Annotated in this window: 64 protein-coding genes and 2 riboswitches (2 of these 66 only partly in view); of the genes, 48 read left to right on the top strand and 16 right to left on the bottom strand. The window is 63.5% G+C overall.

Annotated elements, in window-relative coordinates:
• The 24 genes from rplV to bfr all read left to right on the top strand — a co-directional run.
• Positions 1-256: the 3' portion of a 50S ribosomal protein L22 gene (gene rplV / locus GYB81_RS21260; RefSeq protein ID WP_003103908.1), read on the top strand. Its footprint begins 77 nt before the window's first position; only the last 256 of its 333 coding nucleotides appear in the window; its start codon lies off the left edge, out of view; its stop codon occupies positions 254-256.
• Between the two features lie 13 nt (positions 257-269).
• On the top strand, positions 270-956 hold the full coding sequence (gene rpsC, locus GYB81_RS21255) for a 30S ribosomal protein S3 (protein WP_003243898.1): 687 nt from the start codon (positions 270-272) through the stop codon (positions 954-956).
• A gap of 12 nt (positions 957-968) precedes the next feature.
• Positions 969-1,382, top strand: coding sequence for a 50S ribosomal protein L16 (gene rplP, locus GYB81_RS21250; RefSeq protein WP_003243901.1), 414 nt, complete (start codon positions 969-971; stop codon positions 1,380-1,382).
• Positions 1,382-1,573 carry a 50S ribosomal protein L29 gene (gene rpmC, locus GYB81_RS21245; protein WP_003243902.1) on the top strand — a complete coding sequence of 64 codons (192 nt, stop codon included), beginning with the start codon at positions 1,382-1,384 and terminating at the stop codon, positions 1,571-1,573. The genes rplP and rpmC overlap by 1 nt, the downstream gene beginning before the upstream one ends.
• 2 nt (positions 1,574-1,575) lie before the next feature.
• A complete protein-coding gene (rpsQ, locus tag GYB81_RS21240; RefSeq protein WP_003243904.1) occupies positions 1,576-1,842 on the top strand; it encodes a 30S ribosomal protein S17 in 267 nt (88 codons plus the stop codon).
• A gap of 23 nt (positions 1,843-1,865) precedes the next feature.
• Positions 1,866-2,234 carry a 50S ribosomal protein L14 gene (gene rplN / locus GYB81_RS21235; RefSeq protein ID WP_003243907.1) on the top strand — a complete coding sequence of 123 codons (369 nt, stop codon included), beginning with the start codon at positions 1,866-1,868 and terminating at the stop codon, positions 2,232-2,234.
• An 11-nt stretch (positions 2,235-2,245) separates the two neighbouring features.
• Positions 2,246-2,560, top strand: coding sequence for a 50S ribosomal protein L24 (gene rplX / locus GYB81_RS21230; RefSeq protein ID WP_003463290.1), 315 nt, complete (start codon positions 2,246-2,248; stop codon positions 2,558-2,560).
• Between the two features lie 19 nt (positions 2,561-2,579).
• Complete coding sequence (gene rplE / locus GYB81_RS21225; RefSeq protein ID WP_003243911.1) at positions 2,580-3,119, top strand: 50S ribosomal protein L5; 540 nt, start codon at positions 2,580-2,582, stop codon at positions 3,117-3,119.
• A gap of 15 nt (positions 3,120-3,134) precedes the next feature.
• Entirely contained in the window at positions 3,135-3,440 is a 306-nt protein-coding gene (gene rpsN, locus GYB81_RS21220; protein ID WP_003243912.1) for a 30S ribosomal protein S14, read from the top strand.
• Positions 3,441-3,765: 325 nt separating this feature from the next.
• Complete coding sequence (gene rpsH, locus GYB81_RS21215; protein WP_161867845.1) at positions 3,766-4,158, top strand: 30S ribosomal protein S8; 393 nt, start codon at positions 3,766-3,768, stop codon at positions 4,156-4,158.
• Between the two features lie 12 nt (positions 4,159-4,170).
• The gene (rplF, locus tag GYB81_RS21210) at positions 4,171-4,704 is read left to right on the top strand and encodes a 50S ribosomal protein L6 (protein WP_003463285.1); all 534 of its coding nucleotides are present in this window, start codon (positions 4,171-4,173) and stop codon (positions 4,702-4,704) included.
• An 11-nt stretch (positions 4,705-4,715) separates the two neighbouring features.
• Positions 4,716-5,066, top strand: a complete 351-nt coding sequence (gene rplR / locus GYB81_RS21205) for a 50S ribosomal protein L18 (protein WP_017675612.1) — start codon at positions 4,716-4,718, stop codon at positions 5,064-5,066.
• A gap of 3 nt (positions 5,067-5,069) precedes the next feature.
• Positions 5,070-5,570, top strand: coding sequence for a 30S ribosomal protein S5 (gene rpsE, locus GYB81_RS21200; protein ID WP_013717342.1), 501 nt, complete (start codon positions 5,070-5,072; stop codon positions 5,568-5,570).
• Positions 5,571-5,572: 2 nt separating this feature from the next.
• Positions 5,573-5,752, top strand: coding sequence for a 50S ribosomal protein L30 (rpmD, locus tag GYB81_RS21195; protein ID WP_003243922.1), 180 nt, complete (start codon positions 5,573-5,575; stop codon positions 5,750-5,752).
• A 2-nt stretch (positions 5,753-5,754) separates the two neighbouring features.
• Entirely contained in the window at positions 5,755-6,186 is a 432-nt protein-coding gene (gene rplO, locus GYB81_RS21190) for a 50S ribosomal protein L15 (protein WP_013717341.1), read from the top strand.
• Positions 6,187-7,515 carry a preprotein translocase subunit SecY gene (gene secY / locus GYB81_RS21185; RefSeq protein ID WP_031303184.1) on the top strand — a complete coding sequence of 443 codons (1,329 nt, stop codon included), beginning with the start codon at positions 6,187-6,189 and terminating at the stop codon, positions 7,513-7,515. It begins immediately after the preceding gene.
• 28 nt (positions 7,516-7,543) lie between these two features.
• Positions 7,544-7,660 (top strand): 50S ribosomal protein L36, encoded by a 117-nt coding sequence (rpmJ, locus tag GYB81_RS21180; protein WP_002555468.1) that lies wholly within the window; start codon positions 7,544-7,546, stop codon positions 7,658-7,660.
• 133 nt (positions 7,661-7,793) lie between these two features.
• Positions 7,794-8,150: a 30S ribosomal protein S13 gene (gene rpsM, locus GYB81_RS21175; protein WP_012019780.1), complete on the top strand. Its 357-nt coding sequence runs from the start codon at positions 7,794-7,796 to the stop codon at positions 8,148-8,150.
• A gap of 30 nt (positions 8,151-8,180) precedes the next feature.
• The gene (gene rpsK / locus GYB81_RS21170; RefSeq protein WP_003243933.1) at positions 8,181-8,570 is read left to right on the top strand and encodes a 30S ribosomal protein S11; all 390 of its coding nucleotides are present in this window, start codon (positions 8,181-8,183) and stop codon (positions 8,568-8,570) included.
• A gap of 17 nt (positions 8,571-8,587) precedes the next feature.
• On the top strand, positions 8,588-9,208 hold the full coding sequence (gene rpsD, locus GYB81_RS21165; protein ID WP_013717339.1) for a 30S ribosomal protein S4: 621 nt from the start codon (positions 8,588-8,590) through the stop codon (positions 9,206-9,208).
• Between the two features lie 22 nt (positions 9,209-9,230).
• Complete coding sequence (locus tag GYB81_RS21160) at positions 9,231-10,232, top strand: DNA-directed RNA polymerase subunit alpha (RefSeq protein WP_003243938.1); 1,002 nt, start codon at positions 9,231-9,233, stop codon at positions 10,230-10,232.
• Between the two features lie 44 nt (positions 10,233-10,276).
• Entirely contained in the window at positions 10,277-10,663 is a 387-nt protein-coding gene (gene rplQ, locus GYB81_RS21155) for a 50S ribosomal protein L17 (RefSeq protein ID WP_003243945.1), read from the top strand.
• A 249-nt stretch (positions 10,664-10,912) separates the two neighbouring features.
• Positions 10,913-13,063, top strand: coding sequence for a catalase/peroxidase HPI (gene katG, locus GYB81_RS21150; RefSeq protein WP_161867844.1), 2,151 nt, complete (start codon positions 10,913-10,915; stop codon positions 13,061-13,063).
• A 136-nt stretch (positions 13,064-13,199) separates the two neighbouring features.
• Positions 13,200-13,664 carry a bacterioferritin gene (gene bfr, locus GYB81_RS21145; RefSeq protein ID WP_161867843.1) on the top strand — a complete coding sequence of 155 codons (465 nt, stop codon included), beginning with the start codon at positions 13,200-13,202 and terminating at the stop codon, positions 13,662-13,664.
• Between the two features lie 47 nt (positions 13,665-13,711).
• Here bfr and uvrA read toward each other — a convergent pair whose 3' ends face one another.
• Positions 13,712-16,546 (bottom strand): excinuclease ABC subunit UvrA, encoded by a 2,835-nt coding sequence (gene uvrA / locus GYB81_RS21140; protein ID WP_161867842.1) that lies wholly within the window; start codon positions 16,544-16,546, stop codon positions 13,712-13,714.
• A 191-nt stretch (positions 16,547-16,737) separates the two neighbouring features.
• On the opposite strand from uvrA, the gene GYB81_RS21135 reads away from it, so the two are divergent.
• The 4 genes from GYB81_RS21135 to GYB81_RS21120 are packed head-to-tail and all read left to right on the top strand — an operon-like array spanning position 16,738 to position 20,450.
• A complete protein-coding gene (locus GYB81_RS21135; RefSeq protein ID WP_161867841.1) occupies positions 16,738-18,123 on the top strand; it encodes an MFS transporter in 1,386 nt (461 codons plus the stop codon).
• Positions 18,124-18,141: 18 nt separating this feature from the next.
• Positions 18,142-18,633 (top strand): single-stranded DNA-binding protein, encoded by a 492-nt coding sequence (locus tag GYB81_RS21130; protein ID WP_037055750.1) that lies wholly within the window; start codon positions 18,142-18,144, stop codon positions 18,631-18,633.
• A 19-nt stretch (positions 18,634-18,652) separates the two neighbouring features.
• The gene (locus GYB81_RS21125) at positions 18,653-19,537 is read left to right on the top strand and encodes a sugar nucleotide-binding protein (RefSeq protein ID WP_161867840.1); all 885 of its coding nucleotides are present in this window, start codon (positions 18,653-18,655) and stop codon (positions 19,535-19,537) included.
• Positions 19,530-20,450: an NAD-dependent epimerase/dehydratase family protein gene (locus tag GYB81_RS21120; RefSeq protein ID WP_161867839.1), complete on the top strand. Its 921-nt coding sequence runs from the start codon at positions 19,530-19,532 to the stop codon at positions 20,448-20,450. The genes GYB81_RS21125 and GYB81_RS21120 overlap by 8 nt, the downstream gene beginning before the upstream one ends.
• Before the next feature lie 55 nt (positions 20,451-20,505).
• Here the strand turns inward: GYB81_RS21120 and GYB81_RS21115 are convergent, their stop codons facing one another.
• The gene (locus GYB81_RS21115) at positions 20,506-21,189 is read right to left on the bottom strand and encodes an OmpW/AlkL family protein (RefSeq protein WP_161867395.1); all 684 of its coding nucleotides are present in this window, start codon (positions 21,187-21,189) and stop codon (positions 20,506-20,508) included.
• A gap of 192 nt (positions 21,190-21,381) precedes the next feature.
• Between GYB81_RS21115 and GYB81_RS21110 the strand changes: the two genes are divergently transcribed.
• Genes GYB81_RS21110 through GYB81_RS21085 form a run of 6 tightly spaced genes read left to right on the top strand, consistent with a single transcriptional unit; the run spans position 21,382 to position 26,247 of the window.
• On the top strand, positions 21,382-22,155 hold the full coding sequence (locus GYB81_RS21110; RefSeq protein WP_161867396.1) for a DUF3450 domain-containing protein: 774 nt from the start codon (positions 21,382-21,384) through the stop codon (positions 22,153-22,155).
• Positions 22,152-23,501: a MotA/TolQ/ExbB proton channel family protein gene (locus tag GYB81_RS21105; RefSeq protein WP_161867397.1), complete on the top strand. Its 1,350-nt coding sequence runs from the start codon at positions 22,152-22,154 to the stop codon at positions 23,499-23,501. The genes GYB81_RS21110 and GYB81_RS21105 overlap by 4 nt, the downstream gene beginning before the upstream one ends.
• Positions 23,494-24,042: a MotA/TolQ/ExbB proton channel family protein gene (locus GYB81_RS21100; RefSeq protein WP_074682460.1), complete on the top strand. Its 549-nt coding sequence runs from the start codon at positions 23,494-23,496 to the stop codon at positions 24,040-24,042. The genes GYB81_RS21105 and GYB81_RS21100 overlap by 8 nt, the downstream gene beginning before the upstream one ends.
• Positions 24,043-24,053: 11 nt before the next feature.
• Positions 24,054-24,464 (top strand): ExbD/TolR family protein, encoded by a 411-nt coding sequence (locus GYB81_RS21095; RefSeq protein ID WP_161867398.1) that lies wholly within the window; start codon positions 24,054-24,056, stop codon positions 24,462-24,464.
• Entirely contained in the window at positions 24,464-25,147 is a 684-nt protein-coding gene (locus GYB81_RS21090; protein ID WP_161867399.1) for a TonB family protein, read from the top strand. Before GYB81_RS21095 ends, GYB81_RS21090 begins: the two co-directional genes overlap by 1 nt.
• 2 nt (positions 25,148-25,149) lie before the next feature.
• On the top strand, positions 25,150-26,247 hold the full coding sequence (locus GYB81_RS21085) for a tetratricopeptide repeat protein (RefSeq protein ID WP_161867400.1): 1,098 nt from the start codon (positions 25,150-25,152) through the stop codon (positions 26,245-26,247).
• A 156-nt stretch (positions 26,248-26,403) separates the two neighbouring features.
• Here the strand turns inward: GYB81_RS21085 and GYB81_RS21080 are convergent, their stop codons facing one another.
• From GYB81_RS21080 to GYB81_RS21065, 4 genes are all read right to left on the bottom strand, one after another.
• Positions 26,404-26,925 (bottom strand): DUF3299 domain-containing protein, encoded by a 522-nt coding sequence (locus tag GYB81_RS21080; protein ID WP_161867401.1) that lies wholly within the window; start codon positions 26,923-26,925, stop codon positions 26,404-26,406.
• 58 nt (positions 26,926-26,983) lie between these two features.
• A complete protein-coding gene (locus GYB81_RS21075) occupies positions 26,984-28,249 on the bottom strand; it encodes an ABC transporter permease (protein ID WP_161867402.1) in 1,266 nt (421 codons plus the stop codon).
• 1 nt (position 28,250) lies between these two features.
• The gene (locus GYB81_RS21070) at positions 28,251-28,958 is read right to left on the bottom strand and encodes an ABC transporter ATP-binding protein (protein WP_161867403.1); all 708 of its coding nucleotides are present in this window, start codon (positions 28,956-28,958) and stop codon (positions 28,251-28,253) included.
• A 74-nt stretch (positions 28,959-29,032) separates the two neighbouring features.
• On the bottom strand, positions 29,033-29,617 hold the full coding sequence (locus tag GYB81_RS21065) for a DUF2796 domain-containing protein (RefSeq protein WP_161897945.1): 585 nt from the start codon (positions 29,615-29,617) through the stop codon (positions 29,033-29,035).
• A gap of 113 nt (positions 29,618-29,730) precedes the next feature.
• Between GYB81_RS21065 and GYB81_RS21060 the strand changes: the two genes are divergently transcribed.
• On the top strand, positions 29,731-30,081 hold the full coding sequence (locus GYB81_RS21060; protein WP_161867405.1) for a hypothetical protein: 351 nt from the start codon (positions 29,731-29,733) through the stop codon (positions 30,079-30,081).
• Positions 30,082-30,148: 67 nt separating this feature from the next.
• Here the strand turns inward: GYB81_RS21060 and trxA are convergent, their stop codons facing one another.
• The 3 genes from trxA to GYB81_RS21045 are packed head-to-tail and all read right to left on the bottom strand — an operon-like array spanning position 30,149 to position 32,172.
• Positions 30,149-31,021 (bottom strand): thioredoxin, encoded by an 873-nt coding sequence (trxA, locus tag GYB81_RS21055; protein WP_161867406.1) that lies wholly within the window; start codon positions 31,019-31,021, stop codon positions 30,149-30,151.
• A gap of 54 nt (positions 31,022-31,075) precedes the next feature.
• Positions 31,076-31,735: a class I SAM-dependent methyltransferase gene (locus GYB81_RS21050; RefSeq protein ID WP_161867407.1), complete on the bottom strand. Its 660-nt coding sequence runs from the start codon at positions 31,733-31,735 to the stop codon at positions 31,076-31,078.
• The gene (locus GYB81_RS21045; protein ID WP_161867408.1) at positions 31,732-32,172 is read right to left on the bottom strand and encodes a hypothetical protein; all 441 of its coding nucleotides are present in this window, start codon (positions 32,170-32,172) and stop codon (positions 31,732-31,734) included. Before GYB81_RS21045 ends, GYB81_RS21050 begins: the two co-directional genes overlap by 4 nt.
• Positions 32,173-32,284: 112 nt before the next feature.
• Between GYB81_RS21045 and nrdR the strand changes: the two genes are divergently transcribed.
• The 13 genes from nrdR (at position 32,285) to GYB81_RS20980 (ending at position 42,123) form a co-directional block, all read left to right on the top strand.
• Positions 32,285-32,752, top strand: coding sequence for a transcriptional regulator NrdR (nrdR, locus tag GYB81_RS21040; protein WP_003243991.1), 468 nt, complete (start codon positions 32,285-32,287; stop codon positions 32,750-32,752).
• Positions 32,749-33,864: a bifunctional diaminohydroxyphosphoribosylaminopyrimidine deaminase/5-amino-6-(5-phosphoribosylamino)uracil reductase RibD gene (gene ribD / locus GYB81_RS21035; RefSeq protein WP_161867409.1), complete on the top strand. Its 1,116-nt coding sequence runs from the start codon at positions 32,749-32,751 to the stop codon at positions 33,862-33,864. Before nrdR ends, ribD begins: the two co-directional genes overlap by 4 nt.
• Before the next feature lie 63 nt (positions 33,865-33,927).
• Positions 33,928-34,082, top strand: a riboswitch (FMN riboswitch).
• Between the two features lie 126 nt (positions 34,083-34,208).
• A complete protein-coding gene (locus GYB81_RS21030; RefSeq protein ID WP_161867410.1) occupies positions 34,209-34,871 on the top strand; it encodes a riboflavin synthase in 663 nt (220 codons plus the stop codon).
• Positions 34,872-34,882: 11 nt separating this feature from the next.
• Complete coding sequence (ribBA, locus tag GYB81_RS21025; RefSeq protein ID WP_161867411.1) at positions 34,883-35,962, top strand: bifunctional 3,4-dihydroxy-2-butanone-4-phosphate synthase/GTP cyclohydrolase II; 1,080 nt, start codon at positions 34,883-34,885, stop codon at positions 35,960-35,962.
• A 280-nt stretch (positions 35,963-36,242) separates the two neighbouring features.
• Positions 36,243-36,719, top strand: a complete 477-nt coding sequence (gene ribH / locus GYB81_RS21020; RefSeq protein WP_012019761.1) for a 6,7-dimethyl-8-ribityllumazine synthase — start codon at positions 36,243-36,245, stop codon at positions 36,717-36,719.
• Complete coding sequence (gene nusB, locus GYB81_RS21015) at positions 36,716-37,195, top strand: transcription antitermination factor NusB (protein WP_161867412.1); 480 nt, start codon at positions 36,716-36,718, stop codon at positions 37,193-37,195. Before ribH ends, nusB begins: the two co-directional genes overlap by 4 nt.
• A 90-nt stretch (positions 37,196-37,285) precedes the next feature.
• Positions 37,286-38,239, top strand: a complete 954-nt coding sequence (thiL, locus tag GYB81_RS21010; protein ID WP_161867413.1) for a thiamine-phosphate kinase — start codon at positions 37,286-37,288, stop codon at positions 38,237-38,239.
• A 15-nt stretch (positions 38,240-38,254) separates the two neighbouring features.
• Positions 38,255-38,782: a phosphatidylglycerophosphatase A family protein gene (locus tag GYB81_RS21005; protein ID WP_161867414.1), complete on the top strand. Its 528-nt coding sequence runs from the start codon at positions 38,255-38,257 to the stop codon at positions 38,780-38,782.
• 12 nt (positions 38,783-38,794) lie between these two features.
• Entirely contained in the window at positions 38,795-39,523 is a 729-nt protein-coding gene (locus tag GYB81_RS21000) for a substrate-binding periplasmic protein (RefSeq protein ID WP_161867484.1), read from the top strand.
• An 18-nt stretch (positions 39,524-39,541) separates the two neighbouring features.
• The gene (locus GYB81_RS20995; protein WP_161867415.1) at positions 39,542-40,186 is read left to right on the top strand and encodes a TIGR02281 family clan AA aspartic protease; all 645 of its coding nucleotides are present in this window, start codon (positions 39,542-39,544) and stop codon (positions 40,184-40,186) included.
• A 110-nt stretch (positions 40,187-40,296) separates the two neighbouring features.
• Complete coding sequence (gene ribA, locus GYB81_RS20990) at positions 40,297-40,917, top strand: GTP cyclohydrolase II (RefSeq protein ID WP_161867416.1); 621 nt, start codon at positions 40,297-40,299, stop codon at positions 40,915-40,917.
• Positions 40,914-41,327 (top strand): MFS transporter, encoded by a 414-nt coding sequence (locus GYB81_RS20985; protein WP_161867417.1) that lies wholly within the window; start codon positions 40,914-40,916, stop codon positions 41,325-41,327. The genes ribA and GYB81_RS20985 overlap by 4 nt, the downstream gene beginning before the upstream one ends.
• 1 nt (position 41,328) lies before the next feature.
• The gene (locus GYB81_RS20980; RefSeq protein WP_161867418.1) at positions 41,329-42,123 is read left to right on the top strand and encodes a cobalamin-binding protein; all 795 of its coding nucleotides are present in this window, start codon (positions 41,329-41,331) and stop codon (positions 42,121-42,123) included.
• Between the two features lie 48 nt (positions 42,124-42,171).
• Here GYB81_RS20980 and GYB81_RS20975 read toward each other — a convergent pair whose 3' ends face one another.
• The 7 genes from GYB81_RS20975 to GYB81_RS20945 all read right to left on the bottom strand — a co-directional run.
• Positions 42,172-44,058 carry a TonB-dependent receptor domain-containing protein gene (locus GYB81_RS20975; RefSeq protein WP_161867419.1) on the bottom strand — a complete coding sequence of 629 codons (1,887 nt, stop codon included), beginning with the start codon at positions 44,056-44,058 and terminating at the stop codon, positions 42,172-42,174.
• Between the two features lie 87 nt (positions 44,059-44,145).
• Positions 44,146-44,354, bottom strand: a riboswitch (cobalamin riboswitch).
• A 227-nt stretch (positions 44,355-44,581) separates the two neighbouring features.
• Complete coding sequence (gene dxs / locus GYB81_RS20970) at positions 44,582-46,477, bottom strand: 1-deoxy-D-xylulose-5-phosphate synthase (RefSeq protein ID WP_161867420.1); 1,896 nt, start codon at positions 46,475-46,477, stop codon at positions 44,582-44,584.
• Between the two features lie 82 nt (positions 46,478-46,559).
• Positions 46,560-47,510, bottom strand: coding sequence for an alpha/beta fold hydrolase (locus tag GYB81_RS20965; RefSeq protein WP_161897944.1), 951 nt, complete (start codon positions 47,508-47,510; stop codon positions 46,560-46,562).
• 6 nt (positions 47,511-47,516) lie between these two features.
• Positions 47,517-50,789 (bottom strand): carboxyl transferase domain-containing protein, encoded by a 3,273-nt coding sequence (locus GYB81_RS20960; RefSeq protein WP_161867422.1) that lies wholly within the window; start codon positions 50,787-50,789, stop codon positions 47,517-47,519.
• A gap of 175 nt (positions 50,790-50,964) precedes the next feature.
• Positions 50,965-51,852 carry a polyprenyl synthetase family protein gene (locus GYB81_RS20955; RefSeq protein ID WP_161867423.1) on the bottom strand — a complete coding sequence of 296 codons (888 nt, stop codon included), beginning with the start codon at positions 51,850-51,852 and terminating at the stop codon, positions 50,965-50,967.
• Positions 51,849-52,091, bottom strand: coding sequence for an exodeoxyribonuclease VII small subunit (locus GYB81_RS20950; RefSeq protein WP_161867424.1), 243 nt, complete (start codon positions 52,089-52,091; stop codon positions 51,849-51,851). The genes GYB81_RS20955 and GYB81_RS20950 overlap by 4 nt, the downstream gene beginning before the upstream one ends.
• Positions 52,092-52,278: 187 nt before the next feature.
• Positions 52,279-52,340, bottom strand: the 3' end of a protein-coding gene (locus GYB81_RS20945) for a sulfite exporter TauE/SafE family protein (protein ID WP_161867425.1). Its footprint extends 715 nt past the window's final position; 62 of the gene's 777 nt are visible here — the last part of the coding sequence; its start codon lies off the right edge, out of view — the gene reads right to left on this strand; the stop codon is at positions 52,279-52,281.

Genomic DNA, 52,340 nt, shown 5'->3' with positions numbered 1-52,340 from the left:
GAAGAAGGTGGGCGAAGCGCTCAACCTGCTGGCTTTCAGCAGCAAGAAAGCCGCCGAGATCATGAAGAAAGTGCTGGAGTCGGCCGTTGCCAACGCCGAGCACAACGAAGGCGCAGACGTTGATGACCTGAAGGTCAGCACCGTTTTCGTCAACGAAGGGCGTTCGCTTAAGCGCATCATGCCGCGTGCCAAAGGCCGTGCTGATCGCATCGTCAAGCGGTCTTGCCATATCACTGTCAAGGTTGCGGACAAGTAACGGAGTCGATCAGATGGGTCAGAAAGTACATCCCGTTGGCATCCGCCTGGGAATCGTCAAGGATCACACCTCGGTCTGGTACGCAGATGGTCGCAATTATGCCGACTACCTGAATGCCGACCTGAAGGTTCGTGCATACCTGCAAGACAAACTAAAAAGCGCGTCCGTTAGCCGTATCGACATCGCTCGTCCGGCTCAAACCGCACGCATCACCATCCACACCGCTCGTCCCGGCATCGTGATCGGCAAGAAAGGTGAAGATGTTGAGAAGCTGCGTCAGGACCTGACCAAGCAAATGGGTGTGCCGGTGCACATCAACATCGAAGAGATCCGCAAGCCGGAGCTCGACGGTATGCTGGTTGCGCAGAGCGTAGCTCAGCAGCTGGAGCGTCGCGTTATGTTCCGTCGCGCCATGAAGCGCGCTGTACAGAACGCCATGCGCATTGGTGCCAAGGGCATCAAGATCCAGGTGAGCGGTCGTCTTGGCGGCGCTGAAATTGCCCGTACCGAGTGGTATCGCGAAGGTCGTGTGCCTCTGCACACCCTGCGTGCCGATATCGATTACGCCACCTACGAAGCGCACACCACTTACGGTGTGATCGGCGTCAAGGTTTGGATCTTCAAGGGTGAGGTCATTGGTGGCCGCACTGAAGAGCTGAAGCCGCAAGCGCCCGCTCCTCGTAAAGCTGCTAAGAAATAAGGAGTACGCATCATGTTGCAACCAAAGCGTACGAAGTTCCGCAAGCAGATGACCGGCCACAACCGTGGTCTGGCTCAGCGCGGTAGCAAGGTCAGCTTCGGCGAGTTCGCGCTGAAGTCTGTCGCCCGCGGTCGTCTCACCGCTCGTCAGATCGAGTCCGCTCGTCGTGCTCTGACCCGTCACGTTAAGCGTGGCGGCAAGATCTGGATCCGCGTCTTCCCGGACAAGCCGGTTACCAAGAAGCCTCTCGAAGTGCGTATGGGTAAAGGTAAGGGTGGCGTTGAATACTGGGTAGCCCAGATCCAGCCAGGCAAGGTCCTGTACGAGATCGAAGGCGTATCCGAAGAGCTGGCGCGCGAGGCATTCGCCCTGGCTGCTGCAAAGCTGCCGCTCGCCACCACCTTTGTTAAGCGGACGGTGATGTGATGAAAGCGACCGAACTTCGTGAAAAAAGCGCACAACAGCTGAACGAGCAACTGCTCGAGCTGCTGCGCGACCAGTTCAATCTGCGTATGCAGAAGGCAACTGGCCAGCTGGGGCAGTCTCACCTGCTCTCGCAAGTGAAGCGCGACATCGCTCGCGTCAAGACTGTCCTCAGCCAGCAGGCAGGTAAGTGATCATGGCCGAAGTTGAAAAAACAGTCCGTACGCTGACCGGCCGTGTTGTCAGCGACAAGATGGACAAGACCATCACCGTTCTGATCGAGCGTCGCGTCAAGCACCCGATCTACGGTAAATACGTCAAGCGTTCGACCAAGCTGCACGCTCACGACGAAAGCAACCAGTGCAAGATCGGCGACAAGGTTTCCATTCGCGAAACCCGCCCGCAGTCCAAGACCAAGTCCTGGGCGCTGGTTGAAGTCGTTGAACGCGCCGTCGAAGTCTAAGAGCTAAGGGTCGGAGAAATTTTATGATTCAGACTCAATCCATGCTCGATGTGGCTGACAACAGCGGTGCACGTCGTGTTATGTGCATCAAGGTGCTGGGCGGCTCGCATCGTCGCTACGCCGGCATCGGCGACATCATCAAGGTCACCGTCAAGGAAGCAATTCCGCGCGGCAAAGTGAAGAAAGGTCAGGTCATGACCGCAGTGGTCGTTCGTACCCGTCACGGCGTTCGCCGTGCCGACGGTTCGATCATCCGCTTCGACGGCAACGCTGCTGTTCTGCTGAACAACAAGCAAGAGCCGATCGGTACCCGTATCTTCGGGCCAGTGACCCGTGAACTGCGTTCCGAGAAGTTCATGAAGATCGTCTCGCTCGCCCCTGAAGTGCTTTAAGGAGATCCGACATGCAAAAGATTCGTCGTGACGACGAGATCATCGTGATCGCCGGCAAAGACAAAGGTAAGCGCGGTAAGGTGCTCAAGGTTCTCGCTGACGACCGTCTGGTCGTCGGTGGCATCAACCTGGTGAAGCGTCATACCAAGCCGAACCCGATGTCGGGCGTTCAAGGCGGTATCGTCGAGAAAGAAGCGCCGCTGCACGCTTCCAACGTTGCCATCTTCAACTCTGAGACCAACAAGGCTGACCGCGTTGGCTTCAAAGTCGAAGACGGCAAGAAAATTCGTGTCTTCAAGTCCACCCAGAAGCCGGTTGGCGCTTGAGAATCCGTAGGTAAATACCATGGCACGACTGAAAGAGATTTACCGGAAGGAAATCGCGCCCAAGCTGAAGGAAGAACTGAAGCTGGCCAACGTGATGGAAGTTCCGCGCATCACCAAGATCACCCTGAACATGGGCCTGGGCGAAGCGATCGGTGACAAGAAAGTCATCGAGAACGCCGTTGCCGACCTCGAGAAGATCACCGGTCAGAAAGTCGTTGTGACTCATGCCCGCAAGTCGATCGCAGGTTTCAAGGTTCGTGAAGGTTGGCCGATTGGCGTCAAGGTCACTCTGCGTCGCGAGCGTATGTACGAGTTCCTGGATCGTCTGCTGTCCATCTCCCTGCCGCGCGTGCGTGACTTCCGCGGCCTGAATGCCAAGTCCTTCGATGGTCGTGGCAACTACAGCATGGGCGTGAAAGAGCAGATCATCTTCCCGGAAATCGATTACGACAAAATCGATGCGCTGCGTGGTCTGGACATCACCCTGACTACCACTGCCCGTAACGATGATGAAGGCCGCGCTCTGCTGCGTGCTTTCAACTTCCCGTTCCGCAACTGATCGGAGTCCTGGACAATGGCCAAGACAAGCATGAAGAACCGCGAGCTGAAGCGTCAGCAAACGGTTGCCAAGTACGCCAAGAAGCGTGCCGAGCTGAAAGCGATCATCGCCAACCCGAACTCCACTCCGGAAGCTCGTTGGGAAGCTCAGGTCGCCCTGCAGAAGCAGCCGCGTGACGCCAGCGCCTCGCGCCTGCGCAACCGCTGCCGCATCACCGGCCGTCCGCACGGCGTTTACCGCAAGTTCGGTCTGTCGCGTAACAAGCTGCGCGAAGCCGCCATGCGTGGTGACGTACCGGGCCTGGTGAAAGCCAGCTGGTAATCAGCAGTAGCTGAAAGCGAAGCCGGCCTTGTGCCGGCTTTGTCTTTATGGTGGTCTGCTGCGTGTCGGCCATGCCGCGTTGCAAGTCGGTTCGGATTGCTGATTTACTACAGTAAACTCCGCATCCTCTCCTCCTTGCGCCTTGCCTGGCTCTAGCTCGCAAGACTACCAGCAGAATAATGAATCAAGCCCCTTTTGGGGCTTGCTTCATTTTTGATCGGTCTCTAGAATGTCCGGCTCTCCTGAGCCTGGTATTTCCATGCCGAGCTTTTGGATGATCCCACAGCCCTCGGGCTGTTCTTTTTGTATCAGGAGCGTCTAGCCCATGAGTATGCAGGACCCGTTAGCGGACATGCTAACTCGTATCCGTAATGCCCAGATGGCTGAAAAGTCCGTCGTAAGCATGCCTTCTTCCACTCTGAAGGTAGCCGTAGCCAAAGTTCTGAAAGACGAAGGTTACATTGCGGGTTATAAAGTCAATGGTGAAGCCAAGCCACAACTGTCCATCGAGCTGAAGTACTTCGAAGGCCGTCCGGTCATCGAGGAAGTCAAGCGCGTGAGCCGTCCTGGCCTTCGTCAATACAAATCCGTCGATGACCTGCCGAAGGTACGTGGCGGTCTCGGTGTTTCCATCGTCTCCACCAACAAAGGTGTGATGACGGATCGCGCTGCGCGCGCTGCCGGTGTCGGCGGCGAAGTGCTCTGCACCGTGTTCTAAGGGGGGATAAGCATGTCTCGCGTTGCTAAGAACCCCGTTGTGCTGCCTGCCGGTGTCGAGATCAAACTCGCCGGTCAGCAGCTCTCGGTCAAGGGCGCCAAGGGCACCCTGGAACTGAACGTTCACTCGTCCGTAGAAGTTATCCAGGAAGGCAGCGAACTGCGTTTCGCCGCTCGTAATGGCGACCAGCAGAACCGCGCCATGGCCGGTACTACTCGCGCCCTGGTTAACAACATGGTCATCGGTGTCAGCCAAGGCTTCGAGCGTAAGCTGCAACTGGTCGGCGTAGGCTACAAAGCCCAGGCCAAAGGCCAGGTGCTGAACCTCGCGCTGGGCTTCTCTCACCCGATCGACTACGAACTGCCGGCAGGCGTCGTGGCCGAAACCCCGAACCAGACCGAGATCCTGATCAAGGGTATCGACAAGCAACTGGTGGGTCAGGTGGCTGCGGAAATCCGTGACTTCCGTCGTCCTGAGCCTTACAAGGGCAAAGGCGTTCGTTACGCGGATGAAGTTGTCCGTCGTAAAGAAGCCAAGAAGAAGTAAGGGGCTGAGAAATGACCGACAAAAAAGTTACTCGTCTGCGTCGCGCTCGCAAAGCACGCCTGAAAATGCACGAGCTCGAAGCCGTGCGTCTGTGCGTGTATCGCTCTTCGCAGCACATCTACGCCCAGGTCATCTCGGCCGACGGCAGCAAGGTTCTGGCCAGCGCCTCTACCTTGGACAAAGCACTGCGTGATGGCGCCACCGGCAACGTCGACGCGGCCAAGAAGGTTGGTGCGCTGGTTGCCGAGCGTGCGAAAGCCGCTGGTGTGACCCAGGTGGCATTCGACCGTTCTGGCTTCAAGTACCACGGCCGCGTCAAGGCGCTGGCTGATGCTGCTCGTGAAGGCGGGCTGGAGTTCTAAGTTATGGCAAATAACGACCAAAAGCGCGACGAAGGCTACATCGAGAAGCTGGTTCAGGTTAACCGCGTTGCCAAGACCGTAAAGGGTGGCCGTATCTTCACCTTCACCGCGCTGACCGTGGTGGGTGATGGCAAGGGTCGCGTCGGTTTCGGCCGTGGCAAGTCCCGTGAAGTTCCGGCTGCCATTCAGAAGGCGATGGAAGCTGCGCGTCGCAACATGATCCAGGTGGATCTGAACGGCACCACTCTGCAGTACCCGATCAAGTCCGCTCATGGCGCCTCCAAGGTGTACATGCAGCCGGCTTCGGAAGGTACCGGTATCATCGCCGGCGGCGCCATGCGTGCCGTACTGGAAGTGGCTGGTGTACAGAACGTTCTGGCCAAGTGCTACGGCTCGACCAATCCGGTGAACGTGGTTCATGCCACTTTCAACGGTCTGAAGACCATGCAGTCTCCGGAATCCGTTGCGGCCAAGCGTGGCAAGAGCGTCGAGGAGATTCTCTAACCATGGCTAACACCGTCAAAGTGACTCTGATCAAGAGCACCAATGGCCGCCTGGCCAATCACAAAGCTTGCGTCAAGGGCCTGGGCCTGCGTCGCATCGGTCACACCGTAGAGGTTCTGGATACTCCGGAAAACCGCGGCATGATCAACAAGGCTTACTACCTGCTGAAGGTGGAGGGTTAATCATGCAACTGAACGATCTGCGTTCCGCGCCGGGTGCCCGTCGCGAGAAGCACCGTCCGGGCCGTGGCATCGGTAGCGGTCTGGGCAAGACCGGTGGCCGTGGTCACAAGGGTCAAACCTCCCGCTCCGGTGGTTCCATCGCTCCGGGCTTCGAGGGTGGTCAGCAGCCGCTGCACCGTCGTCTGCCGAAGTTCGGCTTCGTCTCCCTGAAGGCTATGGATCGCGCCGAAGTGCGTACTTCCGAGCTGAACAAGGTAGAAGGTGTTGTAACTCTGCAGGCTCTGAAGGATGCCAATCTGGTTGGCCAACACGTACAGCGCGTAAAAGTCATGCTGTCCGGTGAGGTTACCCGTGCGGTTACCCTGAAAGGTATCGCTGCCACCAAAGGTGCGCGTGCGGCTATCGAAGCAGCTGGCGGTAAGTTCGAGGACTAAATGGCTAAGCAAGGTGCTCTCTCAGCGCTGGCAGGTGGCGGGTTGTCCGAACTCTGGGCTCGTCTGCGCTTCCTGTTCATGGCGATCATCGTCTACCGGATAGGTGCGCACATCCCGGTTCCTGGCATCAACCCAGACCGACTGGCGGATCTGTTCCGGCAGAATGAGGGGACCATTCTTAGCTTGTTCAACATGTTTTCCGGCGGCGCGCTGGAGCGGATGAGCATCTTTGCACTGGGGATCATGCCGTACATCTCGGCATCGATCATCATGCAGCTGATGACCGCCGTCAGCCCGCAGCTGGAACAGTTGAAGAAGGAAGGTGAAGCTGGCCGTCGCAAGATCAGCCAGTACACCCGCTACGGCACTCTCGTCCTGGCATTCGTGCAGGCCATCGGCATGTCCGTTGGCTTGGCTAGCCAGGGCGTGGCGTTCTCGGTCGATTTCGGCTTCCATTTCGTGGCGGTCACCACTTTCGTGGCGGGCGCGATGTTCATGATGTGGCTGGGCGAGCAGATCACCGAGCGCGGTGTCGGCAACGGTATCTCGATGCTGATCTTTGCAGGCATCGTGGCCGGTCTGCCGTCGGCGATTGGGCAGTCTTTCGAGTCTGCTCGTCAGGGCGATATCAATATCTTCGCTCTGATTGCCATCGGCCTGCTGGCAGTAGCGATCATCGGTTTCGTGGTGTTCATCGAGCGTGGTCAGCGCCGCATTGCGGTGCACTACGCCAAGCGTCAGCAGGGCCGCAAGGTTTTTGCTGCGCAGACCAGCCACCTGCCGTTGAAGGTGAACATGGCGGGCGTAATCCCGGCCATTTTCGCCAGCAGCCTTCTGCTGTTCCCGGCCTCGCTGGGTGCCTGGTTCGGTCAGTCCGAGGGTTTGGGCTGGCTGCAGGACATTTCGCAGGCTATCGCTCCTGGTCAGCCGTTGAACATTCTGCTGTTTAGTGCAGGGATCATTTTCTTCTGCTTCTTCTATACAGCGCTGATGTTCAACCCGAAAGACGTAGCGGAAAACCTGAAGAAGTCCGGTGCCTTTATTCCGGGCATCCGTCCGGGCGAGCAGTCGGCGCGCTATATCGATGGCGTTCTGACCCGCTTGACCATGTTCGGTGCTCTGTACATGACGGCCGTGTGCCTGCTGCCCCAGTTCCTGGTGGTTGCGGCCAACGTTCCGTTCTACCTTGGCGGGACCTCGTTGCTGATCGTGGTCGTGGTTGTGATGGACTTCATGTCCCAAGTGCAATCGCACCTCGTGTCTCACCAGTACGATTCCCTGATGAAGAAAGCCAACCTGAAGGGCTATGGCAGCGGCATGCTCCGCTGATCCACCCGTAAGGTTCGAGGAGTTGGTAATGAAAGTTCGTGCATCGGTGAAAAAGCTGTGCCGTAACTGCAAAATTATCCGTCGCGAAGGTGTCGTGCGGGTGATCTGCAGCGCAGAGCCGCGTCACAAGCAGCGCCAAGGCTGAGTGTGAACCACGCGTGATAAGCCCGGCAGCTAGTGCGCTGCCGGGTTGATTATTTGTTTTTACAGCGTTAATATCTCGCGCCCTATTTCTTGGCTTCCGGGGCGTAGGTAGCTGTCAATTGGAGTTCCACTGAATGGCCCGTATTGCAGGCGTTAACATTCCGGATAACAAGCACACTGTTATCTCGCTGACCTACATCTATGGTGTTGGTCGCACCACTGCACAGAAAATCTGTGCCGCTACCGGTGTAAACCCGGCTGCGAAAATCAAGGATCTGACTGACGAGCAGATCGAACAGCTGCGTGGCGAAGTAGCCAAGGTGAATACCGAAGGCGACCTGCGTCGTGAAGTGAATATGAAGATCAAGCGCTTGATGGATCTGGGTTGCTACCGCGGCCTGCGTCATCGTAAAGGTCTGCCGGTTCGCGGTCAGCGCACCAAGACCAACGCTCGCACCCGTAAGGGCCCGCGTAAGCCGATCCGCAAGTAATCGCATTCGCGAATCGACAGGAATTTAGTCATGGCAAAACCTGCTGCTCGTACTCGTAAGAAAGTCAAAAAGACGGTGGTTGATGGCATCGCCCATATCCACGCGTCTTTCAACAACACCATCGTGACCATTACCGACCGTCAGGGCAACGCTCTGTCCTGGGCTACCTCCGGTGGTTCGGGTTTCCGCGGCTCGCGTAAGTCCACTCCGTTCGCTGCTCAGATCGCCGCCGAGCGCGCTGGTCAGGCTGCTCTGGAATATGGCCTGAAGAACCTCGACGTCAACGTCAAGGGCCCGGGTCCAGGTCGCGAATCCGCTGTGCGTGCTCTGAACGCCTGCGGCTACAAAATCGCCAGCATCACCGACGTGACGCCTATCCCGCACAACGGGTGCCGTCCGCCGAAGAAGCGTCGCGTGTAAACAGGAGACAGTGAGAAATGGCTCGTTACATTGGTCCCAAGTGCAAACTGTCTCGCCGTGAAGGCACCGATCTCTTCCTGAAGAGCGGTGTTCGCGCGCTTGAATCTAAGTGCAACATCGAAGCAGCTCCCGGTATTCACGGTCAGCGCCGCGGTCGTCAGTCCGACTACGGCACCCAGCTGCGTGAAAAGCAGAAAGTCCGTCGTATCTACGGCGTTCTGGAGCGTCAGTTCAGCGGTTACTACAAGCAAGCTGCCAGCCAGAAGGGCGCCACCGGCGAAAACCTGCTGCAACTGCTGGAGTGCCGTCTGGATAACGTGGTTTACCGTATGGGCTATGGTGCTACCCGCGCCGAATCCCGTCAGCTGGTTTCGCACAAAGCAATCAGCGTCAACGGTCAGACCGTAAACGTACCGTCCTACCAGGTTAAAGCTGGCGACGTCGTTGCTGTTCGCGAGAAATCGAAGAACCAGCTGCGCATCGCTCAGGCTCTCGAGCTCTGCGCCCAGCGCGGCCGTGTTGAGTGGGTAGAAGTAGACGCTGAGAAGAAGTCCGGTGTGTTCAAGAACGTTCCGGCTCGTAGCGATCTGTCCGCTGACATCAACGAGAGCCTGATTGTCGAGCTCTACTCCAAGTAAGGGCTAGAAAATAGGTGCATCCATGCAGATTTCGGTAAATGAGTTCCTGACCCCCCGTCACATCGATGTGCAGGAGGTCAGTCCGACCCGCGCCAAGATCACCCTCGAGCCTCTCGAGCGTGGTTTCGGCCATACCCTGGGCAACGCGCTGCGTCGCATCCTGTTGTCCTCCATGCCTGGCTGTGCAGTAGTCGAGGCCGAGATCGACGGCGTACTCCACGAGTACTCCGCGATCGAAGGTGTGCAGGAAGATGTGATCGAGATCCTGCTCAACCTGAAAGGTCTGGCTATCAAGCTGCACGGCCGTGACGAAGTGACCCTGACTCTGGCTAAGAAGGGCCCGGGCGTAGTTACCGCTGCCGATATTCAGCTGGATCACGATGTCGAAATCGTCAATGGCGACCACGTCATCGCCAACCTGGCGGCCAATGGCTCGCTGAACATGAAGCTCACCGTAGCTCGTGGTCGCGGCTATGAGCCGGCTGACGCTCGTCAGAGCGACGAAGATGAAAGCCGCAGCATTGGTCGCTTGCAGCTGGATGCTTCGTTCAGCCCTGTGCGTCGGGTTGCTTACGTGGTGGAAAACGCCCGTGTCGAGCAGCGCACCAACCTGGACAAACTGGTTATCGACCTGGAAACCAACGGTACCCTGGATCCTGAAGAGGCCATCCGTCGTGCCGCGACCATCCTGCAGCAGCAGCTGGCCGCGTTCGTCGACCTCAAGGGTGACAGCGAGCCGGTAGTGGTCGAGCAGGAAGACGAGATCGATCCGATCCTGCTGCGTCCTGTCGATGATCTGGAACTGACCGTACGTTCGGCCAACTGCCTCAAGGCAGAGAACATCTACTACATCGGCGACCTGATTCAGCGCACCGAAGTAGAGCTGCTCAAAACCCCGAACCTGGGCAAGAAATCCCTGACCGAAATCAAGGATGTTCTGGCTTCTCGCGGTCTGTCCCTCGGTATGCGCCTCGACAACTGGCCGCCGGCAAGTCTGAAGAAAGACGATAAGGCCACTGCCTGATCGTCATCATCACCGAACGAACAAGTTTGGTAAGGAATTGAACCATGCGTCATCGTAAAAGTGGCCGTCACCTCAGCCGCACCAGCGCTCACCGCAAGGCCATGTTCCAGAACATGGCGGTCTCGCTGTTCGAGCACGAGCTGATCAAAACTACCCTGCCGAAAGCCAAGGAACTGCGTCGCGTTGCCGAGCCGCTGATCACCCTGGCCAAGGAAGACAGCGTTGCCAACCGTCGTCTGGCCTTCGACCGTACCCGTTCGAAAGCCATCGTCGGCAAGCTGTTCAACGATCTGGGCAAGCGCTACGCCACCCGTAACGGCGGCTACCTGCGCATCCTCAAGTGCGGTTTCCGCGCTGGCGACAACGCTCCGATGGCTTACGTTGAACTGGTCGACCGTCCGGTCGGCGGTTCGGTAGAAGCTGCCGAGTAAGTTGCTGGTTGTACAAGAAACCGGGCCTAGTGCCCGGTTTTTTGTTGCCTCGATTTACGGTTTCGAATGTGGCCACTGGAGCGGGCGCAAGCAGAGCCCGGCGATGGCTGAGGGGCTGGATGCCTGAAAGAAATTAGCTATCGAGCCGTTACGCTTGATGAATTGGTTCGCCTAGCGAAGCGGGTCTAGGCTTGTCCCATCGTTGGTCGCAGACGCTGTGACCGACCCGATGAGGAGAAGGAGAGAAGCATGTCGAACCAAGGTAAATGTCCGTTCAACCACGTTGCCGGTGGCGGTACGACCAACAAAGATTGGTGGCCGAACCAGTTGCGTGTGGACCTGCTGAATCAGCATTCCGACCGATCCAACCCCCTGGGTGAGAAGTTCAACTACGCCGAGGCCTTCAAGAAGCTCGACTACAAAGCCCTGAAGGCCGACCTGGTTCGGCTTATGACCGATAGCCAGGACTGGTGGCCCGCCGACTTCGGCCACTATGGCCCGCAGTTCATCCGCATGGCCTGGCACTCTGCCGGGACCTACCGCACCACCGATGGTCGTGGTGGTGGCGGTCGTGGCCAGCAGCGCTTCGCCCCGCTGAACTCCTGGCCGGACAACGTCAACATCGACAAGTCGCGTCGCCTGCTGTGGCCGATCAAGCAGAAGTACGGCCAGTCCATCTCCTGGGCTGACCTCTACATCCTCGCCGGCAACGTTGCGCTGGAGTCCATGGGTTTTCGTACCTTCGGTTTCGCGGGTGGACGTGAGGACGTCTGGGAACCGGATCAGGACGTCAACTGGGGCGCCGAAGTTGCCTGGCTGGGCGTCGATCCCAAGCGTGTGAACGACGAGCGGGAGCTGACCGCACCCTTCGGCGCCACGCATATGGGCCTGATCTACGTGAACCCGGAAGGCCCGAACGCCAGTGGCGACTACCTCGCTGCAGCCAAGGATATCCGCGCGACCTTCTACCGCATGGCGATGAACGACGAGGAAATTGTCGCGCTGATTGCCGGTGGGCATACTTTTGGCAAGACCCACGGTGCTGCGCCCGAATCGCACAAGGGGCCGGAGCCGGAAGCGGCGCCGATCGAAGCTCAGGGCTTGGGTTGGACCAGCAACTTCGGCAGCGGCTTCGGCAAGGACACCGTTTCCAGCGGCCTGGAAGTCACCTGGACGAAGACGCCGGCGCTGTGGAGCAACAACTTCTTCGAGAACCTGTTCAAGTTCGAGTGGGAGCTGACCAAGTCGCCTGCCGGTGCCAAGCAGTGGGTGGCCAAGGACGCGCCGGAGATCATCCCGGACGCCCATGTGCCGGGCAAGTTCCATAAGCCGACCATGCTCACCACCGACCTGACTCTTCGCTTCGACCCCGAGTTCGGCAAGATCTCCAAGCGCTTCTACGAAGATCCGCAGGCCTTCGCCGATGCGTTCGCGCGTGCCTGGTACAAGCTGACTCACCGTGACATGGGGCCGAAAGCCCGTTACCTCGGCCCGGAAGTGCCGAAAGAGGACCTGATCTGGCAAGACCCGCTGCCGGCTGCCACGCACAATCCGACCGTCGCCGACATCGCTGACCTGAAGGCAAAGATTGCGGCGTCCGGTCTGTCGGTGGGTGATCTGGTGTCCGTGGCCTGGGCCTCGGCCTCCACCTTCCGCGGTGGTGACAAGCGCGGCGGCGCCAACGGCGCGCGTCTGGCCCTGGCTCCGCAGAAGGATTGGGCGGTCAACCAGCGGGCGATGGCGGTGCTGCCGAAGCTGGTGGAGATCCAGCAGGCTTCGGGCAAGGCGTCGCTGGCCGATGTGATCGTGCTGGCCGGCAATGTCGGTGTCGAGCAGGCGGCCAAGGCGGCTGGTGTGGCGGTCGACGTACCTTTCGCACCCGGTCGGGTCGATGCACGTCAGGATCAGACCGACGTCGAGTCCTTCGATGTGCTGGAGCCGGCTGCCGATGGTTTCCGCAACTACAGCAAGGGCAACCTGGGTGTCCCTACCGAGACGATGCTGGTGGACAAGGCGCAGATGCTCACCCTGACCGCGCCGGAGCTGACCGCACTGGTCGGCGGACTGCGGGTTCTGGGGGCCAACCACGATGGCAGCCAGCACGGTGTGTTCACCGACAAGGTGGGTGTGCTGACCAACGACTTCTTCGTCAATCTGCTGGACATGGGTACCGTATGGAAGGCCACCGATGACAGCAATGAAGTCTTCGAAGGGCGCACACGCAAGGATGGTCAGGTGAAGTACACCGCCACCCGCAACGATCTGGTGTTCGGCTCGAACTCCATCCTGCGTGCTTACGCCGAGGTCTATGCCAGCTCCGACGGCAAGGAGAAGCTGGTCAAGGACTTCGTCGCGGCCTGGACCCGCGTGATGAACCTGGATCGTTTCGATCTGGCCTGAGCCTGACGGGCGTATCGCTGGTGCGTCAGTAAACCGCAACGCCTCCCTCGTGGAGGCGTTGTGCTTTTGCTTGACCGAACCCTGCGTCAAGCGGAGCATTGCCATCTGTTCATGAATGCAACAAGGAATGCCCGGCATGAAAGGCCATACCGAAGTCGTCGACTATCTCAAGCATCTGCTCAAAGGCGAGCTGGCCGCTCGTGACCAGTATTTCATCCATTCGCGGCTGTATGAGGACTGGGGCTTCAGCAAGCTCTACGAGCGCATCAACCACGAAATGGAAGAGGAAACCCAGCACGCCGATGCGCTGCTCAAACGCATCATCTTCCTCGAGGGGGTGCCGGACATGGTGCCCAACGCCTTCACCTTCGGGCAGACCGTACCTGATGCGCTGAAGCTGGATCTGGCCCTGGAGTACGAAGTGCGTGCGGCCCTGAGCAAGGGCATCGAGTTGTGCGAGAAGCATCAGGATTACCAGACTCGCGACATCCTCCTGGCTCAGCTCAAGGATACCGAGGAAGACCACGCCTATTGGCTGGAAATTCAGCTGCAGCTGATCGACAAGCTGGGGCTGGAGAAGTACCTGCAAAGCCAGATGTAAGCTGACTTGCCAAAGTAAGAGCCCCGCATGTGCGGGGCTCTTTCGTTTCAGGCGCGGTCGCGCTCCAGCAGCGGCTTGAGGAAGTGCCCGGTATGCGAAGCCGGGTTGGCCGCCACTTCTTCGGGGGTGCCGGTGGCGATGATCATGCCGCCCTTGGAGCCACCCTCCGGGCCGAGGTCGACGATCCAGTCGGCGGTCTTGATCACGTCCAGGTTGTGCTCGATCACCACCACGGTGTTGCCGTGGTCGCGCAGGCGGTGCAGCACGTCGAGCAGCTGCTGGATATCGGCGAAGTGCAGGCCGGTGGTCGGCTCGTCGAGGATGTACAGGGTCTTGCCGGTGTCGCGCTTGGACAGTTCGCGGCTCAGCTTGACCCGCTGCGCCTCGCCACCGGACAGGGTGGTCGCGCTCTGCCCCAGCTTGATGTAGGACAGGCCCACGTCCGTCAACGTCTGCAGCTTGCGGGCGATGGCCGGCACCGCGTCGAAGAAGGCGCGGGCATCCTCGATGGTCATGTCCAGCACCTCGGTGATGCTCTTGCCCTTGTACTTCACTTCCAGGGTTTCGCGGTTGTAGCGCTTGCCCTTGCACACGTCGCACGGCACATAGATGTCCGGCAAGAAGTGCATCTCCACCTTGATCACACCGTCGCCCTGGCAGGCCTCGCAGCGCCCGCCCTTGACGTTGAAGCTGAAGCGGCCCGGGCCGTAACCGCGCGAGCGCGACTCCGGCACGCCGGCGAACAGCTCGCGGATCGGCGTGAACAGACCGGTGTAGGTGGCCGGGTTGGAGCGCGGCGTGCGGCCGATCGGGCTCTGGTCGATATCCACCACCTTGTCCAGGTGCTGCAGGCCGTCGAACGAGTCGTGCGGCGCCGCTTCCAGGCTGGTGGCGCCGTTGAGCGCGGTGGCGGTGATGGGGAACAAGGTGTTGTTGATCAGCGTCGACTTGCCCGAGCCGGACACGCCGGTGACGCAGGTGAGCAAACCGACCGGAATCTCCAGATCGACCTTGCGCAGGTTGTTGCCGCGCGCGCCCTTGAGCTTGAGCGACTTCTTCTTGTCGCGCGGGGTGCGGGTGGCCGGGTACTGGATCTTCTTGCGTCCGGACAGGTAGCTACCGGTTAGCGACTCGGGGTCGGCCATCACCTGGTCGGGGGTGCCTTGCGAGACGATCCGCCCGCCGTGCACGCCGGCGCCGGGGCCGATATCCACCACGTAGTCGGCCAGGCGAATGGCGTCCTCGTCGTGCTCGACCACGATCACCGTGTTGCCCAGGTTGCGCAGGTGGGTGAGGGTGGCCAGCAGGCGCTCGTTGTCGCGCTGGTGCAGGCCGATGGACGGCTCGTCGAGGATGTACATGACGCCCACCAGGCCGGCACCGATTTGGCTGGCCAGGCGGATGCGCTGCGCTTCGCCGCCGGACAGGGTATCGGCGCTGCGGTCGAGGGTCAGGTAATCCAGACCGACATTGACCAGGAACTGCAGGCGCTCGCGGATTTCCTTGAGGATCTTCTCGGCGATCTCGCCGCGGCGGCCGGTCAGGTGCAGATCACCGAAGTAATCGCAGGCATCGCCCACCGGCAGGCCGGTGACCGCCGGCAGGGTCTTCTCGCCGACCCAGACGTGCCGCGCCTCGCGACGCAGGCGCGTGCCGCGGCAATCGGGGCAGGGCTGGGTGCTGAGGAACTTGGCCAGTTCCTCGCGCACGCTGTTCGACTCGGTCTCGCGATAACGGCGTTCGAGATTGGGGATGATGCCCTCGAAGGGGTGCGAGCGTTTGACGATATCGCCGCGGTCGTTGAGGTACTTGAAGTCGACGCTTTGCGTACCGCTGCCGAACAGGATCACCTTCTGGTGCTCGGCGGCCAGCTCGTCGAAGGGCTCCTCCAGGCTGAAGCCATAGTGGTTGGACAGTGAGCCGAGCATCTGGAAGTAGTAGACGTTGCGTCGGTCCCAGCCGCGGATGGCGCCTTCGGCCAGGGTCAGCTCGCCGTTGACCAGGCGCTTGGCGTCGAAAAACTGCTTCACGCCCAGGCCGTCGCAGGTCGGGCAGGCGCCGGCCGGGTTGTTGAAGGAAAACAGCTTGGGTTCCAGCTCGCTGATCGAGTGGCCGCAGTGCGGGCAGGCGAAGCGCGCGGAGAAGATGATTTCTTCGCCTTCTTCATCGTCCATCGGCGCGATCAGGGCAATGCCGTCGGCCAGGCCGAGGGCGGTCTCGAAGGATTCGGCCAGACGCTGCTGCAGGTCCTCGCGCACCTTGAAGCGGTCCACCACCACGTCGATGCTGTGCTTCTTCTGCTTGTCCAGCTTGGGCAGTTCGTCCAGTTCATGCAGCTTGCCGTTGACCCGGGCGCGGACGAAACCCTGCGCGCGCAGCTCCTCGAATACCGACAGATGCTCGCCCTTGCGCTCGCGCACCACGGGGGCCAATAGCATCAGCTTGCGCCCCTCCGGCAGGGCCAGCACCTGGTCAACCATCTGGCTGACGGTCTGCGCCTCCAGCGGCACGTCGTGGTCCGGGCAGCGCGGCGTACCGACGCGGGCATAGAGCAGGCGCAGGTAGTCGTAGATCTCGGTGATGGTGCCCACCGTCGAGCGCGGGTTGTGCGAGGTGGACTTCTGCTCGATGGAGATGGCCGGGGAGAGGCCTTCGATGGTGTCGACGTCGGGCTTTTCCATCATCGACAGGAACTGCCGGGCATAAGCCGACAGGGATTCGACGTAACGGCGCTGACCTTCGGCATAGAGCGTGTCGAAGGCCAGCGAGGACTTGCCGGAACCGGACAGGCCGGTGATCACGATCAGCTTGTCGCGCGGCAGGGTCAGGTCGATGTTCTTGAGGTTGTGGGTGCGTGCCCCACGAATCAGGATTTTGTCCACTTAGGGAACCTCTGAAAGCTGTCTGCGTTGCCACTGCCGCGTCAAACGCTGGCGGCTTGCAACGGGCCTCGCTGGGCGGGCGGAAAACGGTCGAGTATAGGGCTTGCTGCTACCCTGCGGCAAAGTGTGCGCCTGTGCCGAAACGGCGCCGGCTGCTAGAATCGCCGGCTGATTTCCTCAGGGTTTATTCGATGCATGATCCGCACAGTGAGCGCATGAGTAGTGGCGAGGCCCGTGCGGCCGGCGGCCTGGCCATGGTGTTCGCGTTCCGTATGCTGGGTATGTTCATGGTGCTGCCGGTGCTGGCCACCTACGGCATGGACCTGAACGGCAGTACGCCGGCGCTGATCGGTCTGGCTATCGGTGCCTATGGTTTGACTCAGGCTGTGCTGCAAATTCCCTTCGGCATCATCAGCGATCGCATCGGCCGACGTCCGGTGATCTATGTCGGCCTGCTGATCTTCGCTGCCGGCAGCGTGCTGGCGGCCAATGCCGACTCGATCTGGGGCGTGATCGCCGGGCGCGTGCTGCAGGGCGCCGGGGCGATTTCCGCGGCGGTGATGGCGTTGCTTTCGGACCTGACCCGCGAACAGCATCGGACCAAGGCCATGGCCATGATCGGCATGAGCATTGGCCTGTCGTTCGCCGTGGCCATGGTGGTCGGCCCGCTGCTGACCCGTGCCTTCGGCCTGTCCGGCCTGTTCTGGGCCACCGGGGCGATGGCGCTGCTCGGCATCCTGATCGTCGCCGGTATCGTGCCGAAGGATGCCGGGCCGCTGCAGCACCGCGAGTCCGGCGTGGCGGCTCAGGCCCTGTGGCCGACCCTCAAGCATGGCGACCTGCTGCGCCTGGATTTCGCCATCCTGGCCCTGCACGCGGTGCTGATGGCCAGTTTCGTGGCCTTGCCGTTGGCGCTGGTGGAGCAGGGTGGACTGGTCAAGGAAGAACACTGGTGGGTCTACCTTACTGCGCTATTGGTCGGTTTCTTCGGCATGGTGCCGTTCATCATCTATGGCGAGAAGAAACGCCAGATGAAACGCGTTCTGCTGGGGGCGGTGACTGTGTTGCTGCTCTGCGAGCTGTACTTCGCCCTTTTCGGCAGCGACTTGCGAGCACTGGTGCTGGGCATCGTGGTGTTTTTCACCGCCTTCAACCTGCTCGAGGCCTCGCTGCCCTCGCTGGTCAGCAAGGTGGCGCCGGCCGGTGGCAAGGGCACGGCGATGGGCGTCTATTCCACCAGCCAGTTCCTCGGTGCCGCCCTGGGTGGCATCCTCGGTGGCTGGCTATACCAGCATGTAGGCCTTGCTGGTGTCTTCATCGGCTGCGCCGTGCTCTGTGCAATTTGGCTGGCCATTGCTGTTACTATGCGCGAACCGCCGTACGTGACCAGTTTGCGCCTGCCGCTCGATGCCGCGGCACTGGCCGATGTCGGACTGGTCGAACGCCTGAAGGCGACGCCGGGAGTGGCAGACGCCGTGGTGGTGGTCGACGAAGCGGCCATCTATATCAAAGTCGATACCCAACAAGTGGATCGCACGTCAGTGGAGCGCCTGATCGCATCGGCGCCCGCGGCGTGAGTAGCCTAGGAGAACGTTATGGCCCGTGGGGTTAACAAAGTCATTCTGGTCGGTACCTGCGGCCAGGACCCGGAAACACGCTATTTGCCCAGCGGCAACGCGGTAACCAACCTGAGCCTGGCCACCAGCGAGCAGTGGACCGACAAGCAGACCGGGCAGAAGGTCGAGAAGACCGAATGGCACCGTGTTGCGCTGTTCGGCAAGGTTGCCGAAATCGCCGGCGAGTACCTGCGCAAGGGCTCGCAGGTGTACATCGAAGGCAAGCTGCAGACCCGCGAGTGGGAAAAGGACGGCATCAAGCGCTACACCACCGAGATCATCGTCGACATGCAGGGCACCATGCAGTTGCTGGGCGGTCGTCCGAGCGGTGACGACAGTGGCGCGCCACGCCAGTCGCGTCCGGCCCCGCAGCGCGAGCCGCAACAAGCTCCGCGTCAGGAGCGTCCGGCGCCGCAGCAAGCCCAGCCTGCACCTGACTACGACAGTTTCGATGACGACATCCCGTTCTGAACCGAGCGGGCTCTAGCCTATGCGAATGCGCCTAATGCTGCTGGGCGGCGGTAGTGCCCTGGGGCAAGCGCTGATCCGTCTCGGTGCCGAGGAAGACATCAGCTTCCTCGCGCCGCGTCCGCCGGAAGAGGGCTGGGATGCCGCCAGCCTGACCGAGCTTCTCGACGACACCCGCCCGGACGCGCTGATCAACCTGGCCTACTACTTCGACTGGTTCCAGGCCGAGTCGGTAGCCGAGTCGCGCCTGCAGACGCAGGAGCGTGCGGTGGAGCGCCTGGCCGAGCTGTGTCAGCACCACTCAATCGTGCTGCTGCAGCCGTCCAGTTATCGCGTGTTCGACGGTTCGCGCGTCACCGCCTATAGCGAAAAGGAAGAGCCGGTACCTCTGGGGCTGCGTGGCCAGGCACTGTGGCGGCTGGAGCAGAGCGTGCGGGCGATCTGTCCGCGTCATGTGCTGCTGCGCTTCGGCTGGTTGCTCGATGACAGCCGGGAAGGTTTGCTGGGACGCTTTCTGCTGCGTGCCGAGCGCGACGATGCGCTGTATCTCGCCGATGATCGGCGCGGCAACCCCACCCCGGTGGACGATGCCGCGCGTGTGCTTCTGGCGGTGCTCAAGCAGCTCGACTGCGAGTCGCCCCTGTGGGGCACCTATCATTACGGCGGCCACGAGGCCAGCACGTCGCTGAGCCTGGGGCAGGCGGTACTGAGCGAGGCGCGTCACTACCGCAGCAACCTGGTCGAGGATGTCTCGCCTCAGGCGCACGCTGCGCGCCCGGATGCCGCCGACGAGCCACAGCACGCCGTACTGGCCTGCAAGAAAATTCTTCACACCTTCGGCATCAAACCGCGCGCCTGGCGTTCCGGTCTGCCTAACCTGCTGGATCGTTATTACCGTCATGGCTGAAATTCTTGTAACCGGCGGCGCCGGCTTCATCGGATCGCATCTGGTCGATGCCTTGCTGGCTGCTGGCCACAGCGTGCGTGTGCTGGACAATTTGTCCATGGGCAAGCGCGGCAACCTGCCGCTGGACAATTCGCGGTTGCGCTTCATCGAGGGTGACGTTGCCGATGCGGAGGTGGTAGCTCAGGCCGTCGCCGGCAGTTCAGCGGTGGCGCACCTGGCCGCGGTGGCCTCGGTGCAGGCTTCGGTGGATGATCCCGTAGCCACTCACCAGAGCAACTTCATCGGGACCCTGAATGTCTGCGAGGCCATGCGTCGGCATGGCGTTCGGCGTGTGGTCTATGCCTCCAGCGCGGCTATCTATGGCAACAATGGCGAAGGCGTGGCAATCGATGAAGCCACCGCCAAGGCACCCTTGACGCCCTATGCATCCGACAAGCTCGCCGGCGAGCACTACCTGGACTTCTACCGCCGCCAGCATGGCCTGGAGCCGGCGGTATTTCGTTTCTTCAATGTCTTCGGGCCGCGGCAGGATCCATCGTCGCCCTACTCGGGGGTGATCAGTATCTTCACCCAGCGAGCGCAACAGGGACTGCCGATCAGCGTCTTCGGCGATGGTGAGCAAACCCGCGATTTCTTCTACGTGAGAGACCTGATCGAACTGCTGCTGCAGGGATTGCTGGGTGAGTTCGTCGAGCCGCCGGTGAATGTCGGCTGGAACCAGGCGGTCAGTCTCAATCAGTTGCTGGCGGAAATCGGTGCGCTTTGCGGCGGTCTGCCGCAGGTGACGCACCTGCCGGCGCGTGCAGGCGATATTCGTCACTCGCGGGCCGACAATGCGCGGTTGCAGGCTCATTACCGCTTGCCAGAGCAGACGCCGCTGCGTGACGGGCTGCGTCAACTGCTCGGGCTGTGAGCCTAACCCACGAAAAAGCCGGCATTCGCCGGCTTTTTCGTTTTTGCGTGGGCTATCAGAACTTGTAGCCCAGGCCGACCATGTAGACGAAGGGATCGACGTCCACATCGACCTTGACCTTGTCGCCTGCCAGGTGGGTGGTGCCGGTGGTATCGATATCGATATAGCGCACCTGGGCGTTGAGCATCAGGTTGTCGGTCAGCATGTAGTCCATGCCGATCTGTCCGGCCAGGCCCCAGGAGTCCTTCATGTCCAGGCCACGGAAGCCCTTGGCTTCGGCTTCGCTGCTCAATTCGGTATCGAAGAACCAGGTGTAGTTGATACCGACACCGACATAGGGTTGGAAGGCCGAGCCTTTGTCCAGCGGGTAGTAGACGGCGCTGATGGTCGGCGGCAGGTGCTTGAGGCTGCCCAGCTTGCCGTTCAGGCCGGCGAAGGCGCCCGGCATGCCTTTTACACCAACGTCATGGCTGAACGGAGTAGCTGCCAGCAACTCGATGCCGAAGTTGTCGGTCACCATGTAAGCGAAGTTCAGGCCCAGCTGGGTATCGCTGTTCAAGGTTGCGCCGCTGCCAGCGACTTTGCCCAGTACAGCGTGATCGATGTTGCCGCTGTCCTCGTGCGGATCGACGGTAATGGCACCGGCGCGGACGATGATGTCGCCAGCCTGGTGGGCTTGAGCGATAGGGGCAGCGATGGCCAGGGCCAGCAGGGAGGCAGTGAACAGTGACTTATACATAGCGAGCTCCAGTTCGAGTCGGTTGTGTCTTTGGCTGGAATCAATGCTAAGCCAAGCAACAATCCACTTTTTGACCTGGCTCAATAGATCGACGAGCTCTACTGCGATGTTTTTGGCATTGCTTCAAATGTGTCTCTAGATGATAATGTTTCTCTTTTTGAAGCAAGCCCGTCTGTTGAGGACCCTCTGCGCATGAATCGCTTCCCCCTCCGTTCCCTGGCCGTGGCCCTGATGTTGGCCAGCGGCTCGCTGGCTGCTGCGCCGCTGGATGCCGCGCTGGATGAAAGCCAGCGCCTGGCCGCCGAGGCAAAAGCCTCGCAGGGCCGTGTCGAGCAGCTGGATGACGCCAGCCGTGAGATGCTCAATGAGTACCGTAACGCTCTGCAGCAGGCCGAGGCTTTGAAAGGTTATAACAGTCAACTTCGTGACCTGGTCGAAGCCCAGCGTCAGGAGCTGGCCAGTTATCAGAAGCAGCTCGATGGCATCGAACGTACCCAGGAAGCGGTGAGCCCGCAGATGGTCAAAATGGTCGAGGTGCTGGGTGAGTTCATCGCCGCTGACCTGCCGTTCCTGCCCGAAGAGCGTGAAGACCGTCTGGCCCAGCTGCAGGATCTGCTGCCGCGCGCCGACGTGAGCCTGGCCGACAAATACCGCCGCATCCTCGAGGCCTACCAGATCGAGAGCGACTATGGCCGCACGCTCGAAGCCTGGCGCGGCGAGCTGAATCAGGCTGACGGCGGTTCGCGCAGCGTCGAGTTCCTGCGCCTGGGCCGCAGCATGCTTTATTACCAGACCCTCGATGCACACGAGAGCGGCTGGTGGAACCCGCAGACCAAGGCATGGGAAGTGCTCGACGGCAGCGCACGCCGTCCGTTGACCCAGGCCATCGCCATCGCCCGTCAGCAACAGGCGCCCGCCGTGCTGTCCCTGCCGATCAAGACCCTGGCCGAGGAGGCCGCACAATGAGTCGTCGTGTTGTAGCCGTACTGGCGCTCAGCCTGTTGCCGGCACTGGCCGCCGTGGCCGAAACCCTCAGCCCCGATCAACTGTTGCAGCGCATCCGCAGCGAGCGCGCGGCCGAAGTCAGCGCCATGCAGGAACGCGAACAGGCGTTTCTCGCCAAGCGCAGCGAGCAGGCGCAGTTGCTGGCGGCCGCGCGTTCCGCGCTGAATACCCAGAAGGCCGAAAGCGAGCGTCTGAAGGCCGAGTTCGACCGTCAGGAGGCCGAGCTGGCCGAGCAGGAAAAACTGCTGGCGCAGCGTGTCGGGCACCTCGGTGAGCTGTTCGGTGTGGTCCGTCAGAGCGCCGGTGATGTGGCCGGGCAATGGCAGGACAGCCTGCTCAACGCGCAGTACCCGGAGCGCCTCAAGCGCCTCAAGGCATTGGCTGAAAGCCGCTCGCTGCCGTCCGCCGAGGATCTCGACGGCTACTGGATGCTGCTGCTCGAAGACCTGGCCGCCAGCGGCCGTATCGAGCGCCTGCAACTGCCAGTGGTGAGTGCCGATGGTTCGCGTCAGGAGCAGCAGGTGCTGCGAGTCGGCGCCTTCGCCGTGTATGGCGAAGATGCCTTCCTGCGCTACGACGCCGATGCCGGGCAACTGGTGGCGCCGCCGCGTCAGCCGTCCGGCCTGGGCCAGGTCAAGGACTACCTGAGCAGCTCTGACACGCTCGCCACGCTGCCCATCGATCCAAGCCGCGGCAGCCTGCTGGCTCAGCTGCAGCAGCAGCCGACCCTGTGGGATCGTCTGCAGCAGGGTGGTCTGGTTGGTTGGGTGATCGTCGTGCTGGGCGCTTTCGGCCTGCTTCTGGCGGTGTGGCGCATGGTCTATCTGGGCCGCGTCGGCAGCGGCGTCAAGGCGCAGATGCATGACCTCAGCGCGCCGCGCAATGACAACCCGCTGGGCCGCGTGATCGGTGTGCTGGGCGCCAAGCCGCAACTGGCAGACCTGGAAACCCTGGAGCTGAAGCTCGACGAAGCGATCCTGCAGGAAACGCCGCCGCTGGAAAAAGGCCAGGGCCTGCTCAAGCTGCTGGCCGCCGTGGCACCGCTGCTCGGCCTGCTGGGCACCGTGACCGGCATGATCGTGACCTTCCAAGCCATCACCCAGAGTGGTGGCGGCGACTCGCGACTGATGGCCGATGGTATTTCCCAGGCGCTGGTGACCACTGTGCTCGGCCTGGTGGTAGCCATCCCGCTGCTGTTCCTGCATAGCCTGCTGGCCAGCCGCAGCAAGGGCCTGATCCAGATTCTGGAGCAGCAGAGCGCCGGCCTGATCGCCCTGCACCTGTCGGGAGCGCCGCGCCGTGACTGATCTGTTCGCCTTCTGGCTGCGTGCGGTCGACAGTGCCTATGCACTGCTCGACTTCATGGGCGCCGGCGGCGTGGTGATGTGGGCGCTGGCAGTGCTCTGCGTGGTGTTCTGGACCCTGGTATTCGAGCGCTTCTGGTACATGCGCCGGATTTTCCCGCGCTGGGTACAGGAGCGTCGCGAGGCCTGGCAACAGGTGCTGGCCGATGACAACGGCAACTGGCAGCGCGCCGTGCGTCTGGCCTGGCTGGCGCAGGCGCGTCAGCAACTGGCGGCGCCGCTGCGCCTGGGCAAGACCCTGGTGGCCCTGTATCCGCTGCTGGGGTTGCTCGGCACCGTGCTCGGCATGATCGCCGTGTTCGACGTACTTGCCCTCAACGGCACCGGTAACCCACGCGGCATGGCCGCAGGCGTATGGCAGGCGACCCTGCCGACCATGGCCGGCATGGTCCTGGCCATTCCTGGATTGTTCAGCCTGGCGCGCCTCGAGCGCGAAGCCAGCCAGGCCATCGAGCGGCTGGCCGACCAGCTGCGTCACGACTGAGATCGCCCAACATGAGAATGCGTCGTCACCACCAGCAGGACGAAGACACCGGCATCGACCTTACGCCGATGCTCGACGTGGTCTTCATCATGCTGATCTTCTTCATCGTCACCAGCTCCTTTATCCGCGAGTCCGGGGTCGAGGTGCAGCGCCCGCAGGCGGAAACCGCCAACCCGCAGGACAAGGGCAACATCCTCATCGCCGTCACCGCCGACGGACAGATCTGGATGGACAAGCAGGCAGTGGATATCCGCAGCGTGCGTGCGCATGTCGAGCGCATGCGTGTCGACCAGCCGGAAGGCGCCGTGGTGGTACAGGCCGACAAGGATGCGCGTACCGGCCTGGTGGTCCAGGTGATGGATCAGGCGCGTCTGGCCGGTGTGCAGGATGTCGCCCTGGCAGCCGGTAGCGGAGTCAACTGATGCGCCTGCCGCTGTCTTTTCTCGGCGCCTGTCTGATGGCTTTGGGCTTGTTCGCCCTGATGCTGTACATGGTCGCGCCGCCGAGCGCCAAGGTGAGCCAGGATCCGGTCAGCGTGGCCAACTTCGTGCGCATGGACGGCAATACCAGCGAGACCGCCAGCCGTACCCGTCAGCAGGCACCGCAGCCGCCGCAGCCGCAAACACCGCAGCCGCCCACGCCGCCGACGCCGCAGACGGCCACGCCGAATGCCAACCTGCCGGCGCTGGACATCCAGTTGCCCAGCCTGGCCAGCGGTATTGCCGTCAACAGCGCGCCGGCGCCGAGCCTGTCCGGTCTTGCCCCTGGCGCTCCCGCACCGACGCCGCCCAGCGAGGCCGCCGACTCCGGCGGGCAGATGGGCGGGATGGAGAGCGAGGTCATGCCGCTCAACGACGTGCGCCCTGAGTACCCGCGTTACGCGCTGCAGCGTGGCATCGAAGGTTTCGTCAAACTGGCTTTCACCATCAATCGCTCCGGCAACGTGGAGAACATCCGCGTGCTGGAAGCCAACCCGCGTAACGTCTTCGAGCGCGAAGCACGCCGCGCCGCGGCACGCTGGCGCTTCGCGCCACGTACCGAAGGCGGCCTGGCGGTGGACCGCGAAGCGGTGAAGACCCTCTACTTCCGTCTGGAAAGGAGCTGACCATGTACCGTTGGTTGTTGCTCGTGATGCTCGGTACCGCGGCCGTGCCCGGTATGGCCCAACAGACCGTCGACCCGGCCGTGTTCAAGGCCCTGAACGCGGCGCAGACTGCGCAGCAGAAGGGCGATTACAGCGCTGCGCGGCGCGCGCTGGATGAGGTTCAGGCCAAGAGCGGCAGTCTCGAAGAGGCGCTGGTCTGGCGCAGCAAGGCCTATGTGGCCTGGTCGGCCGGCAACAACGCTCAGGCCATCGACTGGCTGGACAAGGCCGTACGCAGCGGCAAGCTGGACGCGGAAATGCTGGCTGGCGAGCGCCTCAACCTGGCCAAGCTCAACCTGGGCGAGCGTCGTTACGCCAAGGTCGTCGAGTTGCTGGCGCCCGATCAGGGCAAAGCCTCCGAGGAAGTGCTGCAGATGCTGGTGCAGGCTTATCAGGGCATGAATCAGCCGGCCAAAGCGTTGCCGCTGGCCGAGCGTTACGTGCAGGCCAACCCCAAAGCCGCGGACATCTGGCTGCAGTTTCTGGTGGGCGCCAATGCCGATCTGAAGCGCTATGCCCAGGCCGAGCGCTGGCAGCGTCAGTTGCTGGCGCGCCAACCGAACGATGCCAAGGGCTGGCGCCAACTGGCCGGTCTGCAGCAGATGGCCGGCAGTAACGACAAGGCACTGGCGACCCTGCGCGCTGCACATAGCAAGGGCCTGCGTTTCAGCGAGTCGGAGCTGGACAACCTGGTGCTGCTCGCTGGCGCCGCCGATCAGCCGTGGCAGGGCGCCAAGCTGCTGGCCGGCATGCTCGACAGCGGCCTACTGGCCAACACCGCTGCCCGTCAGGAGCGCCTGGGGCTGTTCTGGTGGCAGGCGCGTGATCGTGCTGCTGCGGTGCGCGTATTGCGCCCGCTGGCCGAGCGCAGCGGCAATGGCAAGCATTGGCTTTATATCGCGCAACTGGAGCTGGAGCAGTCGCGCTGGCAGGCCGGCCTGGATGCGCTGGCGCGTGCCGAACGTGGCGGTGCCGAGCGAGCCAAGGTGCGTTCGTGGCGCCAGTGGGCGGAAAGCGAGCTGCGCTTCGAACGAGAAAATCGGGTAGCCAGTCGCAGTTGAGTCGTTCTCGGTGCGCCGTACGCACCAAGTAAAAAGCCAGACCTAGTGTCTGGCTTTTTACTTGGTGGCGTATCTCTGTAGAAGCGGATTTATCCGCGAATCTTTTCGCGGCTGAAGCCGCTCCTACAGCCACACCTACGAATGCCCCGGCAGGGGTCAGCTATCGGGCAGTTCGTAAGCGTAGATCTTGTCCGCTTCCATCTGGTAGCCCACCTCGGCCAGCTCGCTGCTGACGTGTTCGACCTTCAGCGGACCCTCAACCCAGAACGGCTGATACAGCGCATCGAGCAATACGCCGAGTTCGCTGGTGACGTGGACGATCTGGTTCGAGGGCGGTGGCGGCACGTGAATGCAGGCGCCGAAGTAGGGCACCAGCAGGAATTCCACCACGCGGCCTTCGTCCGTGACGTCCAGCGGCACGATGTAGCCGGGCAGTTTCACGGCCTGGCCGTTTAGCTCCTTGACCACTGGTGCGGCCGGGGACTGTTGCATGGCTGCCGGGCCGGCTTCGGACAATGCATCGGCCAGTTGCGAAAGGTCATGAATAGGCGTCGGGTCGACGACCTGCGGCGGGGCATCCGGCGGGATCAGATCGGACCAGGTGATTTCGCGCACATCCGCGGCAGCCAGTGGCAGTGCCAGGGTCAGCAGCAAGGTGGCGAGCAGGGGGCGGGGCATGAGTAACCTCTTGGTAAAAGCGCCTGTGCAGTGTACGACAGGCGCTCTCAACTTTCCCTCAGAGCCTGATCGACAGGCCATCGGCTAACGACTGCCGATAAGCCCGCCAGGCCGGCACACTGCCCATCGCCACGGCAGCGGCGAGAATGCTGCCCAGCAGTTTCCATTCGTAAGCGGACGGCGCATTGAGTGCCAGGTACAGGCCGTAATTTGCCTGTACGAAGCCCTGACTGCCGGCGATGCCCAGGTACAGCAGCGCGACCCCGAAGGTCACGCCGGCCAATGCCAGGGCAAAGGCCTCCAGCACCAGCAGGCTGGCGATATGCCAGGGACGTGCGCCCACCGAGCGCAGAATGGCCATCTCCCGGCGCCGCTCGTTGAGGCTGGTGAGAATCGCCGTGAGCATGCCGATCAGGCCGGTCAGCACGACGAACAGCGAGACCACGAACAGCGCCTGCTCGGCGGTGCCCATCAGGCTCCACAGCTCCTGCAGCGCTACCCCTGGGAGAATCGCCAGCAACGGCTCACCACGAAACTCGTTGATCTCGCGTTGCAGGCTGAAGGTGGCGATCTTGCTGTTGAGGCCAAGCATGAAGGCGGTGATCTGCTTGGGTTGCAGGTCCATGGCGCGCGCCTGATCAGCGCTGACCCGCGCATCCCCGCGGGCCGGCATGCCGTTCTGCCAGTCGACGTGCAGCGCCTCCATGCCGGCCAGGGAGATGTGCAGGGTGCGGTCTACCGGCGTGCCGGTGCGTTCGAGGATGCCGACCACGGTGAAGGGTTTGTCGTCGTGCTTGACCAGGCTGATGGTGGCGACCCCGTGCGCCAGGACGATCTTCTCGCCCAGGCCATAGCCCAGTGCCTGCGCCACCTCGGCACCGAGCACCACTTCGAAGGGATCGTCGGCAAACTCGCGGCCTTGAGCCAGCTTCAGCGCCTGGCTGCGAGCATAGCGGTAGTGCTCGAAATAGGCGCTGCTGGTGCCCATCACCCGATAGCCACGGTGCGAGTCGCCCAGGGAAATGGGGATGGCCCATTTGACCTGGCGGTGATTGGCGAAGCGCTCGAAGCTGTCCCAGCGGATGTTGTTGGTGGCATTGCCGATGCGGAACACCGAGTAAAGCAGCAGGTTCACGCTGCCCGAGCGCGCGCCGACGATCAGGTCGGTGCCGCTGATGGTATTGGCGAAGCTGGCGCGGGCCTCGGTACGCACACGCTCCACGGCCAGCAGCAGGCAGACCGACAGGGCGATGGCGAACACGGTGAGCAGAGCGGTGAAACGACGATTGGCCAGGCTGGCCAGGGCTATACGCAGAAGATGCATCTCAGACCTCGACGGGCTTGGCGGCGCGGTTGAGTTCGGCCAGTGACAGGTTACGGTCGAACAGCTGAGCCAGGCTCTGGTCGTGGCTGACGAACAGCAGGCTGGAGCCTGCAGCGCGGCACTCGGCGAAGAGCAATTGCAGGAAGGCCTCGCGGGCGTCGAAGTCCAGTGCCGAGGTTGGCTCGTCGGCGATCACCAGTTCCGGCTGGCCGATCAGCGCCCGGGCGGCGGCAACGCGTTGCTGTTGGCCGATGGACAGCTCGTCGGCGCGACGGCCGAGCAGGTCGGCGCGCAGGCCGAGGTGGTCGAGCAGCGCCGCGGCCGCGGCATCGATGCTGCCATGGCGCTGGCGTGCACGTTCTGCACGCAGGCGCGAGAAGCGGCAGGGCAGCTCGACGTTCTCGCGCACCGAAAGAAACGGCAGCAGGTTGAACTGCTGGAAGATGTAACCGGTGTGATCGACACGGAAACGGTCGCGGGCACCGGCCGAGAGCTGGCTCAGGTCCTGACCGAGCAGGCGGATATGGCCGCTTTGCGCCCTTTGTACGCCGCCGAGCAGGCCAAGCAGGGTGGTCTTGCCGCTGCCGCTGGGGCCTTTCAGAAAAAGGGTTTCACCGCGCGCCAGGGTGAAGGTGGGGATATCCAGCAACTGCGCCTGGCCAGGCCAGGCGAAGCCGAGGTTGGCGAGTTCGATCAGAGGTTCGGTCATTGTCTACTGCGTGTCGGGAGAAGGCGCTCATGCCGGAGCGAGGTGCACTCGCTCCGGCAATGGGACGTGGCAGGTCAGAAGCTCAGACGTGGCTGCGCCGGCGTCAACTCCACGCCCTGCTGGCCGTTGGGGCCGATCAGTTGTACCTGAATCTTCTCGGTAGCGGGGAAGCGTTTGAACAGTTCGGCGAGATCCAGTTGTTTCAATTCGTTGGCCTTGGTGCACTCGAAGCGATAGTGCGCGTGGATGTCACTGTGTTCGCCTTCGTGGGCATGATGGTCGTGGTCGTGGTCGTGGTCGTGGTCGTGGTCGGCGTCGCCGAACAGCGGGCTTTGCAGTTCCACTTCGGTGGCCTTGCAGTCGCCGCTGTCGAGCGCGAACAGCGTGATGGGTTGTTCCAGTTCACGCTTGGCCGCGGCGACCTTGGCCTTGTCGGCATCGCTCTTGGCCGCATGTTCGAAGCCGACCAGGTTCATCGCCGGGCTCTCGAGCTGCAGCTCCAGCAGGTTGCCGTCCAGCGCCGCGTTGAGGCTGGCGACGCCGTGCTCGTGGGCGCCCAGGCTGTCGTGGTGGTGGTCATGGTCATGCCCATGTTCATGCGCCTGGGCGGCGACCAGAGGCAACAGGGCAAAGGGCAGGGCGAGCAGCAGGTGGCGCATGGTTGTCTCCAGCGAGGGTGCGATTTAGTTGTTACGTTATAACAACTTTTATGGCGAACTGGCCAGCCTGCTGCTGCCGTGGGAGCATGGCAATTCCTGACAGGAGGCTGAACATGATGCGAATCCGTGGGCGAATCGGCGACTGGCCGGTAGACCTGACACTGGAACTGGATGCCGAGGACTGGGCGCAACTGGTTCAGCATATGGCGCTTACGCCGGCCAGCGTGCCAGCGCCTGTTGCTGCTCCCGCGGCCGATACGGGCGACGCCCTGTGGCAGACCGCCTTGCAGCTGGTACGCGATGCAGGGCAGGTGGAAGGGCCGAGACTGATGGCGCAACTGGCGGCGCTGGCTGGTGGTGAGGCTGCAGGCAAGCGGCTGCTGGTGCGTCTGCGCCACTGCGCGCAGATTCGCATGGAAACCGGCGCGGATGCGCCGATCTATCACTGGCAGGAAGGGCTATAGGCCGCAGGCGACAGGCTTCAGGCCAAGAGCTTCCGACAGTGTTTTTACCTGTGGCCTGCCGCCGCTTTTAATAGATCGCCTGATACAGCTTGCGCCGGTAGCGGGTGACCAGCGGGTGGTCGCCGCCAAGCAGGTCGAACACCTGCAGCAGGGTCTTGTGCGGCAGGCCGTCGCCATAGCTGCGGTTGCGCACGAACAGCTTGAGCAGACCCTCCAGCGCGGCTTCGTACTGCTGGCGCGCCAGCTGTTGCACCGCTAGCTGGTAAACCGCCTCGTCATCCTCGGCGTTTTGCGCCAGGCGGCTTTTCAGCGTGGCCGCGTCAGGCAGGTCGGCGGCCTGGCGCAGGAAGGTCAGCTGTGCCTTGGCGCCAGCCAGTGCCTGCTTGTGTTCGTCGCCCTTCACGGCGTCGAGTACCACTTGGGCCTCGCCCAGCTCCCCGCGTTCGGCCAGGCAGCGCGCGTAGAGAATCAGCGCCGCGCCGTTTTCGTTGTCCTCGGTCAGCACCTGCTTGAGCAGCGCTTCGGTTTCGGCAAAACGTCCTTCGGCGAACAGTGCCTGGGCACTTTCCAGCGGATCGGCAGCGGCCGGAGCCGGTTCGGCGACGTGGGGCTTGAGCATCTCGCGGATCGCCGCTTCCGGCTGGGCACCGGCAAAGCCATCCACCGGCTGGCCGTCCTTGAACAGCACCACGGTGGGCAGGCTGCGAATGCCGAAGCGCATGACGATGTCCTGCTCGATGTCGCAGTTGACCTTGGCCAGCAGCAGCTCTCCGGCATAGTCCTCGGTGATCTTCGCCAGCATCGGCATCAGCGCCTTGCAAGGCGCGCACCATTCGGCCCAGAAATCCACCAGCACCGGCTTGTGGAAGGAGTTCTCGATCACCAGTTGCTCGAAGTTGGCGGCGCCGGAGATATCGAAGATGTAGGGGGAGTCGCTCATGGTCAGTCTCGAAAAGCAGGGCAATGCTCTATTAATGCGGGCAGCGGCGTGCGGTTACAAGGGGCGCGCCGCTTGATACAGGCTGACCTCGCGAAATTCCGCAGGCTCGGCCAGATCCGGCCAGGTGCAGCCATCGAGCAGCGCCAGGCGCTGATAGAGTGGATGCTGGAAGTCCTTGACCCGCGAGTCGGCCACCAGCGCCTGACGGCCGCGGCTGAGGAAGTGGTCCAGCAACGGCAGATTGGCGCGGTCGTAGAGCACGTCGGCTACCAGAATCAGGTCGCAGCGGTCCGCTTCGGCGAAGAAATCGTCCGAATAGTTCAGCGTCACGCCATTGAGCTCGGCATTAGCGCGGCAGGCTGCCAGCGCCAACGGGTCGAGATCGCAGGCCACCACTTCGGCGGCGCCGGCCTTGGCGGCGGCGATGGCCGCCACGCCGGAGCCAGCGCCAAAGTCCAGCACGCGCTTGCCGCGCACCCACTCGGGACGTTCGGCCAGCCAGCGCGCCAGCACCAGGCCGCTGGCCCAGCAGAAGCACCAGTAGGGCGGTTCTTCGAGGATGCGCCGGGTTTCCTCGGGGTTGAACGCGCGATCCATGTTGCTGGCGTCGATCAGCCACAGCGCGATATCGGCACCTGGCAGGTTTTCGGCGACCAGGCGGGCATCGCCGAGCAGTTCGCTCAGCGCCTGCTGCAGCGCCTCGGGTGGCCTCATGGCGCCGGCACCAGCTGCAGTGAGCCGAGGTCCTGATCCTTGAGTTCGGCAATGGTGCGTGCCGGCAGGCGTTGCACCAGTCGGCCGGACTGGCTGACCCGGCCGCGCAGTTCCAGGCGCAGATCCTGCGGTGCCTGCCGGTCGCTCAGTGGAAGATGAAACGGCAGCGCTTCGCCGTTGCCACGCAGGTGCACCTGACCGAGCAGGGCGCGCGGCCGGCCGCGCATATCCACGCCCAATAGCGCCAGGTCGACATCGGCACCGGCGGCCACGCCAATCAACTCGCCGCGCAGCCCGGGGCCTGGTGACTCTTCGGATGCGGCGTTGGTCTGCGTCGTGGTTGCCGGAGGAGCGGGCATAGGCGTGGTCGGTTCGCTGGCGCAGGCGCTGAGCACTACGGCGACGGCAAGAGGAAGCAGGAGGCGGTATCGGTTCATGGCAAGGGTCTGCTGTTCTGGCGGGCGTTCATATAGCCTAACGGGATGCGGCTTGTCTTGCCGCTTCTATGCGCTACCATGACGCCTTTGCCGCCAACAGCCCGCGCCTGCCATGCATTGTCCCTTCTGCGCCGCCAACGACACCAAGGTCATCGATTCCCGTCTGGTCGCCGAAGGCGATCAGGTTCGCCGCCGTCGCGAATGCGTGGCCTGTGGTGAACGTTTCACCACCTTCGAAACCGCCGAACTGGTGATGCCACGTCTGATCAAACAGGACGGCAGCCGCCAGCCCTTCGATGAAGAAAAGCTTCGCGCCGGCATGCAGCGCGCACTGGAGAAGCGCCCGGTGAGCGTCGAACGCCTGGAAGAGGCCATCGCCCGCATCAAGCAGCAATTGCGTGCCACTGGCGAACGCGAGGTGAAGTCGCTGGTGCTGGGCGAGCTGGTGATGACCGAACTGAGCAAGCTCGATGAGGTGGCCTACATTCGTTTCGCCTCGGTGTATCGCCGCTTCCAGGATCTCAACGAATTCCGCGAAGAAATCGAGCGTCTGGCCCGCGAGCCGTCGAAAAGCCGATGAGCGAGCGCGACCACTTGTTCATGGCGCGCGCCCTCAAGCTGGCGCGCAAGGGCCTTTATTCCACCCATCCGAATCCCCGGGTTGGCTGCGTCATCGTGCGCGATGGCGAGATCGTCGGCGAGGGCTGGCATGCTCGTGCCGGCGAGCCGCACGCCGAGGTGCACGCCCTGCGCCAGGCCGGCGAGCGCGCGCGCGGTGCCACCGCTTACGTCACCCTGGAACCCTGCAGCCACCACGGGCGTACGCCGCCCTGCGCCGATGCGCTGGTGGCAGCCGGTGTCGGCCGGGTGGTCGCGGCGATGCAGGATCCCAACCCGCAGGTCGCCGGGCGCGGCCTGCTGCGCCTGGCCAATGCCGGGATCGAGGTGCTGTCCGGCGTGCTGGAGGCCGATGCGCGGGCGCTCAATGTCGGCTTCATCAAGCGCATGGAGACTGGCCTGCCGTTCGTGCGGGTCAAGTCGGCAATGAGCCTGGATGGCCGCACGGCCATGGCCAGCGGCGAAAGTCAGTGGATTACCGGGCCGGCAGCGCGCGCCGAGGTGCAGCGTTTGCGCGCGCAGTCCAGCGTGGTGCTCAGCGGAGCCGATACCGTGCTGGCCGACGACGCCCGGCTGACGGTGCGCCCCGACGAGCTGGGGCTGGGCGTCGAGGCCACCTTCATGGCGGCGTCGCGGCCGCCGTTGCGCGTGCTGGTCGACGGTCGGCTGCGGGTGCCGCTGAGCAAGACGTTCTTTCAGGTCGGCCCGGCCTTGGTGGCGACCTGCGCGGCCGCCGCTGCTCGTGACCGCTATCTGGCCGATGGCCACGAGCTGCTCGCCGTGCCGGGCAGCAATGGTCATGTCGACCTGCGCAAGCTACTGCAGGAGCTGGCCGGGCGTGGCGTCAACGAGGTGCTGGTGGAGGCCGGGCCTCGCCTGGCTGGCGCCTTCGCCCGTGCCGGGCTGGTGGACGAGTACCGCATCTTCGTCGCGCCCAAGCTGCTGGGCTCCCATGCGCGGCCATTGTTCGAGTTGCCGCTCAACCGCATGGCCGAAGCGCCGGAGTTACAGATTCTCGATATTCGTGCCGTCGGCGACGACTGGCAGATCACCGCGGTGCCCAAGTCGCGCTAGCACTCGAACCATGCGTTGCGCCGACAAATGTGGTAAAACGCCATGCGGCCATGCATAAGGCCGCAACGTTCTCAGGGCGGGGTGTGATTCCCCACCGGCGGTAATGGTTCGCAGAACCTAGCCCGCGAGCGCTCGCTATGGCTTCTGCCGCGCGAGGTCCAGCAGACCCGGTGCGATTCCGGGGCCGACGGTATAGTCCGGATAAAGAGAGAGCGGGATTCCCACCTCGGGCGCCTTTTGCGCGTCCGCGAAATCCCTATCGATCGGCATTGCCCTGTTTTTGACCAAAACAGGAGTTCGTCCATGCTGCTGCGCAACATCTTCAACGTGAAACCGGAGGGCCTATGTTCACCGGCATAATCGAAGCCATCGGCAGTATCCGCGCCATGACGCCGAAAGGCGGCGACGTGCGCGTGTACGTGGCCACCGGCAAACTCGACCTGGGCGACGTCAAGCTCGGCGACAGCATCGCCGTCAACGGCATCTGTCTGACGGCAGTGGAACTGCCCGGCGACGGCTTCTGGGCCGACGTCAGCCGCGAGACGCTGGCGCGCACCGCCTTCATCGATCTCAAGCCCGGCAGCGCGGTGAATCTGGAAAAGGCCCTGACGCCTACCAGCCGGCTCGGCGGGCACCTGGTCAGCGGTCACGTCGATGGCGTCGGCGAGATCGTCTCACGCGCCGATAACGCCCGCGCCGTGCAGTTCAGGGTGCGGGCTCCGCGCGAGCTGGCCAAGTACATCGCGCATAAGGGCTCGATCACCGTCGACGGCACCAGCCTGACCGTCAATGCAGTCGATGGCGCCGAGTTCGAGCTGACCATCGTGCCGCATACCCTGGCCGAGACCATCATGGTCGACTACCAGGCCGGACGTAAGGTCAACCTCGAAGTGGACCTGCTGGCGCGTTACCTGGAGCGTCTGCTGCTCGGCGACAAGGCCGCCGAGCCCAAGGCTTCGGGCCTGACCGAAAGCTTTCTCGCCGAACACGGCTATCTGAACAAGTGAGATGCGCCACCATGGCCCTGAATACCGCTGAAGAACTGATCGAAGACATCCGCGCCGGCAAGATGGTCATCCTCATGGATGACGAAGACCGCGAGAACGAAGGCGACATCATCATCGCTTCGGAATGCGTCACCGCCGAGCACATCAATTTCATGGCCCGCTTCGCCCGTGGCCTGATCTGCATGCCGATGACCCGCGAGCGTTGCGAGCTGCTCAAGCTGCCGCTGATGGCGCCGCGCAACGGCTCCGGTTTCGGCACCAAGTTCACCGTTTCCATCGAGGCCGCCGAGGGCGTCACCACCGGTATCTCGGCTGCCGACCGTGCGCGCACCGTGCAGGCCGCGGTCGCGCGCAACGCAGTAGCTGACGACATCGTCAGCCCCGGTCACATCTTCCCGCTGATGGCTCAGCCTGGCGGTGTGCTGGCGCGTGCCGGCCATACCGAGGCGGCCTGCGATCTGGCGCGTATGGGCGGTTTCGAACCGAGCGGGGTGATCTGCGAGATCATGAACGACGACGGCACCATGGCGCGTCGTCCTGAGCTGGAAAAGTTCGCTGAAGAGCACGGTCTGAAGATCGGCACCATCGCGGATCTGATTCACTACCGCCTGATTCATGAGCGCACCGTCGAGCGTATCAGCGAGCAGCCGCTGGATACCGAGCTGGGCCAGTTCAACCTGGTGACCTATCGCGATGGCGTGGAAGACACTGCGCATATGGCGTTGACCCTGGGCACGATCTGCGCCGAGGAACCGACCCTGGTACGTGTGCATAACATGGACCCGCTGCGCGACCTGTTCCTGGTCAACCAGCCGGGCCGCTGGAGCATGCGTGCGGCCATGGCCGAAGTGGCCAAGGCTGGCAGTGGCGTGGTGCTGCTGCTCGGCAACCCGCTGACTGGGCCTGAGCTGCTGGCGCTGATCGGTCGTCAGCAACCGGCCAACCCGGCGACCTACAGCACCGTGGGCGCCGGTTCGCAGATCCTGCGTGACCTGGGCGTACGCAAGATGCGCCTGATGAGCTCGCCGATGAAGTTCAACGCGATATCCGGCTTCGACCTCGAGGTTGTAGAATACCTGCCGGCTGATTAAAAGCGGCCCGAAGGGCCAAAGCTGATGACCCTCTCCCTCTGGGAGAGGGTGCCCGCAGGGCGGGAGAGGGTATTTCGGTGTATATCGCATGCCCTCTCCCTACGCGGGCCGCCCCGACCCCTCTCCCGCAAGCGGGAGAGGGGAGCTAAAGCACGTAGCCCGGATGAAATCCGGGAAGATCGGCACACTGGCCCCGGATTGCATCCGGGCTACGCCGACAAACGAATTTAATTTTCGGAGCGCAAGGCGCTCCGGCTCTTTAACCCATGTGAGACCCGTCATGACCCTGAAGACCATCGAAGGTACCTTCATCGCCCCGAAGGGCAAATACGCCCTGGTGGTAGGCCGTTTCAACAGCTTCGTCGTCGAGAGCCTGGTCAGCGGCGCCATCGACGCCCTGGTCCGCCACGGCGTGAGCGAGAGCGACATCACCATCATCCGCGCGCCGGGCGCCTTCGAGATTCCGCTTGTGACCCAGAAGGTCGCTCAGCGTGGCGAATATGCGGCGATCATCGCCCTGGGCGCGGTCATTCGTGGCGGCACCCCGCACTTCGAATACGTGGCGGGCGAATGCACCAAGGGCCTGGCTCAGGTCTCCATGGAATACGGCGTGCCGGTCGCCTTCGGCGTGCTGACCGTCGACTCCATCGAACAAGCTATCGAACGTTCCGGCACCAAGGCGGGTAACAAGGGTGCCGAAGCTGCGCTGTCTGCCCTGGAAATGGTCAGCCTGCTGGCGCAGTTGGAGGCCAAGTGAGCAACTCCGGTAACGGCCAGCCGGCCAAGAAGGGCCCCAGCGGCAAGATCCTCGCGCGTCGCGAGGCCCGCACCCTGGCCATGCAGGCCCTGTACTCCTGGCACATCGCCGGGCAGCCGCTGAACGAGATCGAAGCGCAGTTTCGCGTCGACAACGACTTCAGCAAGGTCGACGGTGCCTACTTCCATGAGATTCTGCACGGCGTGCCGCGGCAGAAGACCGAGTTGGACGGTGCCTTCGCGCCGCTGCTCGATCGTCCGCTGGAAGAGATCGATCCGGTCGAGCTGGCCATCCTGCGCCTGTCCACCTACGAGCTGAAGAACCGCGTCGATGTCCCCTACAAGGTGGTGATCAACGAAGGTATCGAGCTGGCCAAGGTGTTCGGTGCCACCGACGGGCACAAGTTCGTCAACGGCATCCTCGACAAGCTCGCGCCCACGCTGCGCGCCGCCGAAGTCAACGCCAACAAACGTTGAGGCCTATGGGGATGCTCGATTCACGATCTCGCAAGCTAGAACCTGCTTTTAACGCAGCAGGGCCGACGCGCAGCAGATCGTTGCTTGCCCGTGAATGAGTTCGAGCTGATCCGCCGTTATTTCGCCGCCGCCCCCTGTGCGCAGGGCGGCGACGGCGTGGTACGCGGCATTGGTGATGACTGCGCGCTGCTGGCATTGCCCGCTGGCGAACAGCTGGCGGTTTCCACAGACACGCTGGTTGCCGGGGTGCACTTTCCCGAATCCTGCGATGCCTTTCTCCTCGGTCAGCGCGCGCTGGCCGTCTCCGCCAGTGATCTGGCTGCCATGGGCGCGACGCCCCTGGCCTTTACCCTCGCCCTGACCCTGCCGAGCGCCAACCAGTCCTGGCTGGCCGAGTTCGCACGTGGCCTGCAAACGATGGCGCAGAGCTGTTCGCTGGCGCTGGTCGGTGGCGATACCACGCGCGGCCCGTTGAACCTGACGCTGACCGTGTTCGGCCGAGTGCCGAGCGGGCAGGCGCTGCTGCGCAGTGGCGCGCAGGTGGGCGATCTGCTCTGCGTCGGCGGCGAACTGGGCGATGCCGCGGGCGCGCTGCCGCTGGTGCTGGGGCAGCGTGATGCCTCAGATGACATCCGCGAGGCACTGCTGGCGCGCTACTGGTCGCCGCAACCGCAATTGGCCCTGGGGCAGGCGCTGCGAGGGCGGGCCACGGCCGCGCTGGATATTTCCGACGGCCTGCTGGCCGACTGTGGTCATATTGCCGAAGCTTCGCAGGTAGCCTTGCAGATCGAGCTGGAGCGAGTTCCGCTGTCTGCGCCGCTGCGTGCATTTGTCGGTGAGGAGCAAGCGCGGGCCTGCGCCCTGAGTGGTGGCGATGATTACCGTTTGGCCTTTACCCTGCCGTCAGCGCTGTTCGCGCAGTTGCAAGCCGATTGGCCGGAAGTGCGGGTTATCGGCCGTGTGCTGGCCGGGTCTGGGGTACAGTTGCGCAATGCCACCGGCCAGACTATCGAACCGCCACCTGGCGGCTACCAACATTTCTGACAGAACGGAGTGCGTGTGACCGATCACCCCAACCAGGTTCCCGCCGAATACGTACCGCCCTCGGTATGGCGCAACCCCTGGCATTTCATCGCCTTCGGTTTCGGCTCCGGTACCCTGCCCAAGGCCCCCGGTACCTGGGGGTCGCTGGTGGCACTGCCGTTCGTGCCACTGTGGCAGATGCTGCCGGACTGGGGCTATTGGTTGATGCTTGGCGTGACCATGCTGTTCGGCTTCTGGCTGTGTGGCAAGGTGGCCGACGACCTGCGCGTGCACGATCATGAAGGCATCGTCTGGGACGAGATGGTTGGTATGTGGATCACCCTGTGGCTGGTGCCCGAGGGGTGGGTCTGGTTGCTGCTGGGCTTTCTCATGTTTCGTCTGTTCGACATCGTCAAACCCTGGCCGATTCGCTGGATCGACCGCCATGTGCATGGCGGCGTCGGCATCATGCTCGACGATATTATCGCCGGAGTCTTCGCCTGGCTGGCCATGCAGGGGTTGGTCTGGGGCTGGGATCGTTATGCCGTGGTTTTCGGCTATTAGAGAGGCACGATGATGGCAGCGAAGCTGCTGGCGTTGCTGTTGGGTATGGTCGGAGTGCTGATGGCGCATGCCGATCTGCAGCTGCCGAAGGAAATCCATATAGCCAGCGAAGTCTGGGAAGATCACACCGGCGCTGATGGCACTGGCATGGCGTGGGATATCCTGCGCGAAGTATTCGAACCGTCCGGCGTCGTCCTGCGCATTCAGAGCGTCCCGTACACCCGTGCGGTCGGTCTGGTGCAGCGAGGTAGTGCAGACGCCTGGGTTGGGTCCTACCGCAACGAAGTTGACGAAGGCGTGCTTTACCCGCGCTGGCATTACGACGGCGAGCAGATCAGCGCGCTTGGCCTCAAGCAAAAACCGGTACCGGCGCTGGATCGGATCGGCGAGCTGCGCCTGATATGGATGCGTGGCTACGAATACCAGCGCTACCTGCCCAATGTGCGGCATTACCGGGAAGTTCGTCGGCACAGCGGTATCCTTAGCATGCTTGACCAAGGCCATGCTGATTTCTACATCGATGCTCGCGTTGAGATTGAGCAGCTGTTGGGCGATATGAGCTCTGGCGAGCGCTACCAGGTGGTCGATCTGCTTTGGCTGCCGCTCTATCTTGGGTTTGCCGATAACCCCAGAGGGCGCGCCATGGCCGATCTCTTTGACCGGCGCATGGCGTTGCTGGTCAAGAGCGGAACCCTGCGGCCGATCTTCGAACGCTGGGATCAACCCTATCCCTTCGACTGAGCCGGGAGACCCTCATTCATGCAGCTTCGTGATTGTCTCGTCTTGCTGGCGCTGTCTTGCGCGAGTTCTTCCTGGGCGGCGTCTCAGATCCAGGTGGTTGGCTTGTTCCCGGGAGCGGCCGTGGTCAATGTCGACGGTCAGCGCAAGCTGGTCCGCGTTGGTGATACCGGTCCGGGTGGCGTGCAGGTGGTCAGTGTCGACAAACAGGGCGCGGTGCTACGCGTCGATGGCGTCGAGCGCGCCTATCCCATGAGCCGCGAATACAGTGCCGGTTTCGCCGAGCCGGTGAAAAAACGCCTGAGCATTGCCAAGGGCATCGGCGGCCACTATTGGGTGGCCGGCTCGGTCAATGGTCAGACGGTGCAGTTCCTGGTCGACACCGGTGCGACTTCGGTGGCGCTGAACGACGCCCACGCCAAGCGTCTGGGCATCGATTATCGGGTCACGGGCCGGCCCCTGCAGGTCAACACCGCCAGCGGCGTGACCCGCGGTTGGCGCGTGATGCTCGACCGGGTCAAGATCGGCGATCTGGAAGTGCTGGGCGTCGAGGCCGTGGTGCTGGAGGGCGGTGCGCCGCACGAGGCGCTTCTGGGCATGAGTTTCCTCAGTCGGGTTGGCTGGCGCGAGGAGCAGGGCATGCTGGTGCTCGAGTCCAAGCTTTGAGGCTGCCATTGACCGTTTCGATACTGATGATCGGCAATTCTGTCTGACCAGGCGGCTGGGCCTGCTGATACAATGCGCGCCTGTTTCGTACTCACTGCTAGGAGTATTCGGTGTCCGTCGTGTTCGTCGCCGCCTCCCAACTGCCCACGCCCTTTGGCGTGTTCACCATGCACGGTTTTCTCGACGAGGCCACCGGCAAGGAACACGTCGCCCTGACCTTCGGCAATGTTGCCGATGGTGCTCCGGTGCTTGGCCGCCTGCATTCCGAATGTCTGACCGGCGACGCGCTGTTCAGCCTGCGTTGTGACTGCGGCGCGCAGCTGCAGGCGGCGTTGCAGGCCATTGCCAATGAGGGCCGCGGCGTGCTGCTGTATTTGCGTCAGGAGGGTCGTGGCATCGGCCTGCTGAACAAGATCCGCGCCTATGAATTGCAGGACGGCGGTGCCGACACCGTGGAAGCCAACGAGCGTCTGGGCTTCGGCGCCGATATGCGCGACTACGCCATCTGCCTGCCGATGCTCGAACATCTCGGCGTCCAGAGCCTCAAGCTGATGACCAACAACCCGCGCAAGGTCAAAGCGCTGGGCGACATGGGCATCGCCGTGGATCATCGCGTGCCGCTGCAGATCGCTCACAACCCGTACAACAAGCGCTACCTCGCCACCAAGGCCGGCAAGCTCGGCCACATGCTGGGCAACCAGCATCAGGGTGAGGCCGAGGAAAGCCTGTGACCCGAGGCCAGGTGAAGCGCCGTCTGGCGCTGGCCTGGTGGCGCCAACTGGGCGTGGCATTGGCGCCGCTGCTGGTGTTCAACCTGCTGTTCGGTGGCGGTAGCACCACAGTGCTGACCATGCCGCTGTTCATCGCCGGGCTGGCGTCCATGTTCGTCAGCCTGCCGCTGTTTTCTGCCTACAAGCGCGCTCTGATTGCCACCGAAAAGGCCCTCGACAGCGAAGCCGAGCCCGCCGCCTGGCTGGAGCTGGATCGCGTACGCCTGCGTGCGCTGCTTGGCGCTGCGCTGCCGGCCTGGATCGCTGCGCTGGCAGTCCTGGCTGGCCTGGAGGCGATTCCGCTGGTGCTGCTCGGGCTCTCCAGCATCGTGCTGCACGGCCTCTATCGCATTCCCCGCCAGCTCGGCTGAAATGCGCACATGGCTGCTCGCTCTCTGCCTGCTGGCGCTACCGCTGGCGGCAGCCGAACGGGTGATCAGCCTTGCCCCATCACTCAGCGAGATCATGCTCGACCTGGACGCAGCCGACTTGTTGGTTGGCGCGCTCGAAGGTGACGAGCGTCCCGCCGCGTTGGCGCACCTTCCCACTGTCGGCCGTTATGGCCAGCTGGAATTCGAACGTCTGCTGCAGCTGGCGCCGGATCTGATCCTGATCGCGCCAGGCAGCGTGCCGCCCGCGCAGCAGGCGCAGTTGCGCGGGCTAGGCATCGATCTTTTGCTCGTCGAGCCGCAACGCCTCGACCAACTCGGTGATGTGTTCGTACGCATTGGCAAGCGAATTGGACGGCGGGAGCGGGGCGAGCAGCTGGCGTCCGAGTTTCACGCCGAGCTGGTTGCATTGCGTCAGCGCTACCGGCGCGATCGGCCCCTGTCGGTGTTCTATCAAATCTGGCACCAGCCGCTCTACACCATCGGTGGCCGGCAACTGATGGGTGATGCCCTACAGGTGTGCGGAGCGCGCAACCTGTTCGATGACCTGCCGCAGCCGGCGCCTCAGGTCAGCGTGGAGGCGGTGCTGGCGCGTGACCCCGATGTGATTCTTGGCGGCAGCAACGCCGAATTGTCCGGCTGGCGGGCCTGGCCCCAGTTACATGCGGTGCGCCGGGGGCAGGTGTGGGCGGTGCCGGACAAGGGCCTGGAACGACCCAGCCGGCAGATGCTGGGCGCCATCGAGCAGCTGTGCGAGCTGATGAGGGCCGCACGCTAGTTCATGGGGCGCTGCGCACCCCAAGCAGGGTGCGTGCGTGCAGTGGCATCAGAGTTGCGGCGTCCAGGTCAGCGAGAGCAGGGCGCTGCGGCCTTCCTCGCGGTAGCCGTAATAACTCACGCTGCTGAAGAACGGATCATCAGGGCGGCTGTACAGGGCCTGGGAATAGTTCTTGTCCAGCAGGTTGTCGATCTTGACCTGCCAAAGCAGCTCCTCGTCCATCCGCCAGCTTGCGCGCGCACCCAGCAGGCCGTAGCCGGCGATCTTGCGATTGTTGGCGGCATCGTCGTAGCGGCCGGAGAACGCCTGCCAGGTCATGCCGGCGGCGAACGCGCCGAACTGACGATCCAGGTCCAGGCTCAGACTGCGCTTGGCGCGGCGCGGCAGGGTGTGGCCGCTGTTGCGATCACGCGGGTCGAGCAGACTGGCGCCGAGGGTCGCCTGCCAGCCCAGCAGTTCGCGTTCGATATTCAGTTCCAGGCCCTGCAGACGCGCCTTGTTGACGTTCATTGGAGTGCTGAAGAAGGTCACCGGGTCGCTGACCACGGTGATCAGGTCCTCGACCTCGGTACGGTAGGCCGACAGGCTCCAACGGGTATCCAGGTGATCGCCGCGCAGTTGTGCCTCGTAGGTCTTCGAGCGCTCCGGGGCGAGATCCGGGTTGCCGCCGTAGAACGAACTGGTCGGGAAGTAAAGGTCGTTGAAGGTCGGTGCATGGAAGCCCTCGCCGTAGCTCAGTACCAGCTCCAGACGCTCGGCCAGGTCCAGGCTCAGCGCCGCGTTCCAGGTGTTCTCGCTGCCGAACTGCTGGTTGTCGTCGTGGCGCAGGCCCAGTTCGGTGGCGAAACCGTTGCCACGATAACGGTGCTGGGCGAAGGCGGCCCGGTTCCAGCGTTCGCTGTGGCTGAAATCGCTGTCGCTGCCCAAGCGCTCCTCGTACCAGTCGAGGCCGAGCAGTACCTGGTGAGCGTCGCCGATTCGCAGGGTGTTGAGCCAGCCGGCGCTGTCGCGGTAGGTGTTGTAGACATAGTTGTTGTCGGCATTCAACGGGTCGCGGTTTTCACTCTTGTCCTCACCGTGGCCGAGTTCCAAGCGGCTGCTCCAGCGCTCAGCGAGCTGTGCCTCGAGATGACCGGCGACACTGGAGACGCTGAAGTGTTCGCTGGGATTGCCCGGATCGAAGCTGAACAGATCGTCGTATTCACTCTCGCCGCGTTGCTCAAGCAGGTTCAGGCCACCCTTGAGGCGGTCAGTGAAGCGATGCTCCAGACTCAAGTTGAAAGCCTTGCGGCGCAGGCCGTCGTGGTCATTGTCGTAGCCACGCCCATCCTGGGAGCGGTCGAAACCGGCGCGCTCGACCAGGCTGGCGCCGAGGTCGACGCGGGTGCGCTGGTCGCCGCCGGATAGACCCAGGCTGCGTTCGAACGTCTGCTGACTGCCGGCGGCCAGGCGCAGGCGTGGCTGCAGGCCTTCCTCGTCGCGCCGGGTGAAGATCTGGATCACCCCGCCAATGGCGTCGGAGCCGTAAAGCGCCGAACGGGCGCCGCGCACAACCTCGATACGCTCGATCTGCTCAGGGCTGAGAAATTCCAGGCGGGCCAGGCCGCTGGCGGCCGCATTCAGACGTACGCCATCGACCAATACCAGCGTCTGGTTGGCGTTGGCGCCACGTAGGAACAGGCTGGTGAGGCTACCGCGACCGCCGCTCTGCACGATGGACACACCGGGCACGCGGCTGAGCAGGTCGGGCACGCTGCTGGCCTGCAGGCGCTCGATGTCCGCTCGCTCGAACACCGTGCTGGCGGCGGTAGCCTGTGCTTGTGGTTCGGACAGGCGTCCAGAGGTAACGACCAGCGGCTCGGCCAGATAAGGTTCGGCAGCCTGCGATAGGCCTGGCGTGACGGCTATGGCCAGAGCCAGAAGGGGCAGTTTCATTCTATTTCCTCAACGGTCGGCAGACGGTTGAGGAGGGCAGGCGCAAGCGCGGGCAGGGCGGCGCTTGACCGTGTCGCCCTCCGCAACACCAGTCACACCGCCTGGGCCGGTCTCCGGGCTCTCGACCCGCGTCCGCCTTCCCAGGCATGGCCCAGTGGCTATAGGACGTGGCGCAAGCTCAGCGCTCGCTGTCGATTACCGTTGCGGGGGCAGCGTCGGGATTGCTCATGAAGAGCGCACCGACTTCCCGTTCAGCAGACCGTTGAAAACTACCTGCGTTGGCAATACTGCGTTAAGAACGGCCTCGTGTGCGAGCCCAGTCAAAAATGCTCATTTACAACTCGTAAACTTCGCTTTTCGGCCGTTCTTGCCTTGTCTCGCCTGCCTCGCCTAGGTTTTCAACGGCCTGCTGACGCCGCTTGCGCAGCGCACCCTGGCGGAACATGAAGTGCGCGCACCTTAGTTCGGGTGGGTATGAATGACAAGCAAGCCCCGCTCATCCGGCGATGAGCGGGCTTCATGCTCAAGTCTGCAGCAGGCTCAGGCGTTGGCGTACCGCGCGTTCGATACCGGCTTCGTCGAGGCCGCATTCGGCGAGCATCTGGCTGGGCTTGGCGTGCTCGACGTAGTAGTCGGGCAGGCCGAGGTGCAGCATCGGCACCTGGCGGTTCTCGGCAGCGAAGAATTCGCTGACCGCGCTGCCGGCGCCGCCCATGATGCTGTTTTCTTCGATGGTCACCAGCAGCGCGTGGTTGCCCGCCAGTTCGCGTAGCAAGGCTTCGTCCAGGGGTTTGACGAAGCGCATGTCGACTACCGTGGCGTCCAGCGTTTCGCCGACGCGCAGGGCTTCGGCCAGTTGCACGCCGAAGGCCAGCAGGGCGACGCCCTTGCCCTGACGGCGCACCACCGCTTTGCCAATTTCCAGCGGCTCCAGGCCAGCATCGAGCGGGGCGTTGGGGCCGCTGCCGCGCGGGTAGCGTACGGCGGCCGGGCCGTCGAACAGGTGACCGGTGGTGAGCATGCGGCGCAGCTCGTTCTCGTCGCTCGGGGTCATCACCAGCATGCCGGGGATGCAACGCAGGTAGGACAGGTCGAAGCTGCCGGCGTGGGTCGGGCCGTCCTCGCCGACCAGGCCGGCGCGGTCGATGGCGAACAGCACGTCGAGGTGCTGCACGGCGACATCATGGATCAGCTGGTCATAGGCGCGCTGGAGGAAGGTGGAATAGATCGCCACCACCGGTTTGGCGCCTTCGCAGGCCATGCCGGCCGCCAGGGTCACGGCGTGCTGCTCGGCGATCGCCACGTCGAAGTAGCGCTCGGGGAAGCGCTCGGCGAAGGCCACCAGGTCCGAGCCTTCCTTCATCGCCGGGGTGATGCCCACCAGGCGCGCGTCCTGCTCGGCCATGTCGCACAGCCACTGGCCGAACACGTTGGAGTATTTCGGGCCGCTGGGCTTCTTGGGGGCGGCGACAGGCGTTACCGGCTCCAGCTTGGTGATGGCGTGGTAGCCGATGGGATCAAGCTCGGCCGGGGCGAAGCCCTTGCCCTTCTTGGTCACTACGTGGAGGAATTGCGGGCCGTCCAGGTCGCGCATATTGCGCAGGGTCGCCAGCAGGGTGGGCAGGTCGTGGCCGTCGATGGGGCCGACGTAGTTCCAGCCCAGCTCCTCGAACAGGGTGCCGGGCACCAGCATGCCCTTGGCATGTTCCTCGACCTTGCGCGCGATCTCCCAGGCGCCCGGCAGATGCGAAAGGATCTTCTTGCTGCCCTCGCGCATGCTGGCGTAGGTGCGGCTGGAGATGATCTTGGCCAGGTAGTTGGACAGGCCGCCGACGTTCTTGGAGATCGACATGTCGTTGTCGTTGAGGATCACCAGCATGTTGGCGCCGACGTCGGTGGCGTGGTTGAGCGCCTCGAAGGCCATGCCGGCAGTCAGTGCGCCGTCGCCGATCACCGCCACGCTCTTGCGCTTCTCGCCTTTCAGGCGGGCGGCGATGGCCATGCCCAGCGCCGCGCTGATGCTGGTGCTGGAGTGGCCGACACCGAAGGTGTCGTACTCGCTCTCGGAGCGGCGCGGGAAGGCGGCGAGGCCGTCCTTCTGGCGCAGCGTAGCCATGCGCTCGCGGCGACCGGTGAGAATCTTGTGCGGGTAGGCCTGGTGACCGACGTCCCACACCAGGCGGTCATCGGGAGTGTCGAAGACGTAGTGCAGGGCGATGGTCAGCTCGATGACGCCCAGGCCGGCACCGAAGTGCCCGCCGCTCTGGCCGACGCTGTAGAGCAGGTACTGGCGCAGTTCATCGGCGAGGGTTTCCAGGTCCGCTTCGGCCAGGCGGCGCAGTTCGTCGGGCGTGTTGGCGCTGTCGAGCAGCGGCGTCAACGGGCGCTCGCGGGGGATCTCGTGGAAAGTGGTCGGCATCAGGCGAATCGTTATAGGCGTAAAAGATGCGGCAGTTTACCTGATGCCAGGAAAACAGCCCAATCTGCTGACCACATCGGCGCTACCGGTAGTTTCGTGCAAGGAAATCCAGCAGCAGGGCGCTGACCCGTTCGGCGCATTCGCCCTGCAGCCAGTGGCCGGCGCCAGGCAGATCGTGGCGCTCCAGCTGCGGCACCTTGTCGCCCATGCGTTTCAGCGTCGGCGCTTCGAAGCGGCCCACCGGGTCGTTTTCCCCGAGCAGGAACAGCGTCGGCTGTGTCACCTGCAGCCCGGCCAGGTGCTCGGTACGCTGCCAGTTGCGCTCGAAGTTGCGGTACCAGTTCAGCGCGCCGCGAAAGCCGTGGCGCTCGAAGGTGCGCAGGTAGTGGGCGAACGTCGCCTCGTTGCACCAGGCCGGCAGCGGCAGGTCATCCGGCACGCCATCGAGCAGCCGCGCGTCGGCCGGTTTGTCCGTCGCCAGCAGGGCATCGCCCAGGCCGCCGAGCAGCAGACGCAGGCTGCGGCCGATGTCTTCGTCCAGTTCGGCCTCGGCCACGCCCGGCTGCTGGAAGTAAAGAATGTAGTGGAAGCGCCCGGCAAAGGCCTCGCGCATCATCTCGATGACCGGGCGTTTCGGCCGGCCGCCGAAAGGCACCGACAGCGCGCCGAGCGCCTTGACCCGTTGTGGCTCCAGTAGCGCCAGGTGCCAGGCCACCGGCGCGCCCCAGTCGTGGCCGACCACCGCTACCTCGCGCTGGCCGAGCATGCCCATTGCCGCCTGGATATCGCCGCACAGGGTGAGTAGGTCATAGGCCGCCGGGTCGGCCGGCGCGCTGCTGGCGCCATAGCCGCGCATTTCCGGGGCGAACACGCGATAGCCGGCGGTGGCCAGCGCCTCGATCTGCGGATGCCAGGCGTACCAGCACTCGGGAAAGCCATGCAGCAGCCACACCGGTTTGCCGTGCTCGGGGCCGGTGCTGTACAGGCTGAGTTCGATGCCATTGACGGCGAGCAGGCGGTGATCGATATGCATGGGCGATTACCAGGTGTCGATAAAGGGACGTTTCTTGCCATCACGCCGGGGCGGACGTGGCGCCGCATTGAGACCGCGCAGCAGCCAGGCGCGGCTGTCTGCCGGGTCGATCACAGCGTCGATCTCCAGATAGCTGGCCATGTTCAGCGCCTTGCCGTTGTCATAGGCCTTGGCCACCAGCTTGTCGAACAGCGCCTGGCGCGCGGCCTCGTCCGGCTGGGCCGCCAGCTCCTTGGCGAAGCCCAGGCGCACCGCGCCTTCCAGGCCCATGGCGCCGAATTCGCCACTGGGCCAGGCGGCGGTGAACAGCGGCGAATGGAAGCTGCCGGCGGCCATGGCCTGGGCGCCGAGGCCGTAGCCCTTGCGCAGCACCAGGGTGAAGAAGGGCACCGTGAGGCTGGCGGCGGTGACGAACAGGCGCGAGACGTGACGCACCGTGGCCTGTTTCTCCGCTTCCGGGCCGACCATGAAACCGGGAGTGTCGCACAGCGAGACGATGGGCAGGTCATGCGCCTCGCACAGTTGCAGAAAACGCGCGGCCTTGTCGCCGGCCACGGCATCGATGGCGCCACCCAGGTGCGCGGGGTTGTTGGCGATCAGCCCGAACGGCTTGCCTTCGATACGAATCAGCGTGGTGATCAGGCCGGGGGCGAACTGGCGGCGCAGCTCCAGCACGCTGCCGTCATCGGCCAGCAGCTCGATTACTTTGCGGATGTCATACACGCGCAGGCGGTTTTCCGGGATCACCTGGCGCAGCTCGCGGGGATCACGGCACTGCCAGCCGCTCACCGGGCCCTGGAAATAGCCCAGGTACTGCTTGGCCACAGCGACCGCTGCGGCCTCGTCTTCGACCAGCACGTCGATCACCCCGTTGGGGCCCTGCACGCTGGTCGGGCCGACCTGTTCGGGGGTGAAGCTGCCCAGGCCGCCGCCTTCGATCATCGCCGGGCCGGCCATACCGATGCTGGCATTACGGGTGGCGATGATCACGTCGCAGCAGCCGAGCAGTGCGGCGTTGCCGGCGAAGCAGCGGCCGGAGACCACGCCGACCGTCGGCACCAGGCCGGAGAGTTTGGCCATGGCGACGAAGGTGTGGCAGTCCAGCCCGGCCACGCCAACGAAATCGGTATCCCCCGGCCGGCCGCCGCCGCCTTCGGCGAACAGCACCACCGGCAGACGCCACTGCTCGGCCAGGGCCAGCATGCGGTCGGTCTTCTTGTGGTTCATCACCCCCTGGGTGCCGGCGAATACCGTGTAGTCGTAGGCGATGGCCATGCAGCGCGCGGCTTCGCTGCCGAAGCGCGCGGCGTTTACCGTGCCGATACCGGCGACCAGGCCATCGGCCGGGCTCAGTTCCAGCAGTTCCTCGGGCGAACGGCGGCGGCGCTGGGCGGCCAGGGCCATGGCGCCGTATTCGATAAAGCTGTCGGCATCGAGCAAGTCGGCGAGGTTTTCCCGCACCGTGCGCTGGCCGGTCTTGCGCCTTTTCGCCACGGCCTCGGGGCGGCGCGCGTCGGTTAGGCGCGCATGGCGCTCCAGCACTTCGGCCAGATCGGCGCGGATATGCGCCAGGTCGACCGCCTGCTCGCCGTGCTCGGCGAGGCCATCCACCTCGGCCGGCTGCAGAAACGCTAGCGCCTGGCCCTCGCCGATGGCGTCACCGGGTGCAACCGTCAGCGCACGGACGATGCCGCTGTGCTCGGCCTTGACCTCGAATTCCATCTTCATCGCCTCCAGTACGGCGATGCGCTGGCCGGCGGCCACGGCGTCGCCCTCGGCCACCGCCAGGCTGACCAGCACGCCAGCGCTGGGCGCGCTCAGCGCCAGGGTGCCGGGCGGGGCGTCGACAGTGGCCTTGGCGTTGTGCAGCGCAGCGTCGACGGCGAAGTAGCGATGTGGATGGGCTTGTTCGCGGGCAGCCAGCAACTCGCTCAGTTGCCGCTCGACATAGGTAGTGTCGACCCGGTTGGCGATCACCTCGTCGCGCTGCAGCAGGTTCTGCAGCAGGTGCAGGTTGCTCGCCACGCCTTCGAGGCTAAACTCGCACAGCCCCCGGTAGGCGCGGCGCAGGGCGCTGGGGTAGTCGTTGGTGCTGGCGATCAGCTTGGCGATCAGTGAATCGTAGGCCGGGCTGACGGCGTAACCAGCATAACCGCAGCCATCCACGCGCAGACCGGGGCCGGAGGGCGGCTGGTAGGCCGTGAGCACGCCGGCGGCCGGGCGCGCCGTACCGTCGGCGAGCAGGCTTTCCAGATTCAGGCGCACCTGCACGGCATAGCCGTTCGGCGTGGGCGGTGTTAGCAGGCCCAGCTCGGCCAGGCTTTTGCCGGCGGCCAGGTGCAGTTGCGTGTGCAGCAGGTCGACGCCGGTGACCTGCTCGGTGACGGTGTGCTCCACCTGCACGCGCGGGTTGGCCTCCATGAAGTAGAAGCGCCCAGGCTGGTCGAGGTCGAGCAGGAATTCGAAGGTGCCGATACCCTGGTAGCGCACCTCGGCGGCCAGGCGCAGGGCGCTGGCGATGATCGCGTCACGGGTGGCCGCATCCAGATCGGGGCTGGGCGCGATTTCCACCAGCTTCTGATGACGGCGTTGCAGGCTGCAATCACGTTCCCAGAGGTGGCTGACTGTGCCGCTGCCGTCACCGAGCACCTGCACTTCGATATGCCGGGCGCGGCGCACGCGCTTTTCCACGTACAGCGCGCCACTGCCGAAGGCAACTTGGGCTTCGGAGGCGCAGCGGACGAAGGCCTCGGCCAGTTGAGTCGGCTCGTCCACTGCGCGCATGCCGCGCCCGCCGCCGCCGGCCAGGGCCTTGAGCATCACGCTGCCATGCTCGGCGAGAAAGGCGCTTGCCTGCTCCAGCGTCACCGGACGGTTGATCCCTGGCACCAGCGGCACTGCGCAGCGTTCGGCCAGGTCACGGGCGGCGGCCTTGTCGCCGAACAGTTGCAGGGTTTCCGGCGTCGGGCCGACGAAGGTCAGCCCAGCAGCCTGGCAACGGCGGGCGAATTCGGCGTTCTCGGCGAGAAAACCGTAGCCGGGGTGGATGGCCGTGCAGCCCTGTTCACGGGCGATGCCAATGAGTTGATCCATATCCAGATAGGCCGCGACACCACGACCGGCCAGCGCCACGGCCTGATCGGCCTTGCGCGTGTGCAGGCAGGCGCTGTCGTCCTCGGCGAATACCGCGACGCTGCGGATGCCGAGGTCGGCGCAGGCCTGGGCGATGCGAATGGCGATCTCGCCGCGGTTGGCGATCAGCAGGGCGGGGAAGGGCATGGCGGCTCCGGACGTCTTGTCGTTATGGAGCCATCTTAGGAGGCTGGCTGCTGGGGTAAAGCAAGCCTTATGTGGCGATCATGCGGTCATAGATGACAATGATGGAGCAGGACGGCTATCGCGGCTGAAGCCGCTCCCACAAAAGCCACCTAGCAGGTAGTTTTTCAACAGCCTGCTAGCTGCGTCGCTCGACGATATAGCGCGCCAACTCGCGCAGTGGCTCGGCGCTGTTGCCGAACGGGCGCAGTACGTGCAGGGCCTGGTCGCACAACTCCAAGGCGTAATCCTTGGCCGCGTCGAGGCCGAGCAATGCCGGGTAGGTGGGCTTGTCGTCGGCTTCGTCCTTGCCCTGGGTCTTGCCCAGGGTGGCGGTGTCGCTCTCGACGTCGAGGATGTCATCCTGCACCTGGAAGGCCAGGCCGATGGCGCGGGCGTATTGCAACAGGGCCTTGCGCGCGAGTTCGTCGGTACTGCCGCTGGCCAGAGCGCCTAGCGCTACGCTGGCCTCGATCAATGCGCCGGTCTTGTGCCGGTGCATGACCTCCAGGGCTTGCTGGTCGAGTTGCACGCCGACGGAGCCGAGGTCGATGGCCTGGCCGCCGACCATACCCGCCGGCCCTGCGGCCTGGCTCAGCAGTTCGATCATCTGCAGGCGTATCTCGGCGTCTTGTGGGTTGCGGCGGCGATCGGCGAGTACTTCGAACGCCAGGCTTTGCAAGGCATCGCCGGCAAGGATGGCGGCGGCTTCGTCGAAGGCCTTGTGGGTGGTCGGCTGGCCGCGACGCAGATCATCGTCATCCATTGCCGGCAGGTCGTCGTGTACCAGCGAGTAGGCATGGATCAGCTCAACGGCGCAGGCCGCACCGTCGGCGCGTTCGATCTCGCCCTCCAGCGCTTCGCAGGCGGCGTAGACCAGCAACGGACGCACGCGTTTGCCGCCGTTCATGACGCTATAACGCATGGCCTGGTAAAGCCGTTCGAGTTCCGGGCGTGGCGGCTGGAACAGGGCGTCCAGGGCGGCGTCGACGCGGGTCTGGCAGCGTTTCTGGTACGCCGCGATCATGCCGTTTCGTCCGTGTCGAAGGGCGCCGGCTGCAGCTCGCCATCGCGCTCCAGCAGGATCTGCACCTTCTGCTCGGCCTGCGCCAGGGCGGCCTGGCACTCGCGAGTCAGGCCGATGCCTTGCTCGAAGGCGGTCAGCGAGTCTTCCAGCGACAGCTCGCCGCTCTCCATGCGCTCGACCAGAGTCTGCAGCTCGGCGAGGGAGTGTTCGAAGTCGGGGGTGGCTTTCTTGCGGGCCATGGTGCGGGTTCTCGCTGATTCTGGAACGGGCGCGACACTAGCAGAGCCGCGCCACACGGGCAAATCAGGGGGCTGATCGATAGGCGCTGGTAGGTGCGGCTGGGCGGCATTCCGTTTTATCCGCGATGCTGTCCAGGCAGCCGCCGGCAATCACGGCTGAAGCCGCTCCAACAGAGGCGTCGCTTTATTACGCAGAGAAGTAGGTGCTCCAGAAGTAGTACAGCGTCATACCGCTACCCACCAGAATGA

The sequence above is a fragment of the Pseudomonas yangonensis genome (assembly GCF_009932725.1).
GTDB lineage: Bacteria > Pseudomonadota > Gammaproteobacteria > Pseudomonadales > Pseudomonadaceae > Aquipseudomonas > Aquipseudomonas yangonensis.
Note: the sequence above shows the minus strand (reverse complement) of the source record. Positions and strands in the feature narration are given on the sequence as shown.

What these genes read in the sequence shown, in the direction of transcription:
- rpsC (WP_003243898.1), top strand. Translation starts at nt 270, where the DNA reads ATGGGTCAGAAAGTACATCCCGTTGGCATCCGCCTGGGAATCGTCAAG.
- rplP (WP_003243901.1), top strand. Translation starts at nt 969, where the DNA reads ATGTTGCAACCAAAGCGTACGAAGTTCCGCAAGCAGATGACCGGCCAC.
- rpmC (WP_003243902.1), top strand. Translation starts at nt 1,382, where the DNA reads ATGAAAGCGACCGAACTTCGTGAAAAAAGCGCACAACAGCTGAACGAG.
- rpsQ (WP_003243904.1), top strand. Translation starts at nt 1,576, where the DNA reads ATGGCCGAAGTTGAAAAAACAGTCCGTACGCTGACCGGCCGTGTTGTC.
- rplN (WP_003243907.1), top strand. Translation starts at nt 1,866, where the DNA reads ATGATTCAGACTCAATCCATGCTCGATGTGGCTGACAACAGCGGTGCA.
- rplX (WP_003463290.1), top strand. Translation starts at nt 2,246, where the DNA reads ATGCAAAAGATTCGTCGTGACGACGAGATCATCGTGATCGCCGGCAAA.
- rplE (WP_003243911.1), top strand. Translation starts at nt 2,580, where the DNA reads ATGGCACGACTGAAAGAGATTTACCGGAAGGAAATCGCGCCCAAGCTG.
- rpsN (WP_003243912.1), top strand. Translation starts at nt 3,135, where the DNA reads ATGGCCAAGACAAGCATGAAGAACCGCGAGCTGAAGCGTCAGCAAACG.
- rpsH (WP_161867845.1), top strand. Translation starts at nt 3,766, where the DNA reads ATGAGTATGCAGGACCCGTTAGCGGACATGCTAACTCGTATCCGTAAT.
- rplF (WP_003463285.1), top strand. Translation starts at nt 4,171, where the DNA reads ATGTCTCGCGTTGCTAAGAACCCCGTTGTGCTGCCTGCCGGTGTCGAG.
- rplR (WP_017675612.1), top strand. Translation starts at nt 4,716, where the DNA reads ATGACCGACAAAAAAGTTACTCGTCTGCGTCGCGCTCGCAAAGCACGC.
- rpsE (WP_013717342.1), top strand. Translation starts at nt 5,070, where the DNA reads ATGGCAAATAACGACCAAAAGCGCGACGAAGGCTACATCGAGAAGCTG.
- rpmD (WP_003243922.1), top strand. Translation starts at nt 5,573, where the DNA reads ATGGCTAACACCGTCAAAGTGACTCTGATCAAGAGCACCAATGGCCGC.
- rplO (WP_013717341.1), top strand. Translation starts at nt 5,755, where the DNA reads ATGCAACTGAACGATCTGCGTTCCGCGCCGGGTGCCCGTCGCGAGAAG.
- secY (WP_031303184.1), top strand. Translation starts at nt 6,187, where the DNA reads ATGGCTAAGCAAGGTGCTCTCTCAGCGCTGGCAGGTGGCGGGTTGTCC.
- rpmJ (WP_002555468.1), top strand. Translation starts at nt 7,544, where the DNA reads ATGAAAGTTCGTGCATCGGTGAAAAAGCTGTGCCGTAACTGCAAAATT.
- rpsM (WP_012019780.1), top strand. Translation starts at nt 7,794, where the DNA reads ATGGCCCGTATTGCAGGCGTTAACATTCCGGATAACAAGCACACTGTT.
- rpsK (WP_003243933.1), top strand. Translation starts at nt 8,181, where the DNA reads ATGGCAAAACCTGCTGCTCGTACTCGTAAGAAAGTCAAAAAGACGGTG.
- rpsD (WP_013717339.1), top strand. Translation starts at nt 8,588, where the DNA reads ATGGCTCGTTACATTGGTCCCAAGTGCAAACTGTCTCGCCGTGAAGGC.
- GYB81_RS21160 (WP_003243938.1), top strand. Translation starts at nt 9,231, where the DNA reads ATGCAGATTTCGGTAAATGAGTTCCTGACCCCCCGTCACATCGATGTG.
- rplQ (WP_003243945.1), top strand. Translation starts at nt 10,277, where the DNA reads ATGCGTCATCGTAAAAGTGGCCGTCACCTCAGCCGCACCAGCGCTCAC.
- katG (WP_161867844.1), top strand. Translation starts at nt 10,913, where the DNA reads ATGTCGAACCAAGGTAAATGTCCGTTCAACCACGTTGCCGGTGGCGGT.
- bfr (WP_161867843.1), top strand. Translation starts at nt 13,200, where the DNA reads ATGAAAGGCCATACCGAAGTCGTCGACTATCTCAAGCATCTGCTCAAA.
- GYB81_RS21135 (WP_161867841.1), top strand. Translation starts at nt 16,738, where the DNA reads ATGCATGATCCGCACAGTGAGCGCATGAGTAGTGGCGAGGCCCGTGCG.
- GYB81_RS21130 (WP_037055750.1), top strand. Translation starts at nt 18,142, where the DNA reads ATGGCCCGTGGGGTTAACAAAGTCATTCTGGTCGGTACCTGCGGCCAG.
- GYB81_RS21125 (WP_161867840.1), top strand. Translation starts at nt 18,653, where the DNA reads ATGCGAATGCGCCTAATGCTGCTGGGCGGCGGTAGTGCCCTGGGGCAA.
- GYB81_RS21120 (WP_161867839.1), top strand. Translation starts at nt 19,530, where the DNA reads ATGGCTGAAATTCTTGTAACCGGCGGCGCCGGCTTCATCGGATCGCAT.
- GYB81_RS21115 (WP_161867395.1), bottom strand. Translation starts at nt 21,189, where the DNA reads ATGTATAAGTCACTGTTCACTGCCTCCCTGCTGGCCCTGGCCATCGCT.
- GYB81_RS21110 (WP_161867396.1), top strand. Translation starts at nt 21,382, where the DNA reads ATGAATCGCTTCCCCCTCCGTTCCCTGGCCGTGGCCCTGATGTTGGCC.
- GYB81_RS21105 (WP_161867397.1), top strand. Translation starts at nt 22,152, where the DNA reads ATGAGTCGTCGTGTTGTAGCCGTACTGGCGCTCAGCCTGTTGCCGGCA.
- GYB81_RS21095 (WP_161867398.1), top strand. Translation starts at nt 24,054, where the DNA reads ATGAGAATGCGTCGTCACCACCAGCAGGACGAAGACACCGGCATCGAC.
- GYB81_RS21090 (WP_161867399.1), top strand. Translation starts at nt 24,464, where the DNA reads ATGCGCCTGCCGCTGTCTTTTCTCGGCGCCTGTCTGATGGCTTTGGGC.
- GYB81_RS21085 (WP_161867400.1), top strand. Translation starts at nt 25,150, where the DNA reads ATGTACCGTTGGTTGTTGCTCGTGATGCTCGGTACCGCGGCCGTGCCC.
- GYB81_RS21080 (WP_161867401.1), bottom strand. Translation starts at nt 26,925, where the DNA reads ATGCCCCGCCCCCTGCTCGCCACCTTGCTGCTGACCCTGGCACTGCCA.
- GYB81_RS21075 (WP_161867402.1), bottom strand. Translation starts at nt 28,249, where the DNA reads ATGCATCTTCTGCGTATAGCCCTGGCCAGCCTGGCCAATCGTCGTTTC.
- GYB81_RS21070 (WP_161867403.1), bottom strand. Translation starts at nt 28,958, where the DNA reads ATGACCGAACCTCTGATCGAACTCGCCAACCTCGGCTTCGCCTGGCCT.
- GYB81_RS21065 (WP_161897945.1), bottom strand. Translation starts at nt 29,617, where the DNA reads ATGCGCCACCTGCTGCTCGCCCTGCCCTTTGCCCTGTTGCCTCTGGTC.
- GYB81_RS21060 (WP_161867405.1), top strand. Translation starts at nt 29,731, where the DNA reads ATGATGCGAATCCGTGGGCGAATCGGCGACTGGCCGGTAGACCTGACA.
- trxA (WP_161867406.1), bottom strand. Translation starts at nt 31,021, where the DNA reads ATGAGCGACTCCCCCTACATCTTCGATATCTCCGGCGCCGCCAACTTC.
- GYB81_RS21050 (WP_161867407.1), bottom strand. Translation starts at nt 31,735, where the DNA reads ATGAGGCCACCCGAGGCGCTGCAGCAGGCGCTGAGCGAACTGCTCGGC.
- GYB81_RS21045 (WP_161867408.1), bottom strand. Translation starts at nt 32,172, where the DNA reads ATGAACCGATACCGCCTCCTGCTTCCTCTTGCCGTCGCCGTAGTGCTC.
- nrdR (WP_003243991.1), top strand. Translation starts at nt 32,285, where the DNA reads ATGCATTGTCCCTTCTGCGCCGCCAACGACACCAAGGTCATCGATTCC.
- ribD (WP_161867409.1), top strand. Translation starts at nt 32,749, where the DNA reads ATGAGCGAGCGCGACCACTTGTTCATGGCGCGCGCCCTCAAGCTGGCG.
- GYB81_RS21030 (WP_161867410.1), top strand. Translation starts at nt 34,209, where the DNA reads ATGTTCACCGGCATAATCGAAGCCATCGGCAGTATCCGCGCCATGACG.
- ribBA (WP_161867411.1), top strand. Translation starts at nt 34,883, where the DNA reads ATGGCCCTGAATACCGCTGAAGAACTGATCGAAGACATCCGCGCCGGC.
- ribH (WP_012019761.1), top strand. Translation starts at nt 36,243, where the DNA reads ATGACCCTGAAGACCATCGAAGGTACCTTCATCGCCCCGAAGGGCAAA.
- GYB81_RS21000 (WP_161867484.1), top strand. Translation starts at nt 38,795, where the DNA reads ATGGCAGCGAAGCTGCTGGCGTTGCTGTTGGGTATGGTCGGAGTGCTG.
- GYB81_RS20995 (WP_161867415.1), top strand. Translation starts at nt 39,542, where the DNA reads ATGCAGCTTCGTGATTGTCTCGTCTTGCTGGCGCTGTCTTGCGCGAGT.
- GYB81_RS20980 (WP_161867418.1), top strand. Translation starts at nt 41,329, where the DNA reads ATGCGCACATGGCTGCTCGCTCTCTGCCTGCTGGCGCTACCGCTGGCG.
- GYB81_RS20975 (WP_161867419.1), bottom strand. Translation starts at nt 44,058, where the DNA reads ATGAAACTGCCCCTTCTGGCTCTGGCCATAGCCGTCACGCCAGGCCTA.
- dxs (WP_161867420.1), bottom strand. Translation starts at nt 46,477, where the DNA reads ATGCCGACCACTTTCCACGAGATCCCCCGCGAGCGCCCGTTGACGCCG.
- GYB81_RS20965 (WP_161897944.1), bottom strand. Translation starts at nt 47,510, where the DNA reads ATGCATATCGATCACCGCCTGCTCGCCGTCAATGGCATCGAACTCAGC.
- GYB81_RS20960 (WP_161867422.1), bottom strand. Translation starts at nt 50,789, where the DNA reads ATGCCCTTCCCCGCCCTGCTGATCGCCAACCGCGGCGAGATCGCCATT.
- GYB81_RS20955 (WP_161867423.1), bottom strand. Translation starts at nt 51,852, where the DNA reads ATGATCGCGGCGTACCAGAAACGCTGCCAGACCCGCGTCGACGCCGCC.
- GYB81_RS20950 (WP_161867424.1), bottom strand. Translation starts at nt 52,091, where the DNA reads ATGGCCCGCAAGAAAGCCACCCCCGACTTCGAACACTCCCTCGCCGAG.